Source organism: Vibrio nereis NBRC 15637 (assembly GCF_001591105.1).
GTDB classification, from domain to species: Bacteria; Pseudomonadota; Gammaproteobacteria; order Enterobacterales; family Vibrionaceae; genus Vibrio; species Vibrio nereis.
The window spans coordinates 230,687-278,537 of the sequence record NZ_BCUD01000004.1; the positions used below are offsets into that span (position 1 = coordinate 230,687).

The 47,851-nt window shown below is 44.5% G+C and carries 46 protein-coding genes and 1 pseudogene (1 of these 47 only partly in view); 30 read left to right on the forward strand and 17 right to left on the reverse strand.

Annotated features, from left to right (window positions below):
- Positions 1 to 660, forward strand: the 3' portion of a protein-coding gene (locus tag VNE01S_RS06605; protein WP_053394716.1) for a universal stress protein. The gene continues 270 nt to the left of window position 1, outside the view; 660 of the gene's 930 nt are visible here — the last part of the coding sequence; its start codon lies beyond the left edge, outside the window; the stop codon is at positions 658 to 660.
- Positions 661 to 711: 51 nt separating this feature from the next.
- Here VNE01S_RS06605 and VNE01S_RS06610 read toward each other — a convergent pair whose 3' ends face one another.
- Positions 712 to 1,716: a sugar-binding transcriptional regulator gene (locus tag VNE01S_RS06610; protein WP_053394715.1), complete on the reverse strand. Its 1,005-nt coding sequence runs from the start codon at positions 1,714 to 1,716 to the stop codon at positions 712 to 714.
- A gap of 465 nt (positions 1,717 to 2,181) precedes the next feature.
- Between VNE01S_RS06610 and tal the strand changes: the two genes are divergently transcribed.
- From tal to VNE01S_RS06630, 4 genes are all read left to right on the forward strand, one after another.
- Positions 2,182 to 3,132, forward strand: a complete 951-nt coding sequence (gene tal, locus VNE01S_RS06615) for a transaldolase (RefSeq protein WP_053394714.1) — start codon at positions 2,182 to 2,184, stop codon at positions 3,130 to 3,132.
- Positions 3,133 to 3,214: 82 nt separating this feature from the next.
- Positions 3,215 to 5,206, forward strand: a complete 1,992-nt coding sequence (tkt, locus tag VNE01S_RS06620; RefSeq protein ID WP_053394713.1) for a transketolase — start codon at positions 3,215 to 3,217, stop codon at positions 5,204 to 5,206.
- A 161-nt stretch (positions 5,207 to 5,367) separates the two neighbouring features.
- Positions 5,368 to 6,009 (forward strand): leucine efflux protein LeuE, encoded by a 642-nt coding sequence (gene leuE, locus VNE01S_RS06625; RefSeq protein WP_053394712.1) that lies wholly within the window; start codon positions 5,368 to 5,370, stop codon positions 6,007 to 6,009.
- Between the two features lie 32 nt (positions 6,010 to 6,041).
- A complete protein-coding gene (locus VNE01S_RS06630) occupies positions 6,042 to 6,359 on the forward strand; it encodes a DUF1840 domain-containing protein (RefSeq protein ID WP_053394711.1) in 318 nt (105 codons plus the stop codon).
- 76 nt (positions 6,360 to 6,435) lie between these two features.
- Here the strand turns inward: VNE01S_RS06630 and fabG are convergent, their stop codons facing one another.
- The 5 genes from fabG to VNE01S_RS06655 form a co-directional block, all read right to left on the reverse strand.
- The gene (gene fabG / locus VNE01S_RS06635) at positions 6,436 to 7,170 is read right to left on the reverse strand and encodes a 3-oxoacyl-ACP reductase FabG (protein WP_053394710.1); all 735 of its coding nucleotides are present in this window, start codon (positions 7,168 to 7,170) and stop codon (positions 6,436 to 6,438) included.
- A gap of 57 nt (positions 7,171 to 7,227) precedes the next feature.
- Positions 7,228 to 8,781: an acyl CoA:acetate/3-ketoacid CoA transferase gene (locus VNE01S_RS06640; protein WP_053394709.1), complete on the reverse strand. Its 1,554-nt coding sequence runs from the start codon at positions 8,779 to 8,781 to the stop codon at positions 7,228 to 7,230.
- A 131-nt stretch (positions 8,782 to 8,912) separates the two neighbouring features.
- Positions 8,913 to 9,860 carry a LysR family transcriptional regulator gene (locus tag VNE01S_RS06645; RefSeq protein ID WP_053394708.1) on the reverse strand — a complete coding sequence of 316 codons (948 nt, stop codon included), beginning with the start codon at positions 9,858 to 9,860 and terminating at the stop codon, positions 8,913 to 8,915.
- Positions 9,860 to 10,489, reverse strand: coding sequence for a response regulator (locus VNE01S_RS06650; protein ID WP_053394707.1), 630 nt, complete (start codon positions 10,487 to 10,489; stop codon positions 9,860 to 9,862). Before VNE01S_RS06650 ends, VNE01S_RS06645 begins: the two co-directional genes overlap by 1 nt.
- Positions 10,486 to 11,871, reverse strand: a complete 1,386-nt coding sequence (locus VNE01S_RS06655; RefSeq protein WP_053394706.1) for a cache domain-containing protein — start codon at positions 11,869 to 11,871, stop codon at positions 10,486 to 10,488. The genes VNE01S_RS06650 and VNE01S_RS06655 overlap by 4 nt, the downstream gene beginning before the upstream one ends.
- A 212-nt stretch (positions 11,872 to 12,083) precedes the next feature.
- Here VNE01S_RS06655 and VNE01S_RS06660 point away from each other — a divergent pair, with 212 nt between their 5' ends.
- The 10 genes from VNE01S_RS06660 to VNE01S_RS06705 all read left to right on the forward strand — a co-directional run bounded on the left by VNE01S_RS06660 (position 12,084) and on the right by VNE01S_RS06705 (position 21,629).
- Positions 12,084 to 13,157 carry a TRAP transporter substrate-binding protein gene (locus VNE01S_RS06660; protein WP_053394705.1) on the forward strand — a complete coding sequence of 358 codons (1,074 nt, stop codon included), beginning with the start codon at positions 12,084 to 12,086 and terminating at the stop codon, positions 13,155 to 13,157.
- Between the two features lie 62 nt (positions 13,158 to 13,219).
- Positions 13,220 to 13,762: a TRAP transporter small permease subunit gene (locus tag VNE01S_RS06665; RefSeq protein WP_053394704.1), complete on the forward strand. Its 543-nt coding sequence runs from the start codon at positions 13,220 to 13,222 to the stop codon at positions 13,760 to 13,762.
- Positions 13,749 to 15,134, forward strand: a complete 1,386-nt coding sequence (locus VNE01S_RS06670; RefSeq protein WP_053394703.1) for a TRAP transporter large permease — start codon at positions 13,749 to 13,751, stop codon at positions 15,132 to 15,134. The genes VNE01S_RS06665 and VNE01S_RS06670 overlap by 14 nt, the downstream gene beginning before the upstream one ends.
- A 191-nt stretch (positions 15,135 to 15,325) precedes the next feature.
- Positions 15,326 to 15,937, forward strand: coding sequence for a thermostable hemolysin (locus VNE01S_RS06675; protein ID WP_053394702.1), 612 nt, complete (start codon positions 15,326 to 15,328; stop codon positions 15,935 to 15,937).
- Position 15,938: 1 nt separating this feature from the next.
- Complete coding sequence (locus VNE01S_RS06680) at positions 15,939 to 17,414, forward strand: AMP-binding protein (protein WP_053394701.1); 1,476 nt, start codon at positions 15,939 to 15,941, stop codon at positions 17,412 to 17,414.
- 26 nt (positions 17,415 to 17,440) lie between these two features.
- Positions 17,441 to 18,124, forward strand: coding sequence for an iron-containing redox enzyme family protein (locus tag VNE01S_RS06685; RefSeq protein ID WP_156309802.1), 684 nt, complete (start codon positions 17,441 to 17,443; stop codon positions 18,122 to 18,124).
- Between the two features lie 8 nt (positions 18,125 to 18,132).
- Positions 18,133 to 18,939, forward strand: a complete 807-nt coding sequence (locus VNE01S_RS06690) for an SDR family oxidoreductase (RefSeq protein WP_053394699.1) — start codon at positions 18,133 to 18,135, stop codon at positions 18,937 to 18,939.
- 11 nt (positions 18,940 to 18,950) lie between these two features.
- The gene (locus VNE01S_RS06695; RefSeq protein ID WP_053394698.1) at positions 18,951 to 19,583 is read left to right on the forward strand and encodes a tetratricopeptide repeat protein; all 633 of its coding nucleotides are present in this window, start codon (positions 18,951 to 18,953) and stop codon (positions 19,581 to 19,583) included.
- 2 nt (positions 19,584 to 19,585) lie between these two features.
- Positions 19,586 to 20,242, forward strand: coding sequence for a response regulator (locus tag VNE01S_RS06700; protein ID WP_053394697.1), 657 nt, complete (start codon positions 19,586 to 19,588; stop codon positions 20,240 to 20,242).
- Entirely contained in the window at positions 20,232 to 21,629 is a 1,398-nt protein-coding gene (locus VNE01S_RS06705) for an ATP-binding protein (protein WP_053394696.1), read from the forward strand. The genes VNE01S_RS06700 and VNE01S_RS06705 overlap by 11 nt, the downstream gene beginning before the upstream one ends.
- A gap of 127 nt (positions 21,630 to 21,756) precedes the next feature.
- Here VNE01S_RS06705 and VNE01S_RS06710 read toward each other — a convergent pair whose 3' ends face one another.
- Complete coding sequence (locus VNE01S_RS06710) at positions 21,757 to 23,286, reverse strand: YfcC family protein (protein ID WP_053394695.1); 1,530 nt, start codon at positions 23,284 to 23,286, stop codon at positions 21,757 to 21,759.
- A gap of 223 nt (positions 23,287 to 23,509) precedes the next feature.
- A pseudogene (locus VNE01S_RS19770) lies at positions 23,510 to 23,645 on the reverse strand (ornithine carbamoyltransferase); the annotation flags it as partial.
- 563 nt (positions 23,646 to 24,208) lie between these two features.
- Between VNE01S_RS19770 and VNE01S_RS06715 the strand changes: the two are divergent.
- The 3 genes from VNE01S_RS06715 to VNE01S_RS06725 all read left to right on the forward strand — a co-directional run bounded on the left by VNE01S_RS06715 (position 24,209) and on the right by VNE01S_RS06725 (position 26,178).
- Entirely contained in the window at positions 24,209 to 24,685 is a 477-nt protein-coding gene (locus tag VNE01S_RS06715) for an arginine repressor (protein ID WP_053394694.1), read from the forward strand.
- 315 nt (positions 24,686 to 25,000) lie between these two features.
- Positions 25,001 to 25,510: a DUF2301 domain-containing membrane protein gene (locus tag VNE01S_RS06720; RefSeq protein ID WP_053394693.1), complete on the forward strand. Its 510-nt coding sequence runs from the start codon at positions 25,001 to 25,003 to the stop codon at positions 25,508 to 25,510.
- Positions 25,511 to 25,830: 320 nt separating this feature from the next.
- A complete protein-coding gene (locus tag VNE01S_RS06725) occupies positions 25,831 to 26,178 on the forward strand; it encodes a hypothetical protein (protein WP_053394692.1) in 348 nt (115 codons plus the stop codon).
- A 268-nt stretch (positions 26,179 to 26,446) separates the two neighbouring features.
- On the opposite strand, the gene VNE01S_RS06730 is transcribed toward VNE01S_RS06725, so the two are convergent.
- From VNE01S_RS06730 to VNE01S_RS06740, 3 genes are all read right to left on the reverse strand, one after another.
- Entirely contained in the window at positions 26,447 to 27,181 is a 735-nt protein-coding gene (locus VNE01S_RS06730; protein ID WP_217998398.1) for an amino acid ABC transporter ATP-binding protein, read from the reverse strand.
- Positions 27,182 to 27,193: 12 nt separating this feature from the next.
- Complete coding sequence (locus VNE01S_RS06735; RefSeq protein ID WP_053394691.1) at positions 27,194 to 28,141, reverse strand: amino acid ABC transporter permease; 948 nt, start codon at positions 28,139 to 28,141, stop codon at positions 27,194 to 27,196.
- Between the two features lie 140 nt (positions 28,142 to 28,281).
- Positions 28,282 to 29,070, reverse strand: coding sequence for a transporter substrate-binding domain-containing protein (locus tag VNE01S_RS06740; RefSeq protein WP_053394690.1), 789 nt, complete (start codon positions 29,068 to 29,070; stop codon positions 28,282 to 28,284).
- Between the two features lie 287 nt (positions 29,071 to 29,357).
- Between VNE01S_RS06740 and VNE01S_RS06745 the strand changes: the two genes are divergently transcribed.
- The 4 genes from VNE01S_RS06745 (at position 29,358) to panF (ending at position 33,352) form a co-directional block, all read left to right on the forward strand.
- The gene (locus VNE01S_RS06745) at positions 29,358 to 30,563 is read left to right on the forward strand and encodes an MFS transporter (RefSeq protein ID WP_053394689.1); all 1,206 of its coding nucleotides are present in this window, start codon (positions 29,358 to 29,360) and stop codon (positions 30,561 to 30,563) included.
- Entirely contained in the window at positions 30,538 to 31,494 is a 957-nt protein-coding gene (yidZ, locus tag VNE01S_RS06750; protein WP_053394688.1) for an HTH-type transcriptional regulator YidZ, read from the forward strand. Before VNE01S_RS06745 ends, yidZ begins: the two co-directional genes overlap by 26 nt.
- A gap of 120 nt (positions 31,495 to 31,614) precedes the next feature.
- The gene (locus VNE01S_RS06755; RefSeq protein ID WP_053394687.1) at positions 31,615 to 31,896 is read left to right on the forward strand and encodes a YhdT family protein; all 282 of its coding nucleotides are present in this window, start codon (positions 31,615 to 31,617) and stop codon (positions 31,894 to 31,896) included.
- A complete protein-coding gene (panF, locus tag VNE01S_RS06760; protein ID WP_053394686.1) occupies positions 31,889 to 33,352 on the forward strand; it encodes a sodium/pantothenate symporter in 1,464 nt (487 codons plus the stop codon). Before VNE01S_RS06755 ends, panF begins: the two co-directional genes overlap by 8 nt.
- 119 nt (positions 33,353 to 33,471) lie before the next feature.
- Here the strand turns inward: panF and VNE01S_RS06765 are convergent, their stop codons facing one another.
- Positions 33,472 to 33,651 (reverse strand): DNA alkylation repair protein, encoded by a 180-nt coding sequence (locus VNE01S_RS06765; RefSeq protein WP_053394685.1) that lies wholly within the window; start codon positions 33,649 to 33,651, stop codon positions 33,472 to 33,474.
- The gene (locus VNE01S_RS06770; RefSeq protein WP_053394684.1) at positions 33,621 to 34,535 is read right to left on the reverse strand and encodes a LysR family transcriptional regulator; all 915 of its coding nucleotides are present in this window, start codon (positions 34,533 to 34,535) and stop codon (positions 33,621 to 33,623) included. The genes VNE01S_RS06765 and VNE01S_RS06770 overlap by 31 nt, the downstream gene beginning before the upstream one ends.
- A gap of 112 nt (positions 34,536 to 34,647) precedes the next feature.
- On the opposite strand from VNE01S_RS06770, the gene VNE01S_RS06775 reads away from it, so the two are divergent.
- The 4 genes from VNE01S_RS06775 (at position 34,648) to VNE01S_RS06790 (ending at position 37,685) form a co-directional block, all read left to right on the forward strand.
- On the forward strand, positions 34,648 to 35,799 hold the full coding sequence (locus tag VNE01S_RS06775; RefSeq protein WP_053394683.1) for an alanine racemase: 1,152 nt from the start codon (positions 34,648 to 34,650) through the stop codon (positions 35,797 to 35,799).
- A 2-nt stretch (positions 35,800 to 35,801) separates the two neighbouring features.
- A complete protein-coding gene (locus tag VNE01S_RS06780; protein ID WP_053394682.1) occupies positions 35,802 to 36,725 on the forward strand; it encodes an ornithine cyclodeaminase family protein in 924 nt (307 codons plus the stop codon).
- Positions 36,718 to 37,191: a GNAT family N-acetyltransferase gene (locus VNE01S_RS06785; RefSeq protein WP_053394681.1), complete on the forward strand. Its 474-nt coding sequence runs from the start codon at positions 36,718 to 36,720 to the stop codon at positions 37,189 to 37,191. The genes VNE01S_RS06780 and VNE01S_RS06785 overlap by 8 nt, the downstream gene beginning before the upstream one ends.
- 140 nt (positions 37,192 to 37,331) lie before the next feature.
- Positions 37,332 to 37,685, forward strand: a complete 354-nt coding sequence (locus tag VNE01S_RS06790; protein ID WP_053394680.1) for a hypothetical protein — start codon at positions 37,332 to 37,334, stop codon at positions 37,683 to 37,685.
- Between the two features lie 428 nt (positions 37,686 to 38,113).
- On the opposite strand, the gene VNE01S_RS06795 is transcribed toward VNE01S_RS06790, so the two are convergent.
- Positions 38,114 to 40,000 (reverse strand): methyl-accepting chemotaxis protein, encoded by a 1,887-nt coding sequence (locus tag VNE01S_RS06795; RefSeq protein WP_053394679.1) that lies wholly within the window; start codon positions 39,998 to 40,000, stop codon positions 38,114 to 38,116.
- A gap of 372 nt (positions 40,001 to 40,372) precedes the next feature.
- Positions 40,373 to 41,494 carry a multidrug effflux MFS transporter gene (locus VNE01S_RS06805; RefSeq protein ID WP_053394677.1) on the reverse strand — a complete coding sequence of 374 codons (1,122 nt, stop codon included), beginning with the start codon at positions 41,492 to 41,494 and terminating at the stop codon, positions 40,373 to 40,375.
- Positions 41,495 to 41,593: 99 nt separating this feature from the next.
- On the opposite strand from VNE01S_RS06805, the gene VNE01S_RS06810 reads away from it, so the two are divergent.
- Positions 41,594 to 42,373, forward strand: coding sequence for an AraC family transcriptional regulator (locus VNE01S_RS06810; RefSeq protein ID WP_053394676.1), 780 nt, complete (start codon positions 41,594 to 41,596; stop codon positions 42,371 to 42,373).
- Positions 42,374 to 42,587: 214 nt separating this feature from the next.
- Here VNE01S_RS06810 and VNE01S_RS06815 read toward each other — a convergent pair whose 3' ends face one another.
- Positions 42,588 to 43,889 carry a diguanylate cyclase domain-containing protein gene (locus VNE01S_RS06815; protein ID WP_053394675.1) on the reverse strand — a complete coding sequence of 434 codons (1,302 nt, stop codon included), beginning with the start codon at positions 43,887 to 43,889 and terminating at the stop codon, positions 42,588 to 42,590.
- 436 nt (positions 43,890 to 44,325) lie between these two features.
- On the opposite strand from VNE01S_RS06815, the gene VNE01S_RS06820 reads away from it, so the two are divergent.
- Both VNE01S_RS06820 and thpR read left to right on the forward strand, forming a co-directional pair.
- Positions 44,326 to 44,712 (forward strand): DUF2061 domain-containing protein, encoded by a 387-nt coding sequence (locus VNE01S_RS06820; RefSeq protein WP_053394674.1) that lies wholly within the window; start codon positions 44,326 to 44,328, stop codon positions 44,710 to 44,712.
- A 209-nt stretch (positions 44,713 to 44,921) separates the two neighbouring features.
- Positions 44,922 to 45,443 (forward strand): RNA 2',3'-cyclic phosphodiesterase, encoded by a 522-nt coding sequence (thpR, locus tag VNE01S_RS06825; protein ID WP_053394673.1) that lies wholly within the window; start codon positions 44,922 to 44,924, stop codon positions 45,441 to 45,443.
- Between the two features lie 133 nt (positions 45,444 to 45,576).
- On the opposite strand, the gene rsgA is transcribed toward thpR, so the two are convergent.
- Complete coding sequence (gene rsgA, locus VNE01S_RS06830) at positions 45,577 to 46,620, reverse strand: ribosome small subunit-dependent GTPase A (protein WP_053394672.1); 1,044 nt, start codon at positions 46,618 to 46,620, stop codon at positions 45,577 to 45,579.
- Between the two features lie 445 nt (positions 46,621 to 47,065).
- Between rsgA and VNE01S_RS06835 the strand changes: the two genes are divergently transcribed.
- The coding region (locus tag VNE01S_RS06835; RefSeq protein ID WP_245649875.1) for a phosphoethanolamine transferase at positions 47,066 to 47,851 on the forward strand (786 nt) is incomplete at its 3' end.

The window sequence follows — 47,851 nt, forward strand, 5'->3', positions numbered from 1 at the left end:
GTACGCGTAGGCATTCCGTATATTGAGATCATTAAAGAGGCTAACGAATCTCAATCGTCCATGGTCATTATTGACTCTCATAGAGAAGATAGAGAAGAGGCCTGCCAGCGAGGGAGTAATACGCTGAATTTGATGCGCAAATCTGAAACCCCTATTTGGTCAATCGCCACTCACTCAGCGCCGATAAAAAATGTCGTCGCGGCAATCGACCTAACTAATCAAGATTATCAAGACTTCAACAAGAAACTGATTGCTCTCGCGCATGAGTTCTGCGCTTCAATAAATGCCAGCCTTACGTTTTGCCATGTGTGGAAATTAGAGTCTGAGGGATTTTTAAGAGACTGGAGTGGCTATAAAGACATTGATATCGCCCTACTTTCGCAAAAAATGCGACAAGAACGGATGGAGCGGCTCAAAGTATTATTGGCTCCCCACGAGAAAAGTTCAGTGCCAATGCAAGTTGAGTTGTTGGAAGGAGAAACACGACAAGTGCTTCCACAATACGTTAGCGATAATGGTATAGACTTAGTGATCCTTGGCTCTATGTCGCGCACAGGCATCTCAGGATTCGTGATGGGAAACACAGCGGAGTCAATGATCAATCAGTTGAACTGCTCAGTGATAACAATGAAGCCCGATAGCTTTAAATCCCTCATCTAAACTGATAAGCCATAACAACGCTTGAGTCGTTATGGCTTGGATTTGCGGCTTTTATGTAGTTGAGTTTACTTGTGCGTCATGCATTTGCTCGTCAAGGTTAAGTACCGTTAGTGCGTTACTTACGCTGGTGGCAATTACATCGATAGCGCCTGTCCTTAATGCCCCCAACAGTGCAAGTGGTTTGCTATTTTCAGCGGCAATGGCAATTACTTCCGACACTGAGCGGAACTCGTCGATACCCAACCCAATCACTCGATCACTCATGACGGTTTTCGCTGCAACACCGTGTATATCGAAGAAATCATACCCAGCAAAATCACCGACTACGCCTTGCATCATGCGCGATTGAACCACCTCTTCTGCGGTAAACCATCCTAGGTCAACCATGTAGCTGTTTTCACTCATATCTCCAATACCAACCAGTGCCACATCGGCTTTACGCGCGAGGTCTAAAGTTTGCTTTACCGTCGCATTTTGCATGAACGCAAGCTTCTGTTCACGGTTTTCAGCATAGGCAGGCGCGTATAGTGTTTCCGATGAACCGCCATAGCTTTTGGCAAATTGTCGGCAAATGTGATCGGCATTGAACATACCGCCACGAGGGTGAATACCGCCAATACCACAGACAAACTTAACGTCTCTTTGAGGTATTACGCCTGTATGGTGCGCGACCGCTGACACATTACGTCCCTGCCCAACCGTTACAACAGTGCCATTTTGTAGTGTACTCGCCATGTATTTGGATACTAAGCCAGCCACTTGCAATCTTTGCTGCTCTTCACTGGGTTGATCTAATGCGACTAACGCTCGCTTAACACCGAAGCGCTCGATCAGTCTCTGTTCGATCTTCGCGCTAAATACCGGGTGATATTTAACGGTGATTTCTACAATGCCTTCATCCCTGGCTTGTTTGAGCATCCTGCCAACTTTTGCGCGTGAAACAGAAAACTTTTTAGAGATCTCCTCTTGAGTTGCCCCATCTTGGTAGTAGGCAACCGAAATTTCAGTCAGAAGATCAGTACTCTCATCAGACACATCGTTAATCAATTTACTCATATTCAAACAGACTCGCTTTGGATGATATCCATATTAATAGGATAAATACTTCGCACCATTACAAGTGCTCACATTCGTAGCATATGTCACACCCCTACATGACTTCAACATTTGCTCATCACAAAAACAAATTCTCAGCATAAAATTCGGACAGGCCAATTCGCCTGTAAGCCGCACGATACCTAAGCAAACGTTTATTTCGCGCCAGCACAAACTTTGAAAGAAAAAATAGTTGATGAATGTCACTTTAACCCTAATTTGGCAATTGACTTTCAGGCAAGATCAGATAATTATGGACCCATCATTTACTCAACATTAGAACAAATGTTCACAACAATTGTTCTAAGGCTGAAAAGTTAAAAGTTGGCGGATAGGTGCAATAATGAATCTATTGGTTAACACGCTTGCAAATGCACTCTTCATACTTCCCGTAAAGTATGAGCCCCATGAAATAGGATGATCGAAATGAGCAACAAACTAGAGCAACTTCGTAAACTAACGACTGTAGTAGCTGACACCGGTGAAATCGACGCAATCAAAAAATACCAACCAGAAGACGCAACGACGAACCCTTCTCTTATCCTAAAAGCGGCTCAAATCGAAGAGTACGCACCACTAATCGATGCATCTATCGAATACGCAAAAGCGCAGAGCAACGACAAAGCTCAACAAGTTCAAGACACTTGTGACATGCTTGCGGTAAACATCGGTAAAGAAATCCTAAAAACTATCCCAGGTCGTATCTCTACAGAAGTTGACGCACGTCTTTCTTACGACATGGAAGGCAGCGTAGCAAAAGCTCGTCAGCTAGTGAAAATGTACAACGATGCAGGCATCACTAACGACCGCATCCTTATCAAACTAGCATCTACTTGGGAAGGCATTCGCGCAGCGGAAATCCTAGAGAAAGAAGGCATCAACTGTAACCTGACTCTTCTATTCTCATTCGCTCAAGCGCGTGCTTGTGCTGAAGCTGGCGTATTCCTAATTTCTCCATTCGTTGGTCGCATCATGGACTGGTACAAGGCGAAAGAAGGTCGTGACTTTGAAGCTTCAGAAGATCCAGGTGTACTGTCTGTATCTAAGATCTACAACTACTACAAAGAGTACGGCTACAACACAGTTGTTATGGGCGCAAGCTTCCGTAACATCGGTGAAATCCTAGAGCTAGCTGGCTGTGACCGTCTAACTATCGCTCCTGCTCTACTTGCTGAGCTAGAAGCGGCTGAAGGCGAAGTGGTTGAGAAACTGGTTGACTCTAAAGGCGCAGCTGAGCGTCCTGCTCCTATGACTCACTCTGAGTTCCTATGGGACCACAACCAAGACCCAATGGCGGTTGAAAAGCTGGCTGAAGGTATCCGCAACTTCGCGATTGACCAAGGCAAACTAGAAGACATGATCGCAGCTAAGCTGTAATCACACAGAATTAAAAAAGGGGAACGTTTGCGTTCCCCTCTTAATATCCCTTTCCTAGAATTAAACACATTCGGTAATTATTATGGATCGTAAACATCTCGCTAATGCAATCCGTGCGCTAAGCATGGATGGTGTACAACAAGCAAATTCTGGTCACCCAGGTGCACCTATGGGTATGGCTGACATCGCTGAAGTTCTTTGGCGTTCTCACCTAAACCACAACCCATCTAACCCAGAGTGGGCAGACCGCGACCGTTTCGTACTGTCTAACGGTCACGGCTCAATGCTGATCTACTCTCTATTGCACCTAGCAGGCTACGAGCTTTCAATCGACGATCTGAAAAACTTCCGTCAACTTCACTCTAAGACTCCGGGTCACCCAGAGTACGGTTACGCGCCGGGTATCGAGACTACGACTGGTCCTCTAGGTCAAGGCATCACCAACGCTGTTGGTATGGCTATGGCAGAGAAAGCACTAGCGGCTCAGTTCAACAAAGAAGGCCACGACATCGTTGACCACTTCACGTACGTGTTCATGGGCGACGGCTGTTTGATGGAAGGTATCTCGCACGAGGCATGCTCTCTAGCAGGTACTTTAGGCCTAGGTAAACTGATCGCATTCTGGGATGACAACGGCATCTCTATCGATGGTCACGTTGAAGGTTGGTTCTCTGACGATACGCCTAAGCGTTTTGAAGCGTACGGTTGGCATGTTATCCCAGCAGTAGACGGTCACGATCCTGAAGCGATCAACGCAGCAATCGAAGCGGCGAAAGCAGACCCACGCCCTACTCTTATCTGTACTAAGACAATCATCGGTTTCGGTTCTCCTAACAAGTCTGGTTCACACGACTGTCACGGCGCACCACTAGGTGCAGAAGAAATCGCAGCAACACGCAAAGAACTAGGTTGGGAGCACGGTCCTTTTGAAATTCCGCAAGAAGTTTACGCAGAGTGGTCAGCGAAAGAAACAGGCGCAGCTAAGGAAGCAGCGTGGGACGAGAAATTTGCAGCTTATGAAGCAGCGTACCCTGAGCTGGCAGCTGAATTCAAACGCCGCGTAAACGGTGAGCTACCAGCACAGTGGGAAGAGAAAGCAAGCCAAATCATTGCTGATCTTCAAGCAAACCCAGCAAACATCGCATCACGTAAAGCATCTCAAAACGCGCTAGAAGCATTTGGTGCTCTACTACCTGAATTCATGGGCGGCTCTGCTGACCTAGCGCCTTCTAACCTGACAATGTGGTCTGGTTCTAAGTCTCTAGAAGCAACGGACTTCTCTGGCAACTACATCCACTACGGTGTACGTGAATTTGGTATGACGGCGATCATGAACGGTATCGCGCTACACGGTGGTTTCGTTCCTTACGGCGCAACATTCCTAATGTTCATGGAATACGCACGTAACGCGATGCGTATGGCTGCTCTGATGAAGATTCAGAACATCCAAGTGTACACGCACGACTCTATCGGTCTTGGCGAAGATGGCCCAACTCACCAACCAGTTGAGCAAATGGCGTCTCTACGTCTAACTCCAAACATGAGCACATGGCGTCCATGTGACCAGGTTGAGTCTGCAGTGGCTTGGAAACTAGCGATTGAACGTAAAGATGCACCAACAGCACTTATCTTCTCGCGTCAAAACCTAGCGCAACAAGAGCGTGATGCGGAGCAACTAGCAAACATCGCGAAAGGTGGTTACATCCTGAAAGATTGCGAAGGCAAGCCAGAGCTTATCCTTATCGCAACAGGTTCTGAAGTTGAGCTAGCAGTAGAAGCAGCAGCACAGCTAACTGCAGAAGGTAAGAAAGTACGCGTTGTTTCAATGCCATCAACAGATGCATTCGACAAGCAAGACGCGGCTTACCGTGAAGCTGTACTTCCATCAGACGTAACAGCTCGTATCGCTATCGAAGCAGGCATCGCAGACTTCTGGTACAAGTACGTTGGTTTCGGCGGCAAGATCATCGGCATGACTTCATTCGGTGAATCTGCACCAGCAGGCGAACTGTTCAAGATGTTCGGTTTCACTACTGAAAACGTAGTAAACACAGCGAAAGAATTGCTAGCATAATCAACGCATAGTAATGAAATCAAAGCCCTGCCTAAAATAGGTGGGGCTTTTTCATATCTGAGAGAAAACAACAACCTAAAACACTGAAACTCTTCAATAGACTTTAACTGCGCTTTACGTTATACATCTTTAGTTACAAATTGGTTTTTGCGAGGGAATGCATGTTAGAAACGTTTGGTGTTATCAATATTTGGACGTATTTATTGGGGCTGCTGATGATTATCATCGCACCGGGACCCAATTCTATCTACGTGCTCAAGTCCGGCTCTTCCTTCGGCATTAAAACTGGCTACAAAGCAGCGATGGGCGTACTGGTTGGCGATGCGATTTTAATCCTGCTCTCCTACTTGGGCGTGGCATCACTGATTCAAACTTCGCCAGTGCTCTTTACGATTATCCGTTACCTTGGCGCGGCATACCTACTCTACCTCGGTTTGAAAATCCTTCATGAATATTGGTCCAAGCGCAAAGACGAAGACGCAGGTATCACACGACCGCAAAAAGTCGAAAACGTATTTGCGAAAGCACTGACACTGAGTCTAACCAACCCGAAAGCGATTCTTTTTTACGTTTCATTTTTTATTCAGTTTATTGATTACACCTACGAACACACTTGGATTTCCTACCTTATCCTGGCTGGTATCTTAGAGGTATTCAGTATTGTGTACTTAAGTGTTCTAATATTTGTAGGAACCTCTCTCACGCAACTGTTTAAAAATAATCAGCTGCTTGCCAAGCTGGGAAATGGCTTGTTAGGTTTGTTCTTTATGGGTTTCGCTGCAAGACTAGCGAGCCTGAGTTAATTGAATTCGATGGATAATATGAGGCCTTGGATATGTTAGTTACCTTTCGCAGCCAATCTCACCACATAACCATGTTTGGTGATGTGGCGGTGCAAATATTGAAAATGATGGGGCACAGTGCAGCCGTTCCTGGTGCGCTTTTGGCTGAAGATGTTCCTCAGGCACTGGACCAGCTCAATGCCGCTATCGAATTGGAGAAACAAAAAGCTCAACCTGTGGACCTTGATGAAGAAGATGATGACGAGTACGTTGACCCACCAGTGAGTATAGTGAACAGAGCTATACCGCTGATTGAACTTTTAAATGCGGCCATAAAAGACGAAAGTAATGTTATGTGGGAAGAAGCATAATTCCACTATCCCAACACCAAGCACCTTGTACTTAAATGTATGCGGTGCTTGTAAAGCTCCCTCCATAAACACCTAACTAAAGCACCAACCCACCGTCAATTTTCAGCACTTGCCCGGTGATAAAGCTCGACTTATCGTTGGCAAGAAACTCCACTCCATTCGCAATATCATCAGTGGTTCCCATACGTCCTAACGGCGTTTTGTCTCTCATCATCGCCAGTACTTTTTCTGGTAGATCCGCTGTCATTGGTGTTTCGATAAAGCCGGGAGCGACGCAGTTTGCCCTCACCTGAGCGCCTTTACGCGCAAACTCCTTCGCCCAACTTTTAGTCATGGCAATAACACCACCTTTTGTTGCTGCGTAGTTGGTCTGGCCGATATTGCCGTCTGTGCCGACAACGGAAGACATGGTAACGATTGAACCGCTGTTGTTCTCCATCATCAACGGCGCAACGGCTTGAGTGAGATTAAACACACCTTTGAGGTTTACATCGATGACCATATCCCAATCTTGCTCTGTCATCTTATCGATGAGGGCGTCTCGGGTAATCCCTGCATTGTTAACCAGCACATCAACTCGGCCGTGTACCGCTTTGATCTCTTCGATTAACGCCTGAATTGTGACACGGTCACATATATTAATCGTAACAGGCTTAATGACTTCCGATGGTGGGAAAGCAATCGCCAAGGCGTGTTGGTTCATGTCGAGCGCATACACAGCTGTGGCTCCCTGATTGGCAAATCGCTCAACCACAGCTTTACCAATTCCTTGCGCTGCTCCGGTAACGATACAAACTTTGTTCTCAAACATAGTGATTTCCCTGTGACTATTCGTTTTGTTATTTGTTTTGTTGTTGCTAGGGCTGCCCTACAAAGCCAGCTTAAATTCAGCTTCAAAAATACTGCGATCCATTAGAGTGAGATTCGCGCTGACTTTAGGTTGAAATGACATTTGATTCAGTACGTCTTCGGTAAGGTCTATGCCCGGCGCGATTTCTATCAGTTCCAATCCTTGATCTGTTAAACGGAAGACGGCGCGTTCGGTAATGTAAAGGACGGGCTTGTTATTCTTGAGCGCTTGAGCGGCACTAAAAGTGATTTGTTCGACTTGTTGGATGAACTTGTGTTGCGCACCCTCATTTTCAATCACTAACTCGCCAGCTTCTGCAACTACCGCAAGTCCCTTAGCGGTAAACGTGCCGCAGAAATACACCTCTTTTGCGTTCTGGGTAATATTGATAAACCCACCACATCCGGCGATCTTGCTGCCGAAACGCGAGACATTGATGTCTCCGTTCACATCGCATTGCGCTAAGCCCAAGAACGCTTGATCGATACCACCGCCATCATAGAAATCAAACATCTGGTCTTGGCTAATTATGGCGTCAGGGAAACGAGATGCGCCGAAATCCAAGCCACTCGCCGGAGTTCCGCCTACCGCGCCGGGCTCAACCGTTAGGGTAAAACTATCGAGTATCCCGGCTTGTTGGGCGACCTTGGCGATGTATTCCGGAGCACCGATACCAAGGTTAAGAATAGAGTTCGCTTTGAGTTCCATCGCAGCGCGTCGAGCGATAATAGTTTTGGCATCCAGCGAGCTTTTCTCTTCCTCAACGTGAAGAGATTTTCTTTGCCCTTTGCCAACAAACTCAGGATTCATCATGCTGGCAAATGTCTGCATGTGTTCGTTCGGGTCTTCACACACCACGACCGCATCAACAAATATTCCGGGTATTTTTACCGCGTGGGGATCAAGCATTCCAGCTTCCACCACGCGTTTAACCTGCACGATGACCTTACCATTGTTGTTCCTTGCCGCTTGTGCCGCCGCAAGGCTTTCAACAATCAAGCACTCGTCTTCCATGGTGATATTGCCGTTTTCATCGGCGGTAGTGCCACGGATAATCGCAACATCAAGGGGCAGCTTGTGATAGAAAAGGTATTCTTCACCCGCAAGGTTGACAACTTCAACCCAATCACGCTGAGTAATGCTATTGATCTTGCCACCTTCAATGCGCGGGTCGACAAATGTCCCAAGTCCCACTTTACTGATGGTTCCCGGTTTGCCTGCTGCGGTGTCGCGCAACAAGTGAGATATGATGCCTTGCGGTAGATTGTAAGCTTCGATCAAGTTATCAACGGCCAACTGCTGCAACTTAGGGACTAACCCCCAGTGACCGCCAATGGCACGCTTAACCAAGCCTTGTTGTGCAAGATGGTTAATCGCTCGGCTTTTTCCATCGCCTTGCCCTGCAGCGAAAAGCAGCGTGAGATCCTTAGGTGAGCCTGAATGTTCGAAGCGCTCACCAATCGCACGTTCAATCGCTTCTGGTACGACACTGCCGATAAAACCACCGAGTAATACTGATTGGCCGTCTTGAATCCATTGCGCGGCCTGCTCTGGCGTTAATTTTGTAACCACGATTCACCTTCCTTAGTAATGAATCTCAGATTAGACGCTGGTTACGCATTTGTTAATTGCACAAATAGAGATTGTGAATTTCATATTTGCAATTATTCAACGCTTTATTAATAAGCGAGTAGTTCCGCCTATTACGACTGAGCGTGTTGACTGTTGAGCTCTTCAACTCGCTGAATCAAGTAGCGTTTAAAGCCGTTGCAGCGCTCTGGCATTGGCGTGCGTGGCCGATAGAACATATCAATATCGAAACTGGCACATTGATAGCTATCCATAATCTGGACTAAATCACCGTGTTCAATGTGTTGGTAAACCAGTGAATGAGGAAGGTAAGCGACACCAGCGCTTTCCATCGCTAGATCGAGCAGCATTTCGCTGTTGTCACACTCAAGCGTATCTTGGATGGTGACTATCTCTTGTTCACCACTTTGCTCAAAACACCAACGGTTGCCGCCCAGTAGCGTTCGAGCATACAAACACCGGTGCTCACTGAGCGCTTTGGGCGTATCTGGCATACCATATTCTGCGAGATACTTAGGCGCAGCACAGAGGTAGAGCGGTTCTCTTAATAGGCGTTTGCGCACTAGAAGCGAGTCTGGCGAATGTTCACCTTCGTAACTGGCACTGGCGCGAAACGCGAAATCAATCGTTAGCGGGTCAAACTCTCCCGCCTCAATGAAGATGCGAAAGTTCACCTGTGGGTGCAAGTCCATATATTCTGCGACAATCTTCGTCAGATATTGACGCGCAAACAATGGCGTCGACGAAAGGCGAATCTCCCCTTGTTGTTCTTCCGCTAAGTTCTGCACTTGCTCAACAAGGTTATTGATGTCTGGCAGTAGCGGAGAGAACCGTTCGTACAACAACTGCCCGGCTTGCGTGGCTACAAGTTGTCTTGTACTGCGCTTGATAAGTTCTACCGACAAGGTCTCTTCTAGTTCTTTGACCCAACGACTCCCAGCCGCAGCTGAAATGCCTTGTGTCTCGGCCGCTTCACGAAACGAGCCCGCTCTGAGCACCGCACAAAAGAAGACGATCTTATCGAGTATTGGTTGACGACTAGAGAGAAGATTTTGCGACATTAGCTCACCAAACCCTTTTCTAACGCCAACTTAACCAGCGCAGCGGTGGAATTGGCACCAAGCTTCTTTTTGATACGTAGTCGATGCGTTTCCACCGTGCGGACACTAATATGCAGCGCGTCGGCGATGTCTTTGTTACAAGAACCATTGACGATCTCTTTCAATACGTCCGATTCACGCTTTGAGAGTGTGTCATCTTTTGTCTCTGGCTTTTCATTGATTTGTTCCAGCAATCGATCCGAAGCCTGAGGACAAAGGTAAGAACGGCCTTGCGCAACCTGGTTAATCGCCATCACCAGCTCTTCGGAGCCCACATCTTTTAACACGTAGCCTTTTGCACCGGCTTTGACAGAGCGGACGACGTAGTCTTTGCTATCGTGCATCGACAGCATGATCACCGCAGTCTCGGATTTAGACGCGGCAAGTTTCTCCAGTACCTCAATGCCGTTCAGGTTCGGCATATTGATATCGAGTAACAGTACATCCGGCTTTAAGGTTAATGTGGCTTGTAGCGCTTCAGTCCCCGTTCCGACACAAGATAAGATATCGAGGTTATCCTCACGTTCGAGTCGGGATTTGAGTCCGTCTTGCATCAGACGATGGTCATCTGCCAGTACCAATTTGATCATATTAGCTCCATGTTTAAACTCACGCGTACTTCCGTACCTTCTCCTTGCGTGCTGGATACAGTAAAAGTGCCCCCAATTGCTTGAATGCGCTCTTTCATGTTCTGTAATCCCATATGTTCCAGTGTAGCTGGGTTGTGTTTACCAGACTTTAGTTGTTTGGCAGGAATGCCCACGCCGTCATCACTAATTGTTAGGATCAACAATCTACCTTCTCGCTGCATGATCACGTCGACGCCTTGGGCATTCGCGTGTTTTTCAACGTTGTGCAGCGATTCCTGCACTACTCGATATAAGGTCGTTTCCACTTCGGGAAGCATTTCCACCCCATCGATATCATGTTCAAACACCAGCTCTAATTGCGTACGCTGGCGCAGGTCGTTGATGTAGGCTTCAATCCCAGCCACCAGCCCCAAGTCATCCAATTGCGGTGGTCGTAAATCACGTGAGATTCGACGCAACTCGACAATCGCTTGCTCCATCGCGTTCTTACTTGCGTTGAGCTCTTTGGTCTTCTCGTCTTGGTTTTGTTCTTTGTCGACATTATCGAGGCGGTACTTCGCCGCCACCAATAGCTGGTTTACCCCGTCATGTAACTCACGCGATACGCGCTGTCTTTCATTCTCTTGTGAGTCGATGATTTGTTGATTGAGGACGCTGAGTTGTTCATTCGCCAGCCTGCGAACATTGAGGTTTAACGACGCGCCCAACGCCGCAATGACTGAGACCGACAGAAACATCACCACAAATAACGCACTGCTGGTTTTGCCCACGTTTTGGTCGTAACCGTTCTCCATGTGAGAAACCTGACGTTCAATGTCGTCTAAATAAACGCCTGTACCAACCATCCATTGCCACTTATCTAAAGACACCGCGTAACTTAGTTTAGGTAACGGCTCTTTCATTGACGGCTTATGCCATAGATAGTCGACAAAACCGCCACCTTCGCGGCCAACGCGAATCAGCTCTTGCAGCAGTTTTTTCCCGCGTACGTCTTCGACTTCCCACCAATTTCGACCTATGCGCTCTGGTTGATATGGCAATACCAATGCGTCGCCATCCCAAGTGTATGCAAAAAAGTATCCGTCGCTTCCGTACGTGAGCTGACTCAACTTTTCCGCAACTATTTGCTGCGCTTGTTCGGTAGAAAGTGACTCATCTAGGTAGTAAGGCTCGATGCTTTTCACTGCCATTTCTACGTACTGCTTCAATTCTTGTTTTTTCGCCGCGAGTATATTGCTGCGTGTCAGTTGAACTTGGTCTTCAACTAATTGTTTTGCTTGGCTAAATAGGATTCCTGCCACAATAACCACGACCACAATCAAGGGCACGATCGAAAGCAAAATGATGTTGATTGTTAATCGCCTGTTACTCACAAAGCCCATATATTCTTCCCGAACCAGTACGTAGTTTTACTGACATTTTATGTGGAAAACCGCATGAAATACCGACAAAATTTGCGCAATTTCAACAATAGAGAGTCATCCTTCTCCTCTCTAAACTTAGGTTCAAATGTAACATTGCATTAACACAAGTTGCTACTCAATGTTCACATTTCTTGATATCGACAAGATTAGAGCCTAACAAGGAGAAGGTTATGAACTTCAAGAAAGTTGCAATCGCATCGGCAATGACACTCGCTATGACAGGTATGTCGCTCAGTGCTCATGCAGCAGACAAAAAAGTTCTGCTGAAGACACCGATTGCATTTGGTAGTCACCTGCCAGCACTTGGTACACCGATTCAGTGGTATGCAGACCACATCACCACGACCTCTGGCGGAACGATCAAAATGAAGATTTACGAGCCAGGTAAGTTGGTTAACCCTGCCGAGATTCTTGATGCGGTATCCACTGGTAAAGTGAACTCAGGCTACGCCACAGCGGGTTACTGGCAAGGAAAACTACCAGCTTCGGCTCTCTTTTCTGCGGTTCCTTTTGGCCCAGAGGCTGGTGAATACATGGCATGGCTTTATTTCGGTAACGGTTTAAAACTTTATCAAGAAATGTACGACCAAGGCGGCTACAACGTAAAAGTCCTACCGTGTGCAATCATTTCACCAGAAACCTCAGGCTGGTTTAAAAAGCCAATCGAAAAGCCAGAAGATCTTAAGGGACTCAACATGCGTTTCTTCGGTCTTGGTGCCTCTGTGATGGAAAAACTTGGCGTAGGTACAGTGCAACTGCCGGGGGGTGAAATATTTGGCGCACTTGAGAAAGGCGCTATTGACGCGTCTGAGTTCTCTCAACCCGCCATCGACCAACGTTTAGGCTTCCACAAAGTGGCTAAGTACAACTACTTCCCTGGCTGGCACCAACAATCAACTGTGTTTGAATTGCTGATCAATAAAGACACTTGGAACAAGATGAGTGATACGCAGCAATCCGCGGTGGAAACAACCTGTATGGCGACGATGACTTACTCGATCGCTGAAGGTGAAGCAATGCAGTACTCCGCGATGGAAAAAGCCAAAGAAAACGGCGTGGAAATTCGTTACTGGAACGAAGAAATGCTCAACCTATTCGAAACGACTTGGTTAGAAGTGGTGGATGAGAAAAAAGCCGCAGACCCATTCTTCGACAAAGTATGGCAAGACCTATCTGAGTTCCGTAAAGGTTACGCATTGTGGCAAGCAAATGGTTTCTTACCTCGCGCAACACAAACTCAATAACCCCCTGTGAATTGGACCTGTGGCCAGCCTAAGCGCTGGTCATGGGTTATAAGGAGTGACCAATGAGCAAGGTACTCGTCTCTACCCCTACCGTCCCACTCTACGATCACATAGAGAGGTTCGTTACCTCAGTCAGCAAGTTCTTCGCTTGGACCAATGTTCTGCTGATTGGCGTCATTATTTTACAAGTTGTGCTACGCAAGGTGTTTTCCAACGGCCAAATTGCACTAGAAGAGCTGCAATGGCACCTGTATGCGACTGCGGTTATGTTCGGCACCGCTTACGCACAAGTCACCAACTTGCACGTGCGTGTTGATTTGTTCTACCACAAGTTTTCTGAGCGCACTAAAGCCGTCGTTGATTTGTTTGGCTTACTGCTGCTTGCTATGCCTTTTGTGGTGGTGGTGATTCTGCATTCTTATGACTTCGCCTACGAATCTTGGCGTGTGAATGAGAGTTCAGCCTCGCCGTCTGGCTTGCCATTCCGTTGGCTAATTAAGAGCGTGATCCCGTTAAGTTTCGCCCTCTTGCTACTGTCAATGCTGGCTAGAGTGTTACGTACATTGGAAGTTATTTTCAAAGGAGCGAATCATGGAACCAAATGAGTGGATTGTCATCGCCATGTTTGGCTCGTTTATCCTACTGCTGTTTACCGGCATTCCTGTGGCCTACGTACTTGGCGGGATTGGCGTGGTATTTGGCGCAGTCGGTTACTTTGCCGATTTGTATCTGGATACTTTTACCGGGCTTGATTACACCAGTATGGGTCTGGTCGTAAACCGCATCTACAAAATCATGGATAACTGGATTTTGGTCGCGCTGCCGATGTTTATCTTTATGGGCAACATGCTCGATAAATCTGGTATTGCCGAAAAACTGATGTCTTCGATGCAGGCACTGTTTGGTAAAGTCCACGGCGGTCTCGCGATTACCGTCATGGCGATCGGTATTATTCTCGCCGCATCGACTGGCATTATCGGCGCGTCCGTCGTGTTGCTCACCGTGATGTCATTGCCGAGTATGATGCGTCAGGGCTACCACTTACCGCTGGCGCTGGGCACCGTCGCATCTGCGGGTACGTTAGGAATCTTGTTACCCCCGTCTATCATGCTAGTAATCATGGCTGACCAGCTTGGGCTTTCGGTTGGTGATCTGTTTATGGGGGCGATCATGCCAGGCTTGTTGCTCGGTGCTCTTTACATCACCTACATATTAGTTGTCGGTAAGATGTCTCCAAGCAAAGCACCCATACCTGAAGATGTTCAGCCTGTTGAGTGGGGTTTGATCTTTCAAGTATTTAAAGACATTACGCCAACAGTGATACTTATCTTCGTGGTGCTGGGTTCTATCTTCGCGGGCGTTGCGACACCGACAGAAGCGTCTGGCATCGGCGCGATGGGAGCGACTTTACTGGCTGCGTACAACAGAAGACTCAACTTCAAAGTAATTAAGGAAGTGGCGATGGCCTCATACGGCACCACCGCCTACATCTTTATGATATTCCTTGGTGCATCCTGTTTTGCTTTGGTATTGCGCGAACTGGGTGGTGATGAGCTGATTGAGTCGTTCCTAAGTGGGCTACCGTTTGGACCTTACGGCATCATCGCGTTTATTCTGATGATCGTGTTCTTCCTCGGCTTCTTCTTGGATTGGATAGAGATTACCTTGATTGCCCTACCCTTGTTAGCACCTGTTATCTCAAGTTTAGGCATCGAGTTAGACGGTCACGGCGTGGTAGATAACCCAAGCCTAGTGTGGTTCGTGATGCTGGTTGCCATGGCACTGCAAACCAGTTTCTTAACGCCGCCAGTCGGTTTTGCACTGTTTTATCTAAAAGGGGTATGTCCAGAAGGTGTCGCATTGAAAGACATTTACCGCGGTGTTATCCCATTCATTTTGATTCAGCTTATCGCGCTAGTTTGCTTAGTCGCTTGGCCACAGTTGGTACTCTGGTTCCCTAGCGTCGCGTACGGCTAGTTTGAATCCAGTCTATCGACATAAACTTAAGGCGAGCTGTTATGGCTCGTCTTTTCTTTTGTCTGTACTTTCGTCCCTCACTCTTTGTAAGCCCTTAGACTTAAACAAATTTCAATTATTTTGCTTTCCTTAAGTGTTTCTTAAGTTTCGTCCCTTAATTTGTCATTACGAACTGAGTAAAGGGGCATCCGATGAAACATCCAATAACAACACCCGAGATTAAACTGGAAATCGTTGCACCAAACCATCCTTTGTGGCCAAAGGTGACTCAGCAGCTTTGCACCCGTTATGAACAAGCGTTCGATGCAAAGCTGGCTACATTTATGCCTGAATTTATGGCCCTTACGATTGATGGCGAAATCAAGTCTCTGTGTGGTTTTCGAAGCGCGGAGAACGAGGCGCTGTTTCTTGAGCAGTACTTAGATGACAAAGCAGAAGTGCTTCTCAGACAGCATTTTGACACCGAGATCCCCCGCAGCAGCGTGATTGAGTTTGGTCAGCTTGCTTCTTTCGCTCATGGTAATTCACCCATTCATTTCTTCTTGATGGCGGAAAAGTTGGTCGAGCAAGGTTACGAGTGGTGCATTTTTACCGCGACCGACCCCTTACATGCTTTGATGAAAAGGCTCGGTTTAACCCCCATTGTTATCGCCGAGGCAAGTCCCGAGCGCGTACCAGAAGCAGAGAAAATCTGGGGAACTTACTACCAACATAAACCACGAGTATTGGCCGGTAACTTGATTCAGGGATACCAACATTTGCTGCACCTTTTTCACGAAACCAACACAAAAGTGAGAGGATAGGATGAACCGAATTCTCGAATCAATATATCGTCACGCGCAACAAACACCCGAGCACGAAGCATTACGTGGCTTTAACAGCCATCAAACCATTGTCGCACTCAGTTATGTCGAGTTAGTTGAACGCATCGAGCGTATCGCCGCACAACTGCAACAATTTGCAGTACAATGCATCGCGCTTCGTTCAGAAAACTGTGTTGATTGGGCGCTGGTTGATCTTGCCGCTATGAGAGCAGAAATCCCGATTGTTCCGATCCCGACTTTTTTCTCTAACCAACAAGTTGAGCATATCCTAACCGAGGCTGGCGCAGACGTGCTGATTGGTGATTGGCCAGATATGTTTGAGTTTGACGATCACATCAGTCTTGTCGAAACGCTGCCGGTTTATCGTCTTTATCCGACTGAATCCGTTTCTCGCCTGCCTGGCACAATCAAGATTACCTTTACATCAGGCTCTACTGGCAACCCGAAAGGCGTTTGCTTGAGTGAAGATAACCTCTTTGATGTTACTCACTCGCTGGCATCGGCACTCAATGTGGATGTATCGCGTCATCTGGTTTTATTGCCTTTGTCTACCTTGCTAGAAAACATTACCGGCATTTATGTGCCATTAATGCTTGGCGTAACCAGCTTTATTTTTCAGGGTGAACACGTGGGGTTAACAGGGTCAAGCCAGTTTAATGCGCAGACCTTTGCCAGCGCACTTGCGACCTACCAACCTAACAGCTTGGTGCTAACCCCTGCGTTACTACTCGCGCTTATTCAGGTAGTGAAAGCCAGCCCTTCATTTGCTGAGCCGCTTAAATTTGTCGCCGTTGGCGGCGCAAGGGTCGCACCTGAAATTATGCAAGCGGCACACGCGCTGGGCATTCCGGCATATGAAGGCTATGGGCTGTCTGAATGCGCGTCGGTTGTGGCTTTAAACACACCAAATAAAGTTAAGCACGGCAGCTGCGGCGCACCACTCAACCACATCGAAATCAAAGTCGCTGATGATGGAGAGCTACTGGTTAAAGGCAATCAAGCACTAGGGTATTTAGGCCAACCTTTTGATCAAGAGTGGTTAGAAACGGGTGACTTAGTACACGTTGACGAGAACGGTTTTGTTCATATTCTTGGCCGTAAAAAGAATCAGATCATCACCAATTTTGGCCGCAATATCTCTCCGGAATGGATCGAGTCACAAGCACAAGTCTTTGCACCGGGTGTCAGGTTGCTGATTGTTGGCGAAGCTCAGGCCTTTCTCTCAGCCATCGTTGAGCCTTCTGAACACATCGTGGAGCAAATCCAACAACTTAACGCAACGTTACCGGATTACGCCTGCATTAAAATACTGATTATCACCACCAATTTAGACACTCTCGCCCATTGGTATACCGAAAACGGAAGGCCGAAACGAGATGTCATCGAATATTGGGCAAACCAGCTTATCTCCGGAAAACAGACTGGTACCGACCACCAATTGATTGAATTGCGTTAATACACCATTAAATTTTTAAGGAGTCAGTGATGAGCTTTTTTAACACACTCAAAGAACAAACCCGAGAAGCACAGCAAAGCATGCTAAGTGCACCGATTTTTAAAGCTTGTGAACGCGGAGAAATAGACCTAGACACTTACATCGCCTTTTTGACCCAAGCTTTTCACCATGTGAAGCACACAGTACCGCTACTAATGGCGTGCGGTGGTCGCTTGGATGCCGAGCATGAGTGGGTACGCGAAGCATTGGCAGAATACATCGACGAAGAAAAAGGCCATCACGAATGGATTCTTAACGACATTAACGCCTGTGGAGCAAACGCTGAGCTGGTTCGTCACAACCAAGGCGATGGACGCATTGGTGAGGCTATCGAGCTAATGGTAGCTTATCTTTACCACCAAATTGATCGCCAAAACCCTATGGCACTGTTTGGCATGGTTTGGGTGTTAGAAGGCACCAGCGTCGGTGTGGGTGGAGACATTGCGCAATTGGTTAAACATAAGCTGAACCTACCCGACGACGCTTTGACTTATCTCACGTCTCACAGTGTGCTTGATCAAGACCATATTCAGTTTTTTGAATCCTTAATGGATAAAGTAACGGACACCGATGATCAACAAGCCATCATCGACTCGGCCAATATTGTCTTCAAACTGTATGGTCAAATGCTGTTAAGCCTTTCTGAACCCCGTTTGTCCGATGTGGCTTAGGAGGCAATATGCAACTAAAAGATAAATACGTACTGCTGACTGGCGCTTCAGGTGGCATCGGCCAAGCCATTGCACTCTCGCTAGCAAAAAAAGGCGCAAAGCTGTTATTGGTTGCTCGCCATGCCGATAGATTAAAGGCTCTGATCGACACGTTACCCAATCCAAGTGAGCATCAATATTTGTGTGCAGACCTAACCACCCCAGAAGGGATGACGTTACTGCGTAACAAATCGATAGAATACTTACAGCACAACAATAAGTTCAGTGTGGTGATCAACAACGCGGGCACCAACCAATTTCGCTTTCTGGCGCAGCGCGACCAAGCCTCTATCCAACATGAGATAGAGCTTAACTTAACCACTCCAATTCTCGTCACACAGAGCGCACTCACGTGGTTAGAACGCCCAGGAATCATACTCAATATCGGCTCAACCTTTGGCTCCATTGGTTATCCTGGTTACTCCACGTATTGTGCATCGAAAGCTGGCTTACACCGTTTCAGCGAAGCGATGGACAGAGAGCTAGACGGCGCCGGAATCCGTGTGCTTTACCTTGCTCCGCGCGCCACCAACACCGAGTTAAACAGCCAACTTGTGACACAAATGAACCAAACTCTCGGCAACCGTTGCGACAAACCACAAGTGGTGGCTAACCATGTCGTGAAAATGCTGACGAAAGAAATTTCAGCCAAATGGATCGGATGGCCAGAAAAGCTCTTTGCTCGAATTAACCAGTTGTTGCCCAACTTGGTCACTAACTCCATTCGTAAGCAACAAGAAACCATCCATAGATTTATAAAACAAGCGGAAAAATAGAGGTAACTGTGATGAAAACCCTTTCAACCATGAGTCTCGCCATCGGTGCAATCATCGCCAGCAGCCAAGCATTCGCTGCGGTTCCTACACTAGAGAGCGTGCAAAAAGAGTGGGCAAACTGCCAATATCAAGTTCAAGACAGCGACGAAAAAGAAAGCTGTTTTGAAGTCACCATTATGCACACATCGCAAGCTTTGCATGTTAGCCCAAACGACCCTGAGCTGACGGTATGGATGGCAATCAACAAAGCCTCTTTAGCGGGCGCAAAAGGCGGCTTAGGTGCCCTATCACTAGCAAAAGAATCCAAAGCATTGTTAGAAAAAGTGATTGATACAGCGCCCAAAACATTGGATGGCTCTGCCTATACCAGCTTGGGTTCGTTATACTACAAAGTACCTGGATGGCCACTAGGGTTCGGGGATGATGATAAAGCAGAAGAGATGCTCAAAAAAGCACTTGAGATTAACCCTAATGGCATAGACCCAAACTATTTCTATGGTGACTTCCTCGCAGAAGACGGACGAAAAAGCGAAGCGGTCCGATACTTAACCAAAGCGCAAAAAGCCGCGCCACGACCAGGTCGACCGCTTGCCGATAAAGGCCGTCAACAAGAGATAGCACAAAAACTTAAGAGCCTAAAATAAGAATGCGAATACTTTTGGTTGAAGATGATAACTTGCTCGGTCAATCCATGGTGACGTCACTCAGTCGTCATGGATTTACCGTCGACTGGTTAACCAATGGCGGCGGTGTGAATGCCGCCTTAAAGGCCGAGCAATTTACCGCAGTAATACTCGATTTAACCCTGCCCGATATCGATGGACTAGAAGTACTAAAGAGATTGCGTAACGCAGGCTTCCATTTACCAGTGATGATATTGACCGCACGCGACGACATTCAAGACCGCGTAAAAGGCCTAGATGGCGGCGCGGATGAATACATCGGTAAACCTTTTGCCCTTGAAGAGTTATTGGCTCGCCTTAGAGTGTTGATTCGCCGACAATCTGGTAGTGCTAACCAGCAAATTTGTGTGGGTGACTTAGCCCTATCACTTTCTGAGCAAGTCATCACTTTCCAACAAGCACCACTTAAGCTCACCCGCAAAGAATTTAAATTACTTGCCAGCCTAATGACCAATGCAGGTAGAGTAATGAGCAAAGAACAACTCGCCCAATCATTACACGGCTGGGAAGACTGTACCAACGACAACAGTATTGAGGTACACATTCACAACTTGCGTAAGAAAGTGCCGAACATGCTAATCAAAAATATACGCGGTGTGGGGTACATCATTGAAAAGTAATACGACCTACTCTATCAAGCGTCGGCTGATTGGTGTGGTCATCATCCTGTCTATCACGATGATCACGCTTTCGTTGTACTTTAGCCTTCAATTCGCCAAACATGAAACACAAGAAGTGTACGACGCGAGGCTTGGGCAAACCGCCAAGTTGTTTTCTTTAACCACCTCTTCTTTTCACGCCGATTTGACCGACCCTGCTATTCGTCGCCAATTTGAATTATGGATGGGTCACATTCGTCAGTTATCAGGCTCAGATGACGACCAAGACACTCCCTACGGCCACCCCTATGAGCAAAATATCATTTTCCAGTTTTACCAAACGGGCCAGCTGATATGGAGCTCGAACAAAGAAATTGACGCTCTGTCTCCATCTCCCGTTTTTGCTGGTTTTGGTGACCAAAGCACCACAGGCGGAGAGTGGCGGATTTTTCAGCTGCGCACCTCAGATAAAGATTATATTTTGGTCGCGGAAAAACAGAGTATCCGCCAAGAGATCATTGACGAAGTGGCCCTTTCAACCGTGATCCCTCAGCTTGTTTTGCTGCCTTTATTTATCATTATTCTTATCTATTTTATCGGTAAAAGTTTCCGCCCTATTTCCGAGTTAAGAACCGCCATTTCTCAGCGCAGTATTCAAAAACTGGATCATATCTACGTCGCGAACCAAACACTGGAGCTTTCTCCACTTGTCGATACCCTAAACCAGTTACTCGAACAACTCGATCTGGCTTGGCAGCGAGAAAAGCGCTTTACTCGTATGGCTGCCCACGAGATTAAAACGCCGTTAACCATCTTGCGACTGAATGCAGAAAATGCCCTTCATAGCCAAGATAAGTCACAGCTAGAGCAAGACTTGTCCAATCTTCTGCAAGGTATTGACCGTACAGACCGCATCCTGCACCAGCTGTTAACCTTGGCCAGAGTAGACAGCATTACTAGCCTAGAGCGTTCCACCGTTGAGCTATCTAGCCTGCTTCAATCCGTCTTATCCGATCTGGTTCAGTTGGCACTGCGGAACGATCAACAACTCAGTTTAGATGGAGATACAGGCGAGATTCTGGGAGACGAAATTTTGTTAGGGCTGCTGTTCCGTAATCTAATTGATAATGCCATTCGCTACTCTGGAGAAGGCAGCCAGATTGATGTTCGCCTTGTGGAATCGGATATGTATTACGAGGTGTTTGTTTCTGATACAGGGCCAAACATCAGCGATGAAGCACGCGAAAAGCTATTTGATAACTTCTACCGCGCCAATACGGAAAAAGGCGACGGCGCAGGGCTTGGCATGTCTATTGCTCGTGATATTGCCTTACTGCATAACGCGACTATCGAGTTGCTGCCGAGAAGTGAAAATAAGAACACCTTTCGGGTTCGCTTTAAGCGATAATTAAGCGGCAAACCTAAAAAGCGCTTGGATGACTCCAAGCGCTTTTTGTTATCTATCCTAGGTAATACCGATATTGAAAATGTCACACACCCGCCGTGACATTCTTACAAAAGAGCTTTGTGAGTGATTAAGCCATAGCGACCTGAATCACTAACATTAGTGCACCGAAACTCAAAACGAAAACGACCATTGGCCAAACAAATTTTAGCCATTTGTTATACGACATACCGAGCATCTGCAAAGTCGCTAGCACTAGTCCAGTCGGAGTTAAGTACAACATTGCATACTGCCCCCAGTTATACGCAGAAACCACTATTTCGCGTGGAATACCAACTGTATCTGCCAACGGTGCCATAATCGGCATAGACAATACCGCAAGGCCTGATGAAGATGGAACGATAAAACCAAGCAGTGCGAATACGAGCATTTGGGCAACGATAAATACACTCCCCTCCATACCAGATACAAAATCAGAGGCTGCGAAAAGAATAGTATCGGAGATCATGCCCTGTTCAAGCACCAGATTGACTCCTCTGGCAAGCCCTATAATCAGGGATACACCAACCAATTCAGATGCGCCTTTAGTAAAGGATTCCACAAGCGTTTTCTCTGAAAGACCAGATATAATCATAATAACGATGGTAATTGCCAAGAAAGAAGCCGCCATAGTTGGGAACCACCATCCGCCAACGGATACGCCCCAAATCATTAATGGAAATGCCAATATAAACAGAGCCAGAATAAGCTTACGACGTGGAGTAAACGGAAGCTCATGATTCATGTCCACATCACTCATGTAGCGGGCTTCAAACTCTTCATGATCAGCGTATGTATAAGAGAAGCTAGGATCAGCTTTAACCTTTTTACAATACCAGTACATGTAAGCGCTTAATGCAGCAAAGCCAACAATCAAGCCAATGACCCGGAACTCAATGCCTGCTGTAAAGGGGATACCTGCAGCATTTGACGCAATAACCACAGAAAATGGGTTAATTGTTGAGAATGTTGAGCCCATAGATCCGGCCATAAAGATCGCCCCTACACACACGATAGAGTCATAGCCTAATGAAAGAAATATAGGAACTAATATAGGGTAAAACGCCACAGCCTCTTCTTCCAGGCCACAAGTTGTCCCGCCAAGCGCCATGACAAAACATACTGAAAATATGAGGCCAAATTCACGGCCTTTACTTTTCTTAGACAGTGCAATAAGCCCTGAGTTAAACGCCCCGGTTGCATTTACAACACCGATCATACCGCCTAAGACAAGGATAAATACGATGACATCGGCACCTTCTATTGTCCCTTCAACCATACTCTTAGTGACATCTCCAATGCCTTTATGGACAGGAATAACACGCTCATATGTGTCTGGAACGGCAATAGGTTTACGGATAATGCCACCAGTAAACTGGTCTATTTTTATATTGACACCGAGCTTGTCCAGTTCCTCCTGTGTTGCAGCTAAAGTCGTAACATCACCAGAAGGGGTTGCCATAGACAACATTCCTGACTCGGCGCTATAAGTGAGTTTTGAATACGCGCCCGCAGGGATCATCCATGTGCAGGCAACAGCCAGCAAAGTAATGATAAACAAAATAGTAAAAGCGCTAGGAAAGTTTTTAAATCTTAGACGTGGGAGTACTACGCTTGTCATAACATTTCTCCATTTCGTTACCCGGCACTAACTAACAGTGCCGAGCTAAAATCTAAATAGTCGCCTAGTGTGGCAACCATCACCGCTTTAATGGTGTGCATGCGGTTTTCTGCATTCATCATTGTGAATGCGGCAGGCAGTGCATAAAATTCAAAAAGGATTGTCTGTCTCCTTAATGGCATCCATATGTAAATGGTAACGCCTCATCATATTGACTCTCTCATCCCTGATGGCGTAATTTTTCTATTCCTAAGTATTTTGCTTTTTAGATCTGATGATAAATCCAGAAGGTGCTGAATTTCACGTGGAGTAAGATCGAGTAATTTAAATAAATTTCGGTTACGTAAATTAAAATCCATTTTAATTTCTTTTTATTCCATAAAATTAAACTTCAATTAGGACTTAGTGTATTTTCAAGTTAAACACCTGTTGAATTAATATACTCCTAATAATTTTATTTAATTTGATGATATTCACAAATTCCATTTAACTACCCATTATTAACAATAAAGATAATACAACCCAATGTTATTTATAATTTTATATACACAAACCCATTAACCTCTCATCATTAAAAACAAGATAAAAATGAATGATTATCTAGTGACAATAGATATAAAACAGAAGAATAATAAAATTAAAAATCAATAAATATGCGATTAATAAAACTCAACATTAATGCAATTTTAAGTTTTATATTTGTAGTATAAAAAACAGTCATCACCCAAAAATAAAACTGGAGATGTAAATTATGAGTAGCTCTTCGAGTAAACATATAAGAATGGATAACAGTTACTTCATAGCTGCAATACTCAGCAATTGATGCACCTCTCAGATATGCTGGTTTTGTGTGTTTCTCCACGAAAAAACAAATTTTAAGGCTTTAAAATGACACGAGTTCAATAACAATTATTATGATTTCATGTCAAAAAACGTACAAAACGAAGCTATCACAAGAACAATACGTCATAAGATTCTCAATGAAGAAATTACCTCTCAAGCCCTACTCGTTTGCATATTGGAAGAAGAAGGTTTCGGCAAAATTCACCAGTCGATGGTCTCCCGCATTCTTACCAAGTTAGGGGCTGTTCGTGTACTCAATGAAGACAAAAAGTTGTTTTATCAAATCCCTCATCAGCTAGAAATGCCTTCCTCCAAAACTAACATTGAAGAAATGATTAATGATATCGATTTTAATCGTTTCTTTATAATTATAAAAACAACGCCTTCAGCTGCTGAACTTGTGGCCCGCCTCGTTGATTCTTTACGTTCTCAAATGGGGATCATGGGGATTGTCTCTGGTGATGACACTATTTTTGTCACTCCGACTGAAGAAGGCAATACGAAAGAACTTACCAGACAATTAGCACAGTTTTTTAGCTTCAATAGTAAGGCTTAACTTTATTGATACTCGGCCCTTCCAAACAATAGATTCGAATTCCGTACGTAATAGAACGCGACGACTCTGAGTAATGTATAAATAATGCATGATTTAAGTTGCTCCATCTGCCACTGAGTAATTAAGGAGACTCACGATGGGCAGATGCATGTTTCAGAAGTGCCAAATGTAACATTTCTGTATTACGGAGCTTAGGGAGGAGTCTATGCTTTATGATACTGGCTTTACCCGAATTGCCATTGTGGCTCATTGCAGGGAAAGCTCTTTAGTCCACAAAAACGGCTGGGTTACGATAAATACAGACAAGGAATCGAGATGGCTGACCCACATATCGAATCACCAATGGATCAATGGGATCACCTAATGGTCATCATTTACCGTTTAGGCTTTACCCTTGCATGCCCTGTTCTTGCACTTCTTCCTTGGAATCTCGGCTACCCCGTTGAAAACTTTGTATTCTTATCTGCTGCCATGTGTGCGTCATCACTGCATATCTATAGTAAACCAATCCGCCTATTACTTCAGTTTGCGACATGGGCAGGTCTACTATGCTTTGTGTTTGGTTTGCCTAATATAGCTATGGGCGGTGCTTTTATTACCTTGGGCGGGCTATGCTACAAAGAGTATTTCTGCTTCAAAGTTCCAGGACTGCGATTTCAGCCACTGATTCTGGCAGCGTTGTGGTTTTGTATGGTGTTTGATGCGGATATCGCAGCAAGACTACTTGCCACAATATCTGCTTTTCTTTTTCTTGTTACTAGTGTCTACAAATGGATAATGCCAAGACACTTCGATATCGGTGATAAAACGAAATATGACGTCTAGAGAAAACTCCCATGTGATATAGCAAGTTAAGATTGATCTATTTAGACTCTGCTAAGAGCGTCAGTATCTCGTTGAGCCTTAGGCGGAAAAACCTATTTTGCGTCTGCGTCGTCTGTTTGAGCTAAGATTAAGCAAGCAAACCAGATCACTGCCTTAGAAGCTTATGCAATACGTAATCAAATTAACATCTGCCTAAACGATGTAGACGATGGACGCCGAGAGTGAAGATATGAATAGCCTAGATATGCTCAGGGATACCAGCAAACATAACAATGCCATCGCGATGATTATGTCACAAACGTAGAGTGAGGATATAAATTATGACGCACATACTCCCACAAGATGCTGCCGTAGATTTACTAGAATCTGTATTTGGTGTAGGCGAAATAGAACCAATGAATAACCCTCTAACGATTAACTTCTCTCCTAAATCAACCGCAGCCACGGGATTGGATATGCAAGTTATCTCATTTACCATCGACCCCCATGGCCAATGCGTAAAATCCAATATTGTTGCCGATTACCAGCAAAAACCTGTCGAAAGAGAAATAGACAGTGCCAACTTTGAGTTAGATCTTAAAAACAAACGACTGATGTTTTTTAACACCCCCATCACTAGCCCTGCCGATTTTGAAGCGGTTTATATTGAGAAGTTAATAAATACCTAAGCCTCACAACCTAACATTGAGGCACACAGACAAAACGGTGAAGGGAGTACTTTCGATGATAAGCCGACTCCATGTGTAGAGCCATTCTTATAGAATATATTAGGAGCAAGGCGCGATTGTATTTCTTCGGAGGTCGCCCCTTGTTGCTCCCGCAAGACAACAGATGGCTGCACAGTTGGAGAGGAAATATTAACCAACCAACGAATGATGTCGTAATAGAAAATGAATGAGGGAGATACTTACCCTCATTCACGTAAAGGCGATTATATTACAGAACCTTAGATAAGAATTTCTTTAACCTCGCGTTAGTCGGGTTATCAAAAAATCGACTAGGACTGTCCGACACTAGTAGCTCTCCATCTTCCATAAACAGCACTCTATCTGCCACTTCTTTTGCAAAGCCCATTTCATGTGTCACTACAACCATCGTCATACCATCCTTGGCTAGATCTTTCATTACATCCAACACCTCCCCTACCATTTCAGGGTCAAGGGCTGAGGTCGGCTCATCAAACAACATGATATTTGGCTTCATCGCAAGTGCACGTGCGATCGCTACACGCTGCTGCTGACCACCAGACAAATGATTGGGGTAATTATCCATCCTCTCCGAAAGACCAACCTTATAAAGTAAATCTTTTGCCTCTTCTTCGACGGATTTAGCGTCTCGTTTCGATACTTTTAGTGGCGCAAGCATAACGTTCCCTAAGGCCGTTTTATGCGGAAAAAGATTAAAACCTTGAAAGACCATACCAACATCTGCACGCAGCTTATTAATATCCGTCTTTCTGTCATACATGTTAATGCCATCCACGATAATAGAACCGCTATTTATCGTCTCTAGCTGATTAATTGTTCTAAGGAAAGTTGATTTGCCAGAACCCGATGGGCCTACAATCACAATCACCTCTCCTTGTTCAACATCTACTGATACATCCTTCAGAGCGTGACAGCCATTAGGGTAAATTTTGTTGACTTTTTTTGCTGAAATAATGTGTTCCATTAACGACTCCAATTAATCACTTGCTGCCAGTTTCTTTTCTAACATTTGTATTGCCCAAGACAATACGCTGGTTAAAAGTAAATAGAGCGCCGCTACAGTAAACCACACTTCAAAAGGCGCGAAGCTGCTACTGACTACTTCTCTTCCCGCTTTGGTTAGATCGGTAATAGAGATAACAGAAACTAAGGATGAATCTTTGATCAGGTTGATAAACTGCCCTGCTAAAGGAGGCAATGTTTGCTTAAACGCTTGTGGCAAAATTACGTAAATCATCGCTTGGGGGTAATTCATACCTAATGAACGCGCTGCTTCCATTTGTCCTTTAGGAATAGATTGAATACCAGACCGCACAATCTCAGCCACATATGCAGCAGTAAATACAGATAGAGCAATAACACCAGCAGTAAAACGCTCTAGATCAAGCACGGTGCCGATAAAGAAGTAAACAATAAAAATTTGCACTAAGAGAGGCGTTCCGCGAATAACCTCGATGTAGGCAATAGATAACTTTTTTAGAGCTGGATTACTCGATATTCGCATTAAACCTATCACTAGGCCCAACGCTAAAGCGATCATCAGAGACCAAACTGAAATTTCGATAGTGGTAATCACCCCATCGAGAATAGGTCCAATACGCCACTCTTTTACTGTCGCCAGCGTATCTCCTTCAAAAATCAGGTCACCCTCGTAAACATTAACCGATTTATAGTTCCCTAGTTGAAGGACAACATCACCGTGGATACTTTCAAGCGCAAGCTGGTTATTCCCATCGAGAATTATATTGCCATCTACAGGTGCTGTAATTGATGAGTCGGCGTTAGTAGCGATGTAAGGGAGTACACGTTCCCAATTCCAGTTGTAATCAATTCGCTTCCCTGAAATATATACAAGACCGCAAATTGATAGCAAAACAAGAACAAAAACAGCATTCCATAAAAGGGATTTAAGATTATTTTGCATGTGATTCCGAGAATTACTTTTGAACAAACTTGGTTGGATGTATAGGGTATGGCGCAAGTTAGCTTCATAAGCCTAGTTACATTACTGCGCAATGATTCAACACTGAAGCTAACCCGCCCATCTAATATAGAAAATTGAGGTTAATTAACCTGCTTTAACCATTTATCGTCGTTAAACCACTTGTCGTAAATGCGTTCATACGTTCCATCACCTTTGATTTGACGTAGGTAGTTATTTAGGAAATTGATGGTGTCGTGGTTACCTTGAGGTACAGCCCAACCAAGAGGTTCATAAGTAAATGGTTCAGACAAGTGTATTAACTGACCTTGATTTTCCGCCGTGTAGATTGAGTTGTATGGGAAATCATAAACCAAGGCATCCACTTTACCATTCGCAACCTCAAGTACTGCTTCTGATTGTGTTTCGTACAGATTTTGTTTTGCTTTTGGTAGATAGCGCTTAGAAGCTTGTTCACCCGTTGTCCCTAGCTTGGTTGCAACAACATAATCAGAATTATTGAGGTCACGGTAACTAGATATTTTGCCTTTGTGTTTAGGATTAACAAGAATTGATTGGCCGATGACCACATAAGGGTCAGAGAAATTAACCTGGGTATTACGCATTGGTGTGATGGTCATCCCCGCCATAATCATGTGACACTTGCCTGTTAACAGCGTAGGAATAATGCCGTCCCAAGAAGTGTTTACCGGTACAAACTTTACACCCATAGCACGTGCCATTTGCTTACCTAAGTCGATATCAAACCCGATGTACTGGCCATTTTTTGCTGTCATTTCAAAAGGCATATAACCGGAATCAAAGCAGACTTTTAATTCCCCAGAGTTTTTAATGTCATTTAAAATTTGGTCAGCCATCGCTGTCGTTGAAACCGTTAACCCCAGTGCAGCAATACACAATAACTTTTTCATGGATATTCCTTTATCGTTATTTGTTAAAGTTTTTTTATACACGACCGAGGAATAAAAAACCACATAAAATGACTTTTTAACCAAATTAAGCTTAAAAGTTGCATTAAACTGAATGAAACACATAAAAACAAGAAGGGAATCATTACAAATGACGCTGGGTTAATACAAAATTTTAACTTAATTTAACAATGTCGTATATGGAAATACCTGTTGTCAGAAAGGTAACACGCCAAGATGAGTAATGTTGCATATCATCCTCGTAAGCCCAATTCCTTCACGAGGTAGTAATGGAACAAATTAATTTACCCCGATATCTGATATGTAGCTTCGCCTTTGTGTTGCTTTATCCTACGGCAATAGATCTCTACTTGGTTGCTTTACCACAAATCGCCAATGACCTGTCTGCGAGCGAATCACAACTTCATATTGCCTTTTCTATTTACCTCGCTGGTCTAGCATCGACGATGGTTTTTGTTGGGCGAGCTGCTGATTGTTTTGGACGCAAACCTGTTGCCATTTGCGGTGCAGTGATTTTTACCCTTGCATCAATGTTCGCGGGCTCTGCTGAGACCAGTAATAGCTTCCTAATAATGCGCTTCTTCCAAGGTGTAGGTGCCGCATGTTGCTACGTAGTGGCCTTCGCCATTTTGCGCGACACTTTAGGTGAGCAAAAGCGAGCTAAGGTTCTATCGATGCTCAATGGAATTATCTGTTCTATCCCAGTACTTGCCCCCGTGATCGGCAATCTGATTATGATCAAGTTTCCGTGGCCCGTGTTATTCACTGCCATGGCGATGATGGGTATTGCGATAGGCTTAATTGCTTGCTTTGTCTTAAAAGAAACCTTGCCTAAAACCAAGCGCACACTTTTAGATATGAGTGAAGATTCGAACGAATCACTATATAACCGTTTTTTTATATCGCGCGTTATTTATACATCTTTAGGCGTCACAGCGATTCTCTCTTATGTAAATACGTCACCAATGATAATAATGGATTCGATTGGCTTTACTCGAGGCGATTACTCAACCACGATGGCACTACTCGCAATGGTAGGTATGGCAACATCGTTTTCAGTCCCATTTGCTCTGTCTTACTTCAAACAAACCACATTGATGTTCGCTGCACAAATGACCAATTTTTTGTCGGCTATCGTTATTCTCGCGGCTCACTTGAATAGCGATAGTCCGACACTTTATATGGTAGGGTTCACTCTGCTCAGCATGAGTTTCCCTATGGGGTTTGGTGTGGCGATGAGTCAAGCGTTAAGCCAATTCTCACGCAAAGCTGGACTTGCAAGCTCTATGCTTGGCATAGGTCAGGTTTCTTGGTCTGCACTTTACATTTGGTTGATGGCGACGTTAGGTGTGTCGGCTGTGATGATGTTAATGATAGCGTTGGTTGCTAGTAGCGTTATTGGACTCTCCATAATATTATTATTTCCAAATCAGAACGTTAGTGAGCCTCATGAAGAAATCTCTTGCCCGACTTGATCTTAATTTACTGCTCACTCTGCAATTGCTACTGCAAGAGCAGAGTGTTACTAAAACGGCGAAAAAACTTAATGTAACTCCCTCAACCGTGAGTAAGTCTTTAGGCAAATTGCGCGCTTGGTTTGATGACCCGCTTTTTGTGAATACGCCGCAAGGCCTAAAGCCAACAAATCTCGCGACAAACGTGCAAGTGCTTTTGTCAGACTGGATGCAGATCGGTAACCTGATTGTTTCACACCGAGGTGATGATGCGCCAAGCGGAGTGAAATTTCATCTTGGAGTCGAGTCGCCATTATCACTCATCATGGTCGATGAGCTGACCAAACGAATCCATGATTTTTATCCAGACTCAACGGTGAAGTTCCATAACTGGGATTACGACTCGTTAGACGCCATTACCAGCGGTGAAGTGGATATTGGTTTTACTGGCCGTGAAAGCCATCCTCGCTCCAAAGAGTCGTTAGATCTGCTCCCGTATTTCATTAATTTCGAAGTTCTGTTCACGGATTTACCTATGGTGTATGTCCGAAAAGATCATCCTGCGCTCAAGCAAGAGTGGAATTTGGATACTTTCTTAAGTTATGCCCACATTAATGTGGCATGGGAGAAGAATGACAGTTGGGCATTGGATGATATCTTGGCTGAGCAGGGACACACCCGAAAAATTAGCCTAACGATGGCGAGTTTCGAACAAGCTTTGTTTGTTGCAGAAAAGCCCGATCATCAAATGTTAACCACAGCACCAAAGTATTGTCAGCGATACTGCGAACAGCTCCACCCCAACTTAATGGCATTACCTATCCCCATTGCGGAAGATTGTCAGCATAAGCTACTGATTCCATTTACTATGATTTGGCACAAGCGCAATAACCAGAATCCTAAAATCATGTGGTTGAGGGAGACGATAAAGAGCCTGTATGGTGCAAGTTGAACGAAGCGAAAAGCTATTCACTCGCTGCAATATGGAAAATTAGACCTCACTTCTTAATGTTCTAATCCAATTGTTTTAGAGTATGCCTCCTATAAATCGATTCAACTAAGCAGTGAATTTATGCAAAAAAACTCTGACCTTATCCATCAGGCCAATCGCGAAGCATGTTGGGCGATACTCCTTGCTCTGGGCTATTTTGCCTGGTGGTATTGTGGAGCCTATGTTTTCTCAGCTCCACAACACGAACTGCAACTCCCTCAGTTGTACTGGGGTATGCCACTGTGGTTTGTATTGTCATGCGTACTTGGCCCAATCCTTTTTACCGTGCTATGCGCACTAATGGTTAAATACCTTTATAAGGATATCCCTCTCGATAAATACGACGATGAACACTATGAATAGCCAGCTTATTATTCCTTTATGCATTTACCTTTTCGCGGTTTTCGCTCTGGCATTCCTGACTCGCCGTTATCACAAGCCGGGGAACTTTCTGACCGAATACTTCGTAGGAAGCCGCAGTATGGGGGGATTTGTCCTCGCAATGACGCTGGCAGCAACCTATGCGAGCGCCAGTAGCTTTATCGGTGGACCGGGAGCGGCGTATAAAATGGGACTAGGTTGGGTATTACTGGCCATGATCCAGCTACCTGCTACCTGGTTGACTCTGGGCGTTCTGGGGAAAAAATTTGCTATAGAAGCAAGACGCCATAACGCTCTGACGATCAATGATATGTTATATGCCCGTTTTAAGAGCCGAAAAGTCGTGATCTTCTCTTCACTTGCTCTGCTTCTGGCCTTCTTCGGAACGATGGTAGTGCAATTTGTTGGTGGAGCCCGTTTGTTACAGACCGTGCTTGGGATCAGCTACCAGCATGGGTTACTGTTATTCGCCTGTACGGTCGGCATATACACGACTATTGGTGGTTTTCGGGCCGTTGTTTTGACCGACACCGTTCAGGGGGTGATGATGCTCATCGGTACCGTCGTTCTGCTGGCCGGTGTTATTCACGCAGGGGGGAGTCTGGAAAATCTAGTCACCAAGCTTCACTCTATTGACCCTGCTCTGGTGACACCCTATGGTCCGAATAATTTCCTCAGCCAGCCGTTTATCCTGAGCTTTTGGGTTCTGGTCTGTTTTGGCGTGATAGGGTTACCGCAGGCTGCCGTCCGATGCATTTCATACAAAGACAGCCGTTCTCTCCATAAAGGTATGGTGATCAGTACAATTATGATTGCATTACTGATGTTCGGGACTCACCTGACCGGAGCCTTAGGGAGAGCGATCGTGCCAGAGATAGCCAGCCCGGATCAAATCATGCCAACACTGATGATGACGGTTCTGCCGCCGATGTTTGCCGGAATCTTTCTGGCAGGGCCAATGGCAGCCATTATGTCGACTATTGATTCACAGTTGATTCAGGCATCATCAACACTGCTGAAAGACCTTTATATTAACTATATCAATCCTCAGATCGTTGAAGACCGAAGTGCAGACAGTAAACTGAACCGCATCTCACTGTGGACGACGGCTATTTTCGCCAGCCTAGTTTTCGTTGCAGCGACGAATCCCCCAGATATGATTATCTGGCTGAACCTTGTGGCATTGGGAGGTTTACAGGCCGTATTTTTATGGCCTCTGGTCTTTGGTTTGTACTGGTCAAAAGCCTCTGCTACCGGCGCATTTAGCTCCATGGTCATTGGGCTTGGTGTATACATCAGCTTAGTTTGGTTCAAGCCCGATATGGCTGGTGTTCACCCCATCGTCCCGACGATGATTACGGGCATGTTTGCTTTTGTTATCGGCAGCTTATTAAAGCCTAATAACTCTAAAAACAAAGAGTTAGTATCCGTTAATTAAAAGAAAGGGCGATAGTTGATATCAGCTAATTTTCACACAACTAAAAGTATGTCAAATCACTACCCGGTTAGGTGATATATCAATAAGGCGTCACTTCGAATGGGCCATACGCTCATCAGTCAGACTGACTGATGAGCGATCAAGCTTGATGATGTTTTACTCAGCCACTTTAACCCTTCACGCTTAGCTAGCCCCTGAGTGCTTTGCTGCTCAATAAACGAAACGACAGCGTAGGCGTTGGTTTTCGAGAATTTTCGCAGTGCCCAGCCTATCGATTTAACCACGGCGCTTTTTGGCATTGCTCTTTTAGTAGAGATAAAAAGCCAGTGACTCGCGCTGACCTCTCATGCGCAGCAGAACTCACGAGGGCAACAATATCGGCATTTGGAAGCTCGTAATCAGGCAATAATCGCACTAATTTACCAGCATCAATCTGTGACTGAATATCCCATTCAGATCGCATGATGATCCCTAAGTCTCTTAAGGCCCAGTCTTTAATCACTCTGCCCTCATTACTTGCAAGTGAAGGACGAATTCGAACATTTTCTATGGCTCCTGAGACTGTATGAGTAAAGCTCCACAACGTGACATCTTCATTATTTTCTCTCAACGCAATACATTGATGCTTCTTAAGATCTTGCGGAGTTTCAGGCTGTCCATAACGTGATAAATACTCCGGCGAAGCGCAAACAAAGCGCTTGTTTGGGGCTAAACTCACCATCTTAAGGCTGGAATCCGCCAGGTGACCAATGTAGATGATAATGTCCCATTTATGATGGTTGGCCCAGTTTGGCTTATCTGATAACTCTAGCTCCACTTCTAGGCGCGGATGAGCTTTTTTATACTCACCTAACAAAGGGGCTATCACATCGTTGCCAAAGCCAAGGGGCGCCAATACTCTTAGACGACCACTGACATCCCCTCTGCTTTCATTGAGTTTATCGGTGAGTTCATCCAAATCCTCAAGGATAGAACTACCTGTATCGACTAAAACGCGCCCTTCTTCTGTTAAGCTAACTATGCGCGAAGGCCGTTGAAGTAACTTAAGCGATAGCTTCTTTTCGATATGTTGAATACGCTGAGTGACTGATGGAGGCGTTATATTGAGCGCACGAGCCGCATCTGCCAATGTCCTATGGTTAGAAACTACCACAAGAAATCGAATATCTTCTGTCGTTAACATTAACTTCCAACCTAATGTATAAGTAGATTTTTGTTAATATAATTCAACTTTTTCCTACTTCATAATCATTTCATCAATAGTTAATTTCACTTTGCAAGCTTAGGTAAATGAAATGATTAAGCATACAGAACACCCTAATTTAGAAAAACAATACAATGCTATTGGCACACCATTTCTCTATTTGGACAAACAAAAATTTTTGAGCAACCTTACTCAAATGCGCAGCCGTATGTCGAAACTAGGCACACCACTAAGGCCCCACTTTAAGACAGTAAAATCGTTAGATGCGCTTCCTTACTTAATTGACTCTATAGAGGACCCAATCACTGTATCCACCCTTGAGGAAGCAGAACAGCTTGCCAGTTATGGTTGTAAAAACATTCTCTATGCTGTTGGCATATCAAAAGAAAAGCTATTGCGAGTCGAACTGCTACTGAAACGCGGTATAAGTATTGTGGTTTTACTTGATAGCATGGAACAAGTCGATTTCGTTAACACCTACTGTCAAGAACGTGGGTATGTCATTAGCTGCCTGATAGAGATTGATTGCGACGGACACCGAGGTGGTGTAAGTGCAGATTCCGAAGCTCTAATTGCAATGGCTAAGAGCTTAGATAAGGGGTTGGCCGATTTTAAAGGGGTGATGCTCCACGCAGGCGAGTCTTACCACTGTAAGTCTCGAGAAGCGTTAAACCAATCCGCCAGTAATGAAGTAGCGATAGCACAACTTGCAGCGAAACGCCTCGAGTCGGTTGGGATTTACTGCGATATAGTCAGCGTGGGGTCTACCCCGACGGCATGTTCATACACAAACACAAGTGGAATTACCGAGGTCAGAGCTGGCGTCTATTCATTGTTTGATTTGGTGATGCATCAGCTTGGAGTGTGTACCTTAAACGATATCGCAATCTCAGTAGTAAGTAGTGTTATTGGACACAACAAATCAAGGGGACAAATATTTGTTGATGCTGGTTGGATGGCTCTTTCTTTAGATAAAGGCCATGACGAACAATGTTATGGCATGGTTCTCCAACCGACTGGTCAAGAGAGTCAAATACTGAAAGTCGTGCAGGTAAATCAAGAGCACGGCATACTCGAAGCGGCTTCTGGAAGCGAGATCGACTTCGAATGTTTTCCCATTGGTTCTCGAGTACACATTGTCCCAAATCATGCATGCTCTACAAGCGCAATGCACCGTCAATACCATGTCTTTGACTTGGTCGAGGACCAAATTGAACAATGGCAACGTGTCTCAGGGTGGTAAACATGCTTTATTTAGATGAAAAAACAACAGCAGCATTAATTTCTCACGAACTGGCATACAACGCGGTCAAAGCGGCATTTTCCGCAGTACAAGATCAGCACTCATCAATATTTCCGGTCGTTAACGCATCAGGCCCGAGCGAAGGCTCAATGTTTTCACTCAAATCAGCATGCACAAACCAATTACTTGGTTGGAAAATGGGAAGCTATTGGCCTTACAATAACCAGTTTGGGCGACCAAACCATGGTACTCATATCTTTCTTCTTTCACCGCATACGGGGGAAATGAAAGCCATTTTGTCAGCAAGTTTGGTCAATGCCTACCGAACTGCAGCAGCTGATGCCATCGCTGTTGACCTGCTGGCGAGACAAGATTCATCTGTACTCGCGTTATTTGGCACAGGTCATCAAGCTAAATACGAAGCGCTTGCCATTTCAAAAGTTAGGAACCTATCTAAAGTCCTGATTGTTGGTAGAAATCAGACTAACGCCAACCAACTAGCGCAAGAGCTAAGCAATGAAGGTTTAACAACTGATATCAAGACTGCTCAAGAAGCCTGTGAAAGCGCAGATATTATTGTTACCGTCACAGCATCCACCGCCCCTTTGTTTGAATCATCGTGGGTAAAACCTGGAACTCATATTTCTGCAATGGGGGCAGATAAAATAGGAAAACAAGAGCTTCCGCCATCGCTATTTGAGAACGCCATCCTCTACTGTGATTATTTACCTCAATCAAAAACGATTGGTGAGTTCCAGCATGCACTAGATAAAGAGATCCATCAGATCGGTGACAAGCTTCAATTAAAAGAAAGGAACAAAAACGACATTACTATTTTTGATAGCTCAGGAATTGCCTATCAAGATCTTTATATTGCGCAAATAGTTTTAGATAAATACCTATCCGAGGAAGATAACCATGAATAACGTTAGCTTTTTAAAAGTAAACGGCAACATCATCGATGACATTATTGATCTCACGGTGGAAGAGTCTCAAAAACACCTCATTGCTAGCAATGCAGAGTGGCTTGCAGAGGCGAGTTTCAACGACGATAGTGTCAGTTACGGCATTTATTTAGACGACAAGCCAGCAGGGCTCATCTCTCTTATCGATCCAAGACTACTCGACAAGTTCGATGATCACTTTCAAAAGGATCATTTGTACGTGTGGCGTGTCATGATTGACCATCGTTTTCAAGGAAAGGAATTGGGAAATCAAGCGATTAACTTTAGTAAGCGATACGCTTCCATTATCGGTTTACAAGGCGTGTCCCTGACCACAATGGATAAAGAGGAAGGGAATGCTCTCCATATTTACCAAAAGCTCGGATTTATACCAACGGGTAGAAGACTTGATGATGAAATTGAATTAATTTTTAGCTTCAAGATATGATTTAATAATCGGTCTAGATGGTTCAATAAATTACTAATAATTAAGCCCTATGGTAAAACATGAAGTGATTATTTTAATCTTACAATCACTCATTAATTAACACGTAAAAATAAATTTTAATTTATCAATTTGGAGAACTAGTGAAAAATATACTTGTATATGCCATTTTTATTATTTTATTTTCAGGGTGTAATTATAAATATGAATCATACTCGGAATCATATACCTCAAAGATTATTAGAAACGTTGCTCTAGATATAGAATGTGTTAAAGCCTCTCTTGAGCAAAATTCTGAATTTGATCCAGTGACTAAGAGTGAAAACTCTCTGAGCACCAGTAGTTCGGATATTAATGTACAAGTAAACATGACAGAAAATGAATTGATCATTGTGTCTAAATACAAAACAGAGACTAAACAGGACAAGAACATTTATATTGTAAGTGCCCTTGGAAAGAGACTTGAACGCAGCATTATGAAAGATTGTGGTTATTAAAAGTAAACATCCACCGTCTAAGTAATTACATCCTTGCTTATGAATTTCATGATCTCTATCGGCTTGTGCTTTTATAATTAACCTTATTTATTGATAACATTCTCGTATAAGCTAGTAGATTCGAATCAATATGAATACGAGTGCAAATGTGTTACTGCTGATAAGTGGATATTAGTCAAATTCAAGTAGAGTAAATGTATTACTCCCATTCGATTTCGCAAGGCTAACAAGCTTTGAGGCAAAGGTGAGTCAGAGCAGATTGTTCTGACTCGTAACTGGACAAAAGTTGCCTAGAACGGCTGTCTAAACTTTACAAGTATCAACCCCAAGTTATACGTGATTATTCTATTACGTTCTTGTTCATTCGTATCAGCACTAAAAAACGGCGAGACCCTGAGCCTCGCCGCTTTTTTTAACACTAACTATCATTACGAAAGTTTAAACGTTGCCACCTTGTCAGTCAGTTCTTGTGCTTGCAGTTTCAGCTTGGTTGACTCTTGCGAGCTATCTTGAGTATTGACGACAAGCTCATCAGCTACATCTTTAATAGAGGTGATATTTTGCGTGATCTCACCTGTTACGTGTGTCTGCTCTTCCGCTGCTGTCGCAATTTGTGTTGCCATATCGCTGATCAACGAAACCGCTTCATGAATTTCACTCAACGCATTCGTTGCTTGGTCTGCGTCTGATACCGACGTGTTTGCCAAGTTAGAGCTGCTATCCATTAAGCTCACCGCTCGTGTTGTGATTTGCTGAAGTGTATCAATCGTCGCTTTGATCTCTTCTGTGGAGGCATGAGTGCGCTGTGACAGTACTCGAACTTCATCCGCTACCACGGCAAAACCGCGACCTTGCTCACCAGCGCGCGCTGCTTCGATTGCCGCGTTGAGGGCCAGCAGGTTCGTTTGCTCTGCAATACCTTGAATGGTCGAAAGGACAGTTGATATCTCTTGTGCGTGGCGATCCAACTCACTGATAACGGAGCTCGCTTCGGTAAGCTCCGTCGCCAAGCTGTTAATAGACCCCTTAGTACGTTGAACCAAAGACTGACCGTTATTCGTGCTCGTCGTTGAACCCTGCGCCGCCTCGGCTGTTTGCTCAGCATGAGAGGCGATCTCACGGGTAGCGCTCGCTAACTCTGTTACAGCCGTTGCGACCATAGTGATCTCTTGCTGCTGTTGATGGATGTCAGAAACGGCGTTGTTAGAACGCTGCGTGTTGTTATCTGACTGCTCATTGATGAGGTGTGCTTGCTCACGAATATGACCAATCAATTGTTGCAGGCTACCCACAAAGGTATTGAAGTTATTCGCCAAGCGGCCTACTTCATCGCCACTCTCCACTTCAATACGCTGAGTAAGATCACCACTACCATTAGCGATCTGCTCTAGCGCTTGAGAAACGTTATTTAACGGTCTAAATAAGATGCTACACAGCAGGTTGAACAGCAGTGTACAAATGACAACCACAATAGCTGTTGCTAACACTTGGCCCCATACCGCATCAAACAAAGGCGCTACCAAAGAACCGTAGTTGATAAGAGTTACTGTTGTTAATGCTGTTCCATCGATTTTCTGAGCATAAAGAACATACTCTTCACCTGCGATTGAAATGAACTCATCGTGACCACTGCGTGACGCGTTTTGAATGGTACTGAAATCTAACCCCAGTTGACTAACGGGTTGGTTAAGAAGCTTAGTATCTTTATGGGTAAAGATGTTGCCCTTCTCGTTGGCAATGAACATGTAGCCATCGCCTGGAAGGATCACTTTGTCCATGCTGTTAAGAATATCGGTGATCTCTACGTCCGCACCTAGCACCACTTGCTGACCATGTAGATTGAGCGCCTTACCCAGTGAAACAACGTTTGCGCCAGTAGCAGCGGCAACGGTTGGGTTATCCATAAAGACTTTGCTTGGGTCTGCGACAGCATTGATGTACCAACCCCACTTACGCGGATCATCATTCCCTGGTGGTAGTACAACGCCATTCGCATTCTCTTGACTACCGTCTGGATAAGCCAAGAATACGTTGTCGAAAGCAGCTGAGTGACTAACTTGTTTTAGGTGCGTAACAATTGCGGCTTTATCTACCTCCTGAGACAGCGAAGTCAACGCACGCTCTTTTGACAGTAACCAGTCAGTCACGTATTGATTGTAAGATGCCGTTGTACTCTCAAGGCGCTGTTCAACCTCTACATCCATACGGCTTAGAGAAGCGTTAAATGAAAGTGCTTCGACCAGTAGTCCCCCGACTATGATGGCAGTACTCGCTGAAATCGCGAGTTTGTTTTTAAGTGACAGTTTCTTAAACATTGGAAACCTTATTTAGTGTTATATTCAGTTTAAAATGGAGCAAGCGAAAAGTGGTGTAAATATAATTTCAAAGCGTGAATTAAATAATGACCGAAGTCTAGTTTTTAAAGTTGTCGCGCTCAAATATTCATAAAAATGTCACCAAACGGAATCCAATTCACAATATTTATGTTGTTGAGTAATCCTATAAACCTACCAATGATCTGCCGCATTGAACCCAGCTGCATACTGGGATTGACCAATAATTTTACCAACGGTTCGACGGTTAAAGATGCGCTAGCCAGCCAATCGCCATACTGAGTAGCAGTGGTATTATTGCTCAACCGTCACTCCCTCAAAACCTACGCTGTATACCAATGCAACTATAGGTGCTCATTGTTTACGTAGCAATGTTGCCAGCACTGCTAATGCACTACATGCCATAAGTACAACACCCAATTGTTGAACCACACCAGCGAGAGCTAAGCCTCCACCAATCATTAGGTAATACATCAGCCCAAATAATGCGCCCGCACTACCCGCTTGCTGTTTATAGTCAGATAAAGCAGTACTCAGTACATTTGGGATAGCAATACCAAAAGAAATCACCACTAACATCATTGGTGCAACAAACCAGATGGAGCCCTGCATAATATAGACACCGACAGCGCCCGCTGCTAACTGCATCACTGATACCCATAATAGAGTGCGTTGCGACACTTTTTTAGAAAGTAGGGCCTTGTTTAAGTAACTGCCTAATAACGTGCCTAAACCCAAGGCAATGCCGCTGTAGCCAAATTGATCGGATCCAAAGCCTAATTCTGAAAAAGTGAATGCGCCGAGCTGATAGTAAGAAAACAATGCAATGTTGTATAACGCAACCAGCAAGGCTGATAACCAAATTTTGGAATCTTTTAGTATACGAGCACTTAAGGCTCCTAGCCGTATTGGATGCTTTTCTTTCTGTGTTTCAGGCAACTTAAACAGGTTATATACGAATAGTAATAACGCCATTACAAATAATGCTAAGAAGACATAGTGATATCCACCAGCTAAAGTCAGTTGACCACCCAATAGCATCCCAAGCACAGGGCTGATTGAGATACCCATTCCCATTAGGCTGAACACTTTACTTAGCTCATCACCATTAAACGCATCACGCAGCATGGTTTGAGTTACCACAGAGCCAACAGCTATTCCAAATGCGCTTAATGCTCGGGCGAACATAATGATAATGAAGTTGTCTGTTTGCATTGCGAGCAATGAAGCACAAGCATAAATAAACAAACCGATAATCATTGCTGGTCGCCTACCCCATTTATCCGCCAATATCCCCCAAACAAAGACACCAATAGCAAATGCAGAAAAGTAAATTGACAGTGTCTGTGCTGCTTGCGCATCAGTGACAGAGAATGAACGAGCAATGGAGCTCAAAGCTGGGCTATAGATGGTTTCAACAATTTGCGGAAACATCAGCATCACCACCATCAGCCATAAAGAAGGTTTGGTATTCATCTAGAGTTCTCGTTATGAATTAACTTGGCGCGCAGTATAAATGAGGCTACTCTTCGCCTATTAACAACATAACAACCAAAAACATCAAGATTCGGACAAATGGCAATTATCGATGAACAAACCCAATTTGACCCTGATGGCTTGACCGCTAGTGTTGTAGGGATAGCGGCTGACGTAGGAAAACACGATTCAGGCATGCATCAACATAAAAAAGGTCAATTACTTTTTGCCTCTCAAGGGTGTATGAGCTTTGCGCTAGAAAACTCCATCTGCATTTTGCCACCCACAAAAGCGGTTTGGATTCCACCATCTATCCCACACCGTGCAATGATGACGAATGTCGTGGCTTACCGCTCCCTATACTTCGACTGCAAGGCGTTTAAGTGTCCCAATAATATTGAAGTAATCGAAGTAAATGCTCTGCTAAAGGCGCTAATTGATAAAATGTCTCTATGGCCGTGGGATAAAGCTGAAGCAGAAATGGCAAATACAACAACGCTTTTTTGGGAGGAGTTTTACGCAGCTAAACACCACTCTTTCCAACTACCCTTGCCATCAAATCGTCGATTTAGACATTTCCGTGAACTTGTAATGCAAGAGTCTTTTTTAGCGCCAGATCTTACCTCTGTTGCCGATGCCATAGGCGCAAGCACTAAAACCGTGACACGACTATTTAAAGCTGAAACGGGCATGACCTATCAAGAGTGGAGACAGCAATGGCGCTTATTAAAAGCGATTGAATTACTGTCTAGGGAGATGCAGGTTAATGACGTTTCCCATTGGTTGGGCTTCTCTTCCGACAGTGCCTTTATCGCTTTCTTCAAGAAACAGACAGGACAGACACCACTAAGTTTTATGAAATACCAATACCAACCTTAGCTCTGGTATAGCAAATCCAGAGGTATGATTTATTACTCTAAATAAATTTGGGGCCTTTCGTGTCAAAAATGCCGACTGTAACAGTTCTGGACTGAAGCGAGTTAGTGTCTTTGATAAATCAGTAACTAGCCAATAATGCTAAGTCATTCAAAGTTACTTAAATGACTATCTAGTATTGATAAGGCAGAGGCCAATAGACCATTTTTTAAGTGAACTATGCAGGTTTATCCGCTCTCTTTTCTTGGTACATGCTTTTATCTGCTTTTGACAATAGGTCATTAATTACAGATGGGTCAGCTTTACTACTGTAGCTACAATATCCAATACTGAGTGATAGCGGTATTTTGTGCTCATTCCACTGAAAAACATGCTGCTTTACGGCGGAATGTATGTTTTGAATAATCAGCTCTACATCCTTTGGATTTGTGGAGCGTTGCAAAACCACAATGAACTCATCCCCACCGACTCGCGAAATAAAATCTGATGAGCGTAAGCTATGGGTTAGTAATGATGCGATATGTTTCAAGACCTCATCACCCGCCTCATGCCCTAGTGAGTCATTAATTGCCTTAAACTTGTTTAAATCGATGTTTAAGATTGTGAGACTTACAAAGGTATCTTTTCGAGACATTACACGGTTAAGTTCATTGAATAAATACCGCCTATTAGGCAGTTTTGTTAATTCATCATGTAAAGATAGGTTATGAACCCGTACGTAGTTTTTGATGAGGAACAAAATCAACACATAGAAAACACTGAATGTTGCCCAGCCTAGAGCAGTAAATAGAACGTCAAACCGATAAATACTCTCTAATTGTTCAATATCTGTATACTTAGCAAACAAAGTCCAGTTACCACTAGGTAGGTAGATAGGATAGCTGACGTCATAATCCGTTAAAACGTTTTCATCGCCTTCTATCAGTTGATCGTTTTGATGGCCAGTTACTGCAATAGTCGCGCCTTTCAAAGAGTGAAGGTTAGATTGCTCAATTAATTTTTGGTAGTCGATGACAACACTCAGACCGCCCCAATACTCCATGTTTTGCGGTGTATCTGTAAATATTGGATACCTAGCGATCAGTGCTGTCCCCCCCTGCACGAGTTCGAGTGGCCCTGCGATATATACGTTTTTTCGCTGTTTAGCGAGCTGAACCGTTCGGTATTGATTAGGAACGGTGCGGAAATCTAACCCAATTGCTTTTTCATTACCTTCCAAAGGGTACACATGAGAGATTATGTCATTGGGCGCTAGGCCTATGTTTCGTACAAGATTTGCTTTGGACAAAAATTGTTCAGAAACAAAATTCCAGTTCTTCATTGCAAACTCAGGGTCAAGCGCAACTACCGAGGCAAAACTGTCGGCTAGATAGGTATCACGATAGACATTCGCTTCAATACTATATCGAACTAAAGCCAGCTCATGTTGAATAACTTCTCTCGTTTGCTGAGCCTGCCTAGTGATAAATCCATCAGTTATTAGACTAATAATAGTATGAGAAATGAATAGATATACCATGGTCAACAAAGTGAAATACCATGGTTTAATCTTGTAAGTCCTGAAAAACACTATTCTATGAGCCCTATCCAAAGTTTAGAACCGTAATGACATAGTAGACATACTTGAGTAAAGAAATTAGCCAGTTAGCGCAATATCGTGACATTAGGCCTTGTGAAGACAGGATTTTTTATCATAAATCGGCTTTAGCTCATTGATTGGAAAACTGGTACATGTAGAGATCCATCAACTACGCATTTTTGCGCACCCAATCTTACCTCCATTGCCAATTTTGTTGGCGAAAGCGCCGAGATCGTCACACGGCTATTCAAAGCTAAACCGTTTAAACTAATTGCTGATACCTATCAATCTAATAGAAAACAACGCATTCCCTTTTTGATAATGATTATCAATAATATTCCTATAGAAACCAAATACGGTTGATGAGGAAAGAACAATGATTAAGACAATCACTTTTGCGGCTATTCACTTTACCATCGCAACCTTAGTTGCATTCACGCTGACCGGCGATTTTTTACTAGGTAGCTTGATTGCAATGATTGAACCTACAATCAATATGGGTGCTTTTTATATTCACGAGAAGGTTTGGCAAAAAGTACCAGTACTAAAGCGCCATCAAGCAAAGACACAAGTGAAAACCGCAAGTTTTGCCGTTATCCATTTTAGTGTTGCATTTACAGTCACTTACTTACTGACTGGAGACGCGTTCATTGGTGGCTTAATGGCAACGGTGGAGCCGGCGATTAACTCTGTTGCCTACTTCTTCCACGAAAAAGTATGGCTGCGCAAAACAAACCATTCCAACAACTTAGTGTGTGCTTAACCCGTCTTATTTTACTTTCCTTTCATCAAAAAGCCTCTCAACAGAGGCTTTTAACGGTGCATAGTGCGGCTCAATTTCCATCGAACCTACGGGCTTCTGTTCATTCAAGCTTCTAAAATATAGGTTGAGACAAGGCGTAAAACCTGTCTGTACAAGCGATCTCATCAAAGCTGAAATCGTTAGACTCTGTTTGTAGTTAGGAGATTGATATGAGGCTATTTTTCTCACTGACATTTGATAATGCGACCAAACGTGATTTGGCGACTTACCAGGAGTTGCTGTGTGCCCATGGATATAACGGGCGAAATACGCGTCAAGATAACCTTCATCTCACACTGGCTTTTATTGGTGAATGTACAGATGAACACCAGCAGAAGCTCATCGATATATTGCATCAACTGCATTCAGGGTGTGACACTTTGCGCATTGATCGTTTGGGATCATTTCGACAAAAACGAAGTCATTTGATTTGGTTAGGGTTCGGAAATAATCGAGCATTGATGAGAGTACAAAGAGAGCTTAACAGTGCGTTAAAATCGCAAAACTTTCCTAGCGAATCAAAAAATTATACGCCACACATCACTCTTTTACGCCACGCAATCGGCCACGCTTCATTAAAAGAGATCCACATTAAACCGCGAAACATCCATGTTCACTCCATTGCGTTGATGGAAAGCGTCTACCGAGAAAACAAGTTGGTTTATCACGTAGTAGATGAGATTGTGCAGTAATAATGTCGAGTTGAGACTTACCATAATCATTGCAATATGCGCCTGCTGACTTTCAAGAGAATACAGGCGCTTTGTTAGTATCGTGGTGGAGTGCTCACACCAAAGAATGAGCACCCCTTATCTCATTAGCTCGTTAATACCCCTTCTTCATCAAGCGTTTTTCAGACACGATTAAGCGATTAGATTTGCCAATTTGTTTAAATCTGGCTCGTTGCTCATGCAGCGCGGTACTATTTCTTTGTTGCTCTCGGAGCAGCTTAAAATAGTTTTTCAGCCTGCGCTCGTCGATTTCTCCCGTTTCAAGGGCATGTATGATCGCGCAGCCTGGCTCGCTTTGATGTTGACAATCACTGAATCGACATGAGCTGCTTAGCACCTCAATATCGGCAAAGGTTTCACTTACCCCTATTTCGCAATCGGCAATCTGCAACTCCCGCATCCCTGGGGTATCAATCAGCACCCCGCCAGACGGCATAAAGTGCAGCGATCGCGACGTCGTGGTGTGGCGTCCCTTGCTGTCATCTTCGCGAATCGAACCCGTTTCCTGAATCGACTTGCCCATCAGGGTATTGATCAGGGTTGACTTCCCTACCCCAGATGAGCCCATAAAGGCGACGGTTTTCCCTGTTTTGCACCATGTGCTTAATACAGCGCAACAGGTTGAGTCCAGAGCATTGACGACTTCGATCATCAGCATCGGATCAATCGCCTGAACGGCCGCACGTTTATCATCGCTGTCTTGGCACAAATCGGCTTTGGTCAGCACGACTACAGGTTCGACACTGTATTCATGAGCCAGTGCGAGGTAGCGTTCAACCCGACTAAGGTTAAAGTCATCATTAAGCGAGCTAACAATAAACAAAGTGTCGACGTTGGCGGCGATATACTGCTCGGCTACTTTGCTTCCGGGCGCCCGACGGCTGAATAACGAGGTTCGCTCCAGTTGCCGGATAAACAGATGATCGTGATCGAGTAAGATCCAGTCACCAACCGTCATCATGGGCAATTTGTGATGAATGGGCAGGTGAATCTCGCCGTTTTCCATCTGAACCGTATACCCACTGCGATGATGTGCCAGTACACGACCGATGATCGCGGTTTCTAAATCTTCAAGTGTCAGTTGTTGTTGAAATACAGGTTGCCAACCAAGTTGGTTGAGTGTAATTGCTGAATTCATTGCTTTTCCCTACGCATGCAGAATCGCGTTGCAAAACGCTCTGCGCGCAATCAACAGAAAATATGAGGGTCAAATGAATAGGCATAGACCCCGGTTAAGAAACACCGGGCAAGAGATAGAAGTATGAGAGGTTAAGAAGGTGCTGTTTATTTCAGCGTTGAATGTCCACTCTGCTTCTCAAAAGTTGCCGGGTGGGTTTTGAATACAATCATCAGAATCTCCTTACACGTATGAATGTGAATTGATAGTAGCACATTTGTTACCAGTTACCACAATATTGCATGTGGGCAGTACTTGTTCACGTCCTAACAATTTCCTTACCCGATTAAAACACTGGCACTTATAGGCTTTTAGCCATTTCAATCACGCTATTTATGAGTTTCTTAAGTGAATCTTAAGTTTCAGTTGGAAAAATAGGAGCATTGATTTTTAAAGGAGCTCCTTAATGTTGGCTGGCAAAACTTTTCAATGTCCCCGTATTTCCATGAGCATGTCAGGGCTGATTTTAATCTGCGCGGCGTACTTTGGTACTGTGATGAATTATCCAGTACTCAATACCATTTTTGAACTAAGTGCAGGCGTGTCTGATCCTTGGTTCGCTTACACAGCGCCTATCCTCCTTACCTGCGCGTTTATTATTATCTTCTCTCTTTTTGCGTGGCCTTATTTCTTTAAGCCGTTTATGGCATTTTTGCTGGTTTCTTCTGCGGCAGCGCTTTACGCTCAAGTCAATTTCCAAACCCTATTTGATATGACCATGATGGAGAGTATTTTTGAAACCAACTCGTCAGAAATACTGTTCTACTTAAATACCTCGACACTGCTTTACTTAATTGGTTTGGGGGTTATTCCGGCGATTTTACTCTTTAGCGTTAAGATTGTTCCCCACCGAACGTGGCTGCGCGAGATTGCAGCTCGCGTCGGGATTGTTCTGCTTGCGATCGCTGGGATTGGCCTTATCGCCATGACAAGCTACAAAGACTACGCCTCTGTCGGTCGTAATAATCATTACCTAAACAAGATGATTATCCCTGCCCATGTATACAACGGCACTAGATACCTAAAACGCAATTACCTGACTGAAAAGCTGGTTTACAAAGTGCAAGGGGAAGATGCAAAAGTGACTCCCGCGCCGAATGGCAAGCCGACATTGATGGTTGTGGTATTAGGTGAAACCGCACGTGCGATGAATTTTGCTTACAACGGCTATGAAAGGAACACCAACCCTTTC

Bases quoted from the DNA above. Each gene is read 5' to 3' on its own strand.
- VNE01S_RS06675 (WP_053394702.1), top strand. From the start codon at position 15,326: ATGAAACATCCAATAACAACACCCGAGATTAAACTGGAAATCGTTGCA.
- VNE01S_RS06720 (WP_053394693.1), top strand. From the start codon at position 25,001: ATGGCTGACCCACATATCGAATCACCAATGGATCAATGGGATCACCTA.
- VNE01S_RS06725 (WP_053394692.1), top strand. From the start codon at position 25,831: ATGACGCACATACTCCCACAAGATGCTGCCGTAGATTTACTAGAATCT.
- VNE01S_RS06785 (WP_053394681.1), top strand. From the start codon at position 36,718: ATGAATAACGTTAGCTTTTTAAAAGTAAACGGCAACATCATCGATGAC.
- VNE01S_RS06805 (WP_053394677.1), bottom strand. From the start codon at position 41,494: ATGAATACCAAACCTTCTTTATGGCTGATGGTGGTGATGCTGATGTTT.
- VNE01S_RS06660 (WP_053394705.1), top strand. From the start codon at position 12,084: ATGAACTTCAAGAAAGTTGCAATCGCATCGGCAATGACACTCGCTATG.
- VNE01S_RS06680 (WP_053394701.1), top strand. From the start codon at position 15,939: ATGAACCGAATTCTCGAATCAATATATCGTCACGCGCAACAAACACCC.
- VNE01S_RS06710 (WP_053394695.1), bottom strand. From the start codon at position 23,286: ATGACAAGCGTAGTACTCCCACGTCTAAGATTTAAAAACTTTCCTAGC.
- VNE01S_RS06715 (WP_053394694.1), top strand. From the start codon at position 24,209: ATGTCAAAAAACGTACAAAACGAAGCTATCACAAGAACAATACGTCAT.
- tal (WP_053394714.1), top strand. From the start codon at position 2,182: ATGAGCAACAAACTAGAGCAACTTCGTAAACTAACGACTGTAGTAGCT.
- fabG (WP_053394710.1), bottom strand. From the start codon at position 7,170: ATGTTTGAGAACAAAGTTTGTATCGTTACCGGAGCAGCGCAAGGAATT.
- VNE01S_RS06650 (WP_053394707.1), bottom strand. From the start codon at position 10,489: ATGATCAAATTGGTACTGGCAGATGACCATCGTCTGATGCAAGACGGA.
- VNE01S_RS06815 (WP_053394675.1), bottom strand. From the start codon at position 43,889: ATGGTATATCTATTCATTTCTCATACTATTATTAGTCTAATAACTGAT.
- VNE01S_RS06630 (WP_053394711.1), top strand. From the start codon at position 6,042: ATGTTAGTTACCTTTCGCAGCCAATCTCACCACATAACCATGTTTGGT.
- rsgA (WP_053394672.1), bottom strand. From the start codon at position 46,620: ATGAATTCAGCAATTACACTCAACCAACTTGGTTGGCAACCTGTATTT.
- VNE01S_RS06700 (WP_053394697.1), top strand. From the start codon at position 19,586: ATGCGAATACTTTTGGTTGAAGATGATAACTTGCTCGGTCAATCCATG.
- VNE01S_RS06745 (WP_053394689.1), top strand. From the start codon at position 29,358: ATGGAACAAATTAATTTACCCCGATATCTGATATGTAGCTTCGCCTTT.
- VNE01S_RS06730 (WP_217998398.1), bottom strand. From the start codon at position 27,181: ATGGAACACATTATTTCAGCAAAAAAAGTCAACAAAATTTACCCTAAT.
- yidZ (WP_053394688.1), top strand. From the start codon at position 30,538: ATGAAGAAATCTCTTGCCCGACTTGATCTTAATTTACTGCTCACTCTG.
- VNE01S_RS06765 (WP_053394685.1), bottom strand. From the start codon at position 33,651: ATGCCAAAAAGCGCCGTGGTTAAATCGATAGGCTGGGCACTGCGAAAA.
- VNE01S_RS06655 (WP_053394706.1), bottom strand. From the start codon at position 11,871: ATGGGCTTTGTGAGTAACAGGCGATTAACAATCAACATCATTTTGCTT.
- VNE01S_RS06795 (WP_053394679.1), bottom strand. From the start codon at position 40,000: ATGTTTAAGAAACTGTCACTTAAAAACAAACTCGCGATTTCAGCGAGT.
- VNE01S_RS06610 (WP_053394715.1), bottom strand. From the start codon at position 1,716: ATGAGTAAATTGATTAACGATGTGTCTGATGAGAGTACTGATCTTCTG.
- leuE (WP_053394712.1), top strand. From the start codon at position 5,368: ATGTTAGAAACGTTTGGTGTTATCAATATTTGGACGTATTTATTGGGG.
- VNE01S_RS06670 (WP_053394703.1), top strand. From the start codon at position 13,749: ATGGAACCAAATGAGTGGATTGTCATCGCCATGTTTGGCTCGTTTATC.
- VNE01S_RS06735 (WP_053394691.1), bottom strand. From the start codon at position 28,141: ATGCAAAATAATCTTAAATCCCTTTTATGGAATGCTGTTTTTGTTCTT.
- VNE01S_RS06770 (WP_053394684.1), bottom strand. From the start codon at position 34,535: ATGTTAACGACAGAAGATATTCGATTTCTTGTGGTAGTTTCTAACCAT.
- VNE01S_RS06665 (WP_053394704.1), top strand. From the start codon at position 13,220: ATGAGCAAGGTACTCGTCTCTACCCCTACCGTCCCACTCTACGATCAC.
- VNE01S_RS06780 (WP_053394682.1), top strand. From the start codon at position 35,802: ATGCTTTATTTAGATGAAAAAACAACAGCAGCATTAATTTCTCACGAA.
- VNE01S_RS06820 (WP_053394674.1), top strand. From the start codon at position 44,326: ATGATTAAGACAATCACTTTTGCGGCTATTCACTTTACCATCGCAACC.
- thpR (WP_053394673.1), top strand. From the start codon at position 44,922: ATGAGGCTATTTTTCTCACTGACATTTGATAATGCGACCAAACGTGAT.
- VNE01S_RS06755 (WP_053394687.1), top strand. From the start codon at position 31,615: ATGCAAAAAAACTCTGACCTTATCCATCAGGCCAATCGCGAAGCATGT.
- tkt (WP_053394713.1), top strand. From the start codon at position 3,215: ATGGATCGTAAACATCTCGCTAATGCAATCCGTGCGCTAAGCATGGAT.
- panF (WP_053394686.1), top strand. From the start codon at position 31,889: ATGAATAGCCAGCTTATTATTCCTTTATGCATTTACCTTTTCGCGGTT.
- VNE01S_RS06645 (WP_053394708.1), bottom strand. From the start codon at position 9,860: ATGTCGCAAAATCTTCTCTCTAGTCGTCAACCAATACTCGATAAGATC.
- VNE01S_RS06740 (WP_053394690.1), bottom strand. From the start codon at position 29,070: ATGAAAAAGTTATTGTGTATTGCTGCACTGGGGTTAACGGTTTCAACG.
- VNE01S_RS06690 (WP_053394699.1), top strand. From the start codon at position 18,133: ATGCAACTAAAAGATAAATACGTACTGCTGACTGGCGCTTCAGGTGGC.
- VNE01S_RS06695 (WP_053394698.1), top strand. From the start codon at position 18,951: ATGAAAACCCTTTCAACCATGAGTCTCGCCATCGGTGCAATCATCGCC.
- VNE01S_RS06775 (WP_053394683.1), top strand. From the start codon at position 34,648: ATGATTAAGCATACAGAACACCCTAATTTAGAAAAACAATACAATGCT.
- VNE01S_RS06810 (WP_053394676.1), top strand. From the start codon at position 41,594: ATGGCAATTATCGATGAACAAACCCAATTTGACCCTGATGGCTTGACC.